This is a genomic window from Streptomyces sp. NPDC048521 (genome assembly GCF_043199855.1).
Taxonomy (GTDB): Bacteria; Actinomycetota; Actinomycetes; order Streptomycetales; family Streptomycetaceae; genus Streptomyces.
Genome location: NZ_JBICWR010000002.1, coordinates 680,707 through 727,961, shown reverse-complemented (window position 1 = coordinate 727,961; position 47,255 = coordinate 680,707). Strand labels below are relative to the sequence as shown.

Here is a 47,255-nt window from a genome sequence, read left to right as displayed (position 1 = left end):
GGGTCCGGACGCGGCGCTGACGGGTGTGGTGCCGGTGTGTGTCACAGGCTCGGAGGTGCTGGCGGTGGCCGGTGCTCGTCGGGGTCGTGGTGAGGTGGCGGTGGTGTTCGCCGCGCTGGCGGCGCTGCACACCCACGGCGTGAGCGTGGACTGGCATCCGGCCTACGCCGGTCTGGTCGACGCGGACCGGCCGGTGCCCGTGGAGCTGCCGACGTATCCCTTCGAGCACCAGCGCTACTGGGCCGACGGCACGGGCGCCACCGCCTCCGTCACCTCGGCCGGGCTGGAGACCGTCGAGCACGCCGTGCTGTCGGCGGCCGTCGACCTCGCGGACGAGGACGGCCTGGTACTGACCGGCCGCCTCGCCCTCCGCGAGCAGGACTGGCTGGCCGATCACACGATCGTCGGCGCGGTCGTCGTACCCGGCACGGCCTTCGTGGAGCTGGCCGTCCGGGCCGCCGACCGGGTGGGCTGCGACGAGGTCGAGGAACTGGTCCTCGGATCCCCGCTGGTGATGTCGGACCAGGACACCGTCGACCTGCAGATCGTGCTCGGACGGCCCGACGGTTCCGGCCGGCGCACCATCGCCGTCCACAGCCGCCCGGGCGGCACGGAGGGCCGCACCGCGCCGTGGACCCGGCACGCCACCGGTGTCCTCGCGCCCGGTGCCACGGCGCCCGGACCCGACGACCTGACGGCCTGGCCGCCGCCCGCACCCGAACTGCCCGTCGCCGACGCCTACCAGCGGCTGGCCGCGCACGGTCTCGGTTACGGACCGGCGCTGCGCGGCATGACCCGCGCCTGGGGCAGCGGGGACGACCTGTGGGCGGAGGTGGAACTGCCGGCCGGCACCACGGCCGCCGGATACGGCGTGCACCCGGCGTTGTTGGACGCGGCGCTCCACCCCTTCGCGCTGCTCGCGGTCGAGGGTGCCGGAGCGGACACCGCCCCGGTCCGGGTGCCCTTCTCCTGGAGCGGCGTCCGGCTGCACGCGTCCGGCGCGACCGCGCTGCGGGTGCACCTCGCACGCCGCGGCGAGGACGTGGTGGCCCTCGAGGTGGCCGACGCGGCGGGCTCGCCGGTCGTGTCGGTGGCCTCCCTTGTGTTCCGGGCCATCGCGCCGGAACAGCTGAGCGCCGCCGGCGCCCAGCGGCACGACGCGCTGTTCACCACCGCCTGGAGCCCCGTACCGGCCGGCCCGGCCGGCGATCCGCACGTGGCGCTCCTCGGCCCGGACGACCTGGGCCTGACGGGCGTGGAGCGCCATCCGACGCCCGCGGCGCTGGCCGAGGCGGTCGCGGCCGGAGCCCGGCTGCCCGACGTCGTCCTGACGGCCGTCGGCCGCACGGCGGACGGGCACGCGGCTGCGGACGGCACCGCGCTCGCCGCCGAACCGGCCCGGAAGGACATACCCGACGCCGTCCACGACACCGTCTCGCAGGTGCTGGCGCTGCTCCAGGAATGGGTGGCCGACGAGCGGCTGGCCGGCTGCCGGCTGGCCCTGGTGACGCGGGGAGCGGTCGCCCCCGAGGCCGGGCACGGCCCGGACGATCTGGTCGCCGCTCCGGTGTGGGGCCTGGTCCGCGCGGCACAGGCCGAGCACCCGGGCCGCTTCCTGCTGCTGGACCTGGACGACGATCCCGCCTCGGTGCGCGCCGCGCTGACCGCGCTCGCCGCCGACGAGACCCAACTGGCCGTACGGGAAGGCAGGTTGTTGGCGCCGCGGCTGGTCCGGGCGCAGCTCGGCGGCCGGCTCGTGCCGCCGGTGGACGCACCGGCCTGGCGACTGGACGCCGTACCCAGAGGATCGCTGGCCAACCTCGCGCTGGTGCCTGCCCCGGTCCCGGCCGGGCCGCCCGGCGCCGGGCGGGTACGGGTCGCGGTCCGGGCGGCGACACTGGACAACCAGGACGTGCTGGCGGCCCTCGGCATGCTGCCCGGAGAGGTGCCGCTGGGCGCGGAGGGTGCCGGAACCGTGACCGAGGTCGGCCCGGGCGTCACCGGACTCGCCCCCGGCGACCGGGTGTTCGGCCTGTTCCCCGGCGCCGTCGCCTCCCTCGCGGAGACCGACCACCGGCTGCTCGCGCCGATACCCGCCGCATGGTCGTACGCGCAGGCCGCCACCCTGCCGCTGTCCTGCCTCGCCGCCCACCGGGCCCTGCGCGCGCTCGCCGCCGACCGGCCGGGACGCACACTGCTGGTGCGCTCGGCGGACAGCGGGGCGGGCCCCGCGGTGGTGCGACTGGCCCGGCACCACGGCTGGCAGGTCCAGACGGTGGCCGCGGACTCCCCGCAGGCCCCCGACGGCCCGTTCGACGCGGTCCTCGACGCCGCCGAACTCCTGCCGTGGCCGGACCGGAACACCCTCGAGGAGGCCGTGGAGGCGTTCGCCGAACTGGCGCCGCTGTGGGCGGAGGGCGTGCTCGCCCCGCTGCCGGCGGCGGTGCGCGAGGTGGCCGGCGTCCGCGAGTCACTGAGCCTGCTCAACGAGACCGGACAGGCCCAGAAGGTCGTCCTCACCGTTCCGGCCGCACCCCGGCCGGACGGCACCGTGCTGATCACCGGTGGCACCGGCGGACTCGGCGCCCTGCTCGCCCGGCATCTGGTCGCGGAGCGCGGCGTGCGGCATCTGCTGCTGACGAGTCGGCGTGGTGCGCAGGCTCCGGGTGCGCAGGAGCTGGCCGCTGAGTTGCGGGGGTTGGGGGCGGAGGTGACGGTCGCCGCCTGTGACGTGGCGGACCGGGCGGCGCTGGCTGCTCTGCTGGAGACGGTTCCCGAGGGGCGTCCGCTGACCGCCGTCGTCCACGCAGCCGGCGTCCTCGACGACGGAACGCTGGAGACGCTGACCCCGCAACGCTGCGCCGCCGTACTGGCCCCCAAGGCCGACGCCGCCTGGCACCTGGCCGAGCTGACCCGCGGCCTCGACCTGGCCTCCTTCACGCTGTTCTCCTCACTCGCCGGCGTCCTCGGCAACGCGGGCCAGGGCAACTACGCGGCAGCCAACGCCTTCCTCGACGCCCTCGCCGCCCACCGCCGCGCCGAGGGACTCCCCGCGACCTCCCTCGCCTGGGGTCCCTGGGCCACCGACGGGATGGCCGGCGACCTCGCCACGGCCGACCTCGGGCGGCTGGCCCGGCTCGGCGCCGCAGCGCTGACGACCGACGAGGGCCTCACCCTGTTCGACGCGGCGGCCGACCTGCCCGGAGCGCTCGTGGCGGCCCGTCTGACGCCGCCCCGGCACCCCGACGGCGAGGTGCCGCCTGTGCTGCGCGGCCTGTTCCCGCGCCCGGCCCGCCGGACCGCCCAAGCGGCAGCCGCACCCCGCTCCGCGCTCGCCGACCGGCTGGCCCGACTGCCGGAGGCAGCCCGGGCGCAGGCCCTGACCGACCTGGTCCGCGAACATGTCGCGGACGTCCTCGGACATTCCGGACCCGCCACCGTCGACCCGGCACGGCCCTTCAAGGAGTCCGGCTTCGACTCGCTCACCGCCGTCGAGCTGCGCAACCGACTCGACGCGGCGACCGGGCTGAGGTTGCCGGCCACCCTGGTCTTCGACCACCCCACCCCGGAGGCCGTCGCCGCCCTGCTGCTCGAACGGGTCGCGCCCTCCGCACCGCGGCCCGCCCTCCCCGACGCCGGCGGCACGGCGACCCCGGACGACGAGGACGCCATCGCCATCATCGCCATGAGCTGCCGCTACCCCGGTGGGGCGAACGACCCCGAGACGCTGTGGCGGCTGGTCGCCGACGGCCGGGACGCGACCTCCGCCTTCCCCACCGACCGCGGCTGGCGCGTCGAGGACCTGTACGACGCGGACCCGGACGTGCTGGGCACCGCCTACACCCGGCGCGGCGGCTTCGTCGACCACGCCGACGCCTTCGACGCCCAGTTCTTCGGCATCTCGCCCCGCGAGGCGCTGGCCATGGACCCGCAGCAGCGGCTGCTGCTGGAAACCGCGTGGGAGGCCTTCGAACGGGCCGGCATCGACCCCGCCGCGGTGCGGGGCAGCGACACCGGCGTGATCCTCGGCGTCGTACCGGCCGAGTACGTCACCCGCCCGCCCGGCACCCCGCACGACCTGGAGGGCTACCTGCTGACCGGCAACACCACCAGTGTCGCCGCCGGACGAGTGGCCTACACCTTCGGCCTGCAGGGCCCCACCTTCACCGTCGACACCGCGTGCTCCTCGTCCCTCGTTGCGATCCACCTGGCCGCCCGCGCCCTGCGCAACGGTGAGTGCTCACTGGCACTCACCGGAGGCGCCACGGTCATCGCCAGCCCGACGGTGTACGTCGAGTTCAGCCGCCAGCGCGCCCTCTCGCCCGACGGCCGCTGCCGGGCGTTCGCGGCGGGCGCGGACGGCACGGGCTTCGCCGAGGGCGCCGGGATGCTGCTGCTGGAGCGGCTGTCGGACGCGCGGCGCAACGGGCACAAGGTGCTGGCCGTGATCCGGGGCAGTGCGGTCAATCAGGACGGCGCGTCGAACGGTCTGACCGCACCGAACGGTCCGGCCCAGCAGCGGGTGATCCGGCAGGCGCTGGCCGACGCGGGTCTGTCGGCGGCGGACGTGGACGTGGTGGAGGCGCACGGTACGGGCACGACGCTGGGCGATCCGATCGAGGCGGAGGCGCTGATCGCGACCTACGGCGCGGAGCGTTCGGCGGAGCGGCCGTTGTGGCTGGGTTCGCTGAAGTCGAACATCGGGCACACCCAGGCGGCTGCGGGTGTCGGCGGTGTGATCAAGATGGTGGAGGCCATCCGTCATGCCGAGCTGCCGCGCACCCTGCACGTGGACGAGCCGTCCCCGCACGTGGACTGGTCGGCGGGCACGGTCCGGCTGCTGACCGAACCCCAGCAGTGGAAGCACGACGGCCCCCGCCGGGCCGGGGTCTCCTCCTTCGGAGTCAGCGGCACCAACGCCCACGTGATCCTCGAACAGGCCCCGGACGCCGAACGGCCCGCTCCCGCACCGCGGATGCCGCAGGGCACGCTGCTGCCCTGGGTGCTCTCCGCCCGGAGCGCCGACGCCCTGCGGGAACAGGCCCGGCGACTGCTGGACCGGCTCGCCGCGGACCCGGACGCCGAGCCGGCCGCCCTCGCGGCGGCCCTCGTCACCACCCGGGCCGAGTTCGAACACCGGGCCGTGATCGTCGGCTCCGACCGGGCCGAACTGATCCAGGGACTGACCGCGCTCGCCGACGACGTCCCCGCCCCCCACCTCGTCTCCGGCCTCGCGGAGAGCCGGATCGACCCGGTGTTCGTCTTTCCGGGGCAGGGGTCGCAGTGGGTGGGGATGGGCCGGGAGTTGCTGGCGAGTGAGCCGGTGTTCGCGGAGCGTCTTGCCGCGTGTGCGGCGGCGTTGGAGCCGTTCACGGGGTGGTCGGTGGTGGATGCGCTGCGCGGGGGTGCGGGTGCGCCGTCGTTGGAGCGTGTCGATGTGGTGCAGCCGGTGCTGTTCGCGGTGATGGTGTCGTTGGCCGCGGTGTGGCAGGGGTTCGGTGTGCGTCCGGCGGCTGTGGTGGGGCATTCGCAGGGGGAGATCGCGGCCGCGTGTGTGGCGGGTGCGTTGAGCCTGGAGGACGCGGCGCGGGTCGTGGCGCTGCGTTCCAGGGCGATCAGGGCACTGGCCGGACAGGGCGGCATGCTCTCCGTCGCGACCTCCGCCGAACAGGCCGCCGCCCTCATCGCCGACCGGCCCGGACGGCTCGCGCTCGCCGCCGTCAACGGCCCCACCGCCGTCGTCGTCTCCGGCGACGGCGAGGCCCTCGACGACCTGGCCGACCACTTGACGCGCGAGGGAGTGCGCACCCGCCGGATCCCCGTCGACTACGCCTCGCACTCGGCCCACGTCGAGGCCATCGAGGAGGAGCTGAGCACCCTGCTGGCCGGACTCGACCCCCGGCCCGCCGAGGCCGCGTTCTGGTCGACGACGACAGCCGGACAGCTCGCCGACACCACGGTCCTGGACGGCGCGTACTGGTACCGCAACCTGCGCCGGACGGTGCGCTTCCACGAAGTCGTCGCGGCGCTGGCCGAGCAGGGCCACCGGCTGTTCGTGGAGAGCAGCCCCCACCCCGTCCTCGCGGCGGCCGTCCAGGAGACGCTGGACACCGTCGCACCCGGCGTCGCCGGGGCGCTCGGCACGCTGCGGCGCGACGACGGTGGCCGCCGCCGGCTGCTGCTGTCACTGGCCGAGGCGTACGTCCAGGGTGCCCCGGTGTCCTGGCGCGGGCTGCTCGCCGGTACCCCCGCCGACCCGGCCGCGCTGCCGACCTATCCCTTCCAGCGGGAGCGGTACTGGCTCGACCCGGCCGGCCGGCCGCGCACCGCCTCCGGGACGGGCCCGGCGGGCCACGGGCATCCGCTGCTCGACACCGCCGTCGTCCTGGCGGGCGACGCGGGCGTCCTGCTCACCGGGACGCTCTCGCTCGACGCCCACCCGTGGCCGGCCGACCACGCCGTGGACGGAGTGGTCCTGCTGCCCGGCACCGCTTTCCTCGAACTCGCCCTGCACGCCGGCCGGCAGACCGACTGCGCCGAGGTGGAGGACCTCACCCTCGAGGCTCCGCTGGCCCTGCCCGCGACCGGGGACACCCGGCTGCAGGTGCTGGTGGGCCCGGCCGACGCCGAGGGCCGCCGCCCGGTCACCGTGCACTCCCGCCCGGCGACCGACGGAACCGGACAGGAGGCGGACTGGACCCGGCATGCCTCCGGCACCGTACGGCCCACGACGGCGCCCGCCCCGTCGGCGGCACCGGCCGGAGTCCCCTGGCCGCCCACGGGCGCGGAGCCGGTCGACGTCGACGCCTTCTACCCGCTGCTCGCCGAGCGCGGCTACGGCTACGGCCCGGGCTTCCAGGGTCTGCGCGCCGCCTGGCGACGGGACGGACAGCTGTTCGCCGAGGTGCGGCTGCCCGGGGGCGACGGTTTCACCCTGCATCCCGCGCTGCTCGACGCGGCCCTGCACGTGCTGGCCCTCGAAGCGGCCACCGAACCCGCCGACGGCGGGATCCGCCTGCCCTTCGCCTGGAGCGGGGTCAGGCTGCACGCGACCGGAGCCACGGCCCTGCGCGTCGCCGTGACCCCGGCCGGCCGGGACACCGTGTCGCTGGCGCTGAGCACACCGGACGGCACCCCGCTCGCCACCGTGGACGAACTCACGGTCCGCCCGATCAGCGCCCGGCAGCTGGCCGCCCTGCGCACCGCCGGTCACCTGCCCCTGCACCACGTGGAATGGGCCGAACTGCCGCCCGCCCCGGCCTCGCCCGAGCCCTCCTGCGTGCTGCTGCACGCCGTGGAGGAGACGCGCACTCCCACCGGGAACCCGGCCGTGGACCCGGAACTGCTGGCCCTCGCCGCCCTGGCCGAGGCCGAGCGGGTGCCCGACCTCGTGCTGGTGCGGTCCGCGGCCGCCCCGGACGACGGCAGCCCCGAGGCGGTCCGGGGCGCGCTCCACCGCGTACTGGAACTGGTCCAGACCTGGCTGGAGGACGAGCGCTTCGAGGGCTCCCGGCTGGTCGTGTGCACCCGGAACGCGGTCGGCGCCGATCCGGGGACCCGGCTCACCGGCCTCGCGGACGCGGCCGTATGGGGACTCGTCCGCGCCGCACAGTCCGAACACCCCGGCCGCCTGGCCCTCCTCGACCTGGACGAGGACGCCGACCGGCCGGCGCCGCCGCACCCGGTGCTGTCCCGGCTCGCCGCCGGCGAACCGCAACTGGCCCTGCACGACGGCCGCGTCCTCGCCCCCCGGCTCACCCTCGCCGGACCCGCGCCGAGCGGCACCGGTCCGGCGGAGCACGGCGATCAGCCCGGCGCCGTCGCGCCGGGCGGCATCGACCCGGCGGGCACGGTCCTGATCACCGGCGGCACCGGCACCCTCGGTGCCCTGGTCGCCCGGCACCTGGTCGCCGCACACGGCGTACGGCACCTGCTGCTCACCAGCCGGCGGGGCGAGGACGCCCCCGGAGCCGCCGAACTCGTCGCCGAACTCGCGGAGTCGGGCGCCGAGGTGACCGTCGCCGCCTGTGACGTGGGCGACCGGACGGCGCTGGCGGACCTGCTCGCGGGCCTCTCCACCGAGCACCCGCTGACCGCCGTCGTGCACACCGCGGGCGTCCTCGACGACGGCGTCGTCGGCTCGCTCACCCCGAGCCGGCTCGACACCGTGCTGCGGGCCAAGGCCGACGCGGCGTGGCACCTGCACGAGCTGACCCGGGACCTGGACCTGAGCGCGTTCGTGCTGTTCTCGTCCGTCGCCGGCACCCTGGGCAGCCCCGGCCAGGCCAACTACGCCGCCGCCAACGCCTACCTGGACGCCCTCGCCCGGCACCGCCGGGCCACGGACCGGCCGGCCCTGTCGCTGGCCTGGGGGCTGTGGGCCGAGTCCAGCGGCATGACCGGCCACCTCGACGGCGCTCACCTCGAACGGCTACGGCGCGGCGGCGTCGTACCGCTCACCGGCGACGACGGGCGCGCCCTGTTCGACGCCGGGCTGCGCTCCGGACGTGCCGCGCTGGTTCCCGTCCGGCTGGACACCGCCGCGCTGCGGCAGGCGGCGGCCCAGGGCACCCTGCCCACCCTGCTGCGGGACCTGGTCCCCGCCGCCGCCCGCGAGACCGCGAGCCCCGAGACGGAGGTCCCGGCCGTCGACCGGATCCTCGCCCTTGCGCCCGAGCAGCGCGAGGAGGCCCTCCTGGACCTGGTCCGGGCCACCGTGGCCGCGGTCCTCGGCCACGCCTCACCGGAGTCGGTGGATCCGCTCCAGGCGTTCAAGGAGCTCGGATTCGACTCGCTCACCGCCGTCCAGCTGCGCAACCGCCTGAGCGCCTCGACCGGGCTGCGGCTGCCGGCGACCCTCGTCTTCGACCACCCCACGCCCGCGGCACTCGCCGCCCACCTGGGCACCGAACTGCTGCCGCCCGTCACCGCCCCGGCGGACCACCTGCTGGCCCGGCTGAGCGAACTGGAGGACGCGCTGCCCGACGAGGCGGCGGACGAGGAGACCAGGCACCTGGTCACCACCCGGCTGGAGGCCGTTCTCGCCCGCTGGCGCCGGCCCGCGGGCACCGAGCCGGCCGAGCGGCTCCAGGAGGCGTCGGCCGACGAGATCTTCGCCTTCATCGACAACGAACTCGGCCGACGCACCACCTGAGCGCCCACGGCACCGCTGCGGCCGCCTCCCGACGAGGCTGAGAAGAGGCTGAACGTACATGACAAACGAAGAGAAGCTCGTCGACTACCTCAAGTGGGTCACGGCCGATCTCCAGCGGACCCGCGAACGCCTCCAGGAGGTGGAGGCCGAACGGCTGGAGCCGATCGCCGTCGTCGGCATGGCGTGCCGTTTCCCCGGCGACGTCCGCGCCCCGGAGGACCTGTGGGACCTGGTGGCCGCCGGCACCGACGCCATCGGCGACCTGCCCACCGACCGGGACTGGGACCCGGACCTGTACCACCCGGACCCCGAGCGGCCCGGCCGCGTCACCACCCGGCAGGGCGGTTTCCTCCACGACGCGGCCGACTTCGACGCCGAGTTCTTCGGCATGAGCCCGCGCGAGGCGCTCGCCGTCGACCCGCAGCAGCGGCTGCTCCTGGAGACCTCCTGGGAGGCGGTGGAACGCGCGGGCATCGTCCCCGGCACCCTCCGTGGCGAGCGCGTCGGGGTGTACGTCGGCGCGATGTACGGCGACTACGGCTCCCGGCTGCGCCAGGTACCGAGCGACCTGGAGGGCTTCATCGGCAGCGGCAGCGCGGGCAGCGTGGCCTCGGGCCGGATCGCCTACACCCTCGGGCTCGAGGGTCCGGCGGTGACGGTGGACACGGCCTGCTCCTCGTCCCTCGTGGCCATCCACCTGGCCGCCCAGGCGCTGCGGCGCGGTGAGTGCACCCTCGCCCTGTCCGGCGGGGTGACGGTGATGGCCACCCCCGGCGTCTTCGTGGAGTTCAGCCGCCAGCGCGGACTGGCCCCCGACGGCCGCTGCCGGGCGTTCGCGGCGGGCGCGGACGGCACGGGCTTCGCCGAGGGCGCCGGGATGCTGCTGCTGGAGCGGCTGTCGGACGCGCGGCGCAACGGGCACAAGGTGCTGGCCGTGATCCGGGGCAGTGCGGTCAATCAGGACGGCGCGTCGAACGGGTTGACGGCGCCGAACGGTCCGGCCCAGCAGCGGGTGATCCGGCAGGCCCTGGCCGACGCGGGTCTGTCGGCAGCGGACGTGGACGTGGTGGAGGCGCACGGCACCGGTACGACGCTGGGTGATCCGATCGAGGCGGAGGCGCTGATCGCCACGTACGGCCGGGAGCGTTCTGCGGAGCGGCCGTTGTGGCTGGGGTCGCTGAAGTCGAACATCGGGCACACCCAGGCGGCTGCGGGTGTCGGCGGTGTGATCAAGATGGTGGAGGCCGTCCGGCGCGGTGAGCTGCCGCGCACCCTGCACGTGGACGAGCCGTCCCCGCACGTGGACTGGTCGGCGGGCACGGTCCGGCTGCTGACCGAGCACCGGCCGTGGCAGGGCGACGGCCCCCGCCGGGCGGGGGTGTCCTCCTTCGGCATCAGCGGCACCAACGCCCATCTGATCCTGGAGCAGGCCCCCGAGGAGGACCCGCCCCCGGCGGTGCACACGCCGGCCCCGCTGCTGCTGTCGGCGCGGTCGCCGGAGGCGCTGCGGGAACAGGCGGACCGGCTGCACCGGCACCTGACGGCGCGGCCCGGCACCGGGCTGGGCGACGTGGCGTACACGCTGGCCACCGCGCGTACGGCGTTCCCGCACCGGGCCGCCGTCCTGGGAGCCGACCGCGACGAACTGCTCGCCGGGCTCCAAGCCCTGGCCGAGGGCCGACAGACCCCGGGCGCGCTGCGGGGGAGGGCCGTCACCAGGAGCCGTACGGCGTTCCTCTTCACCGGTCAGGGCGCCCAACGGGTCGGCATGGGACGCGAGCTGTACCGGTCCTTCCCGGTGTTCGCCGCCGCCCTGGACGAGTTGTGCGGGCATCTGGACCCGCTGCTGGGACGGCCCCTGCGGGACGTGATGTTCGACGGTCCGGCCGAGACACTGGACCGCACGGCCTTCACCCAGCCCGCGCTGTTCGCGTACGAGGTGGCGCTGTTCCGGCTCGTCGAGTCCTACGGTGTGCGTCCGGACGTGCTCATCGGGCATTCGGTGGGGGAGCTGGCGGCGGCCCACGTCGCCGGCGTGCTGTCGGCGGGCGACGCGTGCGCCCTCGTGGCGGCGCGCGGGCAGCTGATGGAGGCCGCCACCTCGGGCGGAGCCATGGTCGCGGTACGGGCCGCCCCCGAGGAGGTCGCCGCCTCGCTGCCGGAGGGCGATCCGGTGGCGATCGCCGCGGTGAACTCCCCGCGTTCCACGGTCGTCTCCGGGGACGCCGAGGCCGTGGCCGCGACCGCCGCGCACTGGCGGGAACGCGGAGCCAAGGTGCGCTCGCTGCAGGTCAGCCACGCCTTCCACTCCGCGCACATGGACCCGGCCCTCGACAAGTTCCGCACCGTGGCCGCCACCGTCGAGTTCCGGCCGCCCGCCCTGCCGGTCCTGTCCAACCTGACCGGTCAGGAGGCCACCGCCGAGCAGCTGACGTCCCCGGACTACTGGACCCGGCACATCCGCGAGACCGTCCGCTTCGCCGACTGCGTCAGCGTCGCCGAGGCCCGCGGAGTGACGGCCTTCCTGGAGATCGGGCCCGACGCGGTGCTCGCCCCGCTGGCCGCCGAGTCCCTGTCGGCCGAGGCGCTCACCGCGCCCGCCGTGCAACGCGACCGCTCCGAGACGCGGAGCCTGCTCGCGGCCGTGTGCCGGCTCCAGCTGCACGGGGTCGCGGTGGACCGGTCCGCGCTCGTGCCGCCGGCCGGCACGATCGAGCTGCCGACGTATGCCTTCCAAAGGCGCCGGTACTGGCTGCGGGACACGGCCGGGGAGCCGGGCGAGCGGCTCGACGACTGGTTCTGGACGGCCGTGGCGGACGGCGACAGCCGGGCGCTCATCGACACCCTGGGCCTCACGCCCGATCAGGTGGCCGCCGCACAAGGACTGCTGACCGCCGCGCGGCAGTGGCGGGAGGAACGGCTGAGGGCGACCGCCGTAGCCGATGACTCACCGCTGACCGCAGAGGCCCGGGCGGCTGTCGCCGACGGTCTGCCGCCGGGCCCCGAGGCACTGGCCGAACAACTCGCCGGGCACGACCGGGCCGGTCGGGAGCGGCTGCTGCTGACCATGGTCCGCACCATGGCGGCCGACGTACTCGCGCTGCCCGGCCCGGACGACCTCGACCCGGAGGTCGACTTCCTCGACGTCGGATTCTCCTCGCTCACCGCGGTGGAGCTGCGCAACCGCCTGTGCGCCGTGACCGGGCTGCCGCTGCCGCCCAGCGTCATCTACGACCTGCCCACCCCGCGCGCTGTGGCGGTCTATCTGGACGAGGAACTGGGCGAGCGGGAAGCGAAGGGCGTACCGAGCCTGGAGGTGACGGCGTGAACGACACCGTGGTGATCGCCGGTGGCGGACCCGCCGGCCTGATGCTGGCCTGTGAACTGGGGCTCGCCGGGGTGCCCGCCGTGGTCCTGGAGGAGCGGCCGGCACGGGAGCGGTCGTCCGGCGGCATGCTGCTGCACGCCCGCTCGGTCGACGCGCTGCGCAGGCGCGGCCTCGCGGACCGCTTCCGGGACGCCGGCACGCCCGTGTGGCCGCGCACCCACTTCGCCTTCCTCTGGCTCGACCTGTCCGAACTCGGTGAGACCGACTACGACCTGATCGTCCCCCAGTGGCGTACCGAGGAACTGCTGGAGCAGCGCGCCGTGGAGCTGGGTGCGCGCGTCCTGCTCGGCCACCGGCTGACCGGGCTGCGCCAGGACGAGGACGGGGTCGAGGTCCGGGTCGGCTCCGCCGCGGGCGAACAGGTGCTGCGCTGCGCCTACCTGGTGGGATGCGACGGCCCGCACAGCACCGTGGCGACACTGGGCGGCTTCGGCTTCCAGGTGCTGGCACCGTCGTACTACGGAGTGATCGCCGACGTGGCGGTGCCCGGCGACGCCCAGGAGCACTTCCGGGCCGGCGTCCATCCGGAGGGCCAGTTCGGCGTGCTGCCCATGAACCCGCGCGACCCGTCCGAAGTGCGGCTGATGACCGTCGAGTTCGACCGCGAGCCGCCGGCCGCCGACGTTCCGGTGACCGCCGGGGAGATGCGCGCCGCGATCCGCCGGATCACCGGTGCCGACGCCGAGTTCGCCGAACCGCGCTGGATGACGCGGTACGGCAGCCCCACGCGGCTGGCCACCTCCTACCGAGAGGGACGGCTGCTGCTCGCCGGCGACGCCGCCCACCCGCACCCGCCGTCCTCCGGCAACGGTCTGAACACGGCTCTGCACGACAGTCTGAACCTGGGGTGGAAGCTCGCGGCGACGGTCCGCGGCTCGGCGCCGCCCGGCCTGCTCGACACGTACCACGCCGAGCGGCACCCCGTCGGCCGTCGCGCCTGCATGCGCGCGCTCGCCCAGGTGCCGCTCCAGCACCCGCCGGAGCGGGCGGAGCCGCTGCGCGAGCTGTTCGCCGAGCTGATCGAGTACCCGGAGGTCAACCGGCACCTGGTGCAGGCCGTCACCCGGGTCCGCTACCCCATCGCCTACCCCGGCCTTCCCGCCAAGGAGCACCCGTTGCTCGGGGACACCCTGCCCGACGCGACCCTGCGCACGGCGGACGGTGAGGTGGAGGCGGCGGGGCTGCTGGCCGACGGGCGAGGGCTGCTGCTGTCCCTCGGCGCCGGACAGGCGCCCGACCTCACCGGCTGGTCGGACCGCGTCAACGTGGTCCGCGCGGCCGAGGCCGGGACCCTGGACGCCCGGTGGCTGCTGGTCCGGCCGGACGGCCACGTCGCCTGGGTCGACACCGGCGAGGCCGACCGGGACGGCCTGCTGGCCGCGGTCACGACGTGGTTCGGGCCGGCCCGCCCGGCGGGCTGACCGCGCGGCGTGGGCCGGACCGTGCCTGGTCCAGGCGCGCTCGGCCGGCGCGCAGGACTCGACCGGGTCCCTGGCCGAAAGGGGACCCGGCCGAAGGGCCGGGGCCGTCGGCGCGCCCGGCCGCCTCCGTGGGCGTCGCCACTTAGTCCTGCCTTAAGGACCTCATTAGATGCCCCCTCCATCCTGGCTGAAGATGCACCGTGTGCGGCCGGGTGCCGTCCACGGCTCGGACGTCGGAGGGAGTTGGCGGATGAACCAGACGGCGGCGCAACATCAGGGGTGCCCTGTGGGACCGGGCGCCATGGAGGAGCGGATCCGGAGGTGGAGCACCTACCAGCCGTGGCTCCAGGCGGACCCGGTCGGCGCGTGGCACGAGATCCGGGAGCACGGACCGGTGCTGCGCTCCGAGGAGTTCGGCGGTTACTGGATCCTCACCCGGTACGCCGACATCGAGTGGGCGGCCCGCAATCCGGACCTGTTCTCCAGCGCCGACATCGGTATACCCAACCGCCAGATATACAAGGACAAACTCATCCCCATCCAGCTGGACGGGGAGGACCACCGCAAGTGGCGCCAGGCACTTTCCGCGTTGTTCAACCCCGCCGTGGTCAACCACATCACCCCGCAGATCCGCGAGGCGGCCGTGGACGCCATCGAGCCCATAGCCGCCCGCGGTTCCTGCGAGTTCGTCGAGGACTTCGCGGTCCGGCTGCCCGCCGAGACCTTTCTGATCAACTTCGGTATCGACCGCTCCCATCTGCCCGAACTCCTCGACCACAAGAACTGGCTGCGCCGTGAGGGCCTGCCCAACGCCCGGAACGACGAGGAACTGCACGCGGCCGGACGGCCGTTGTGGGAGTTCTTCAGCGCCGCCGTCGATGAGCGCCGGGCCGCGGGCACCGAGGGCCGGCGCGATGTCATCAGCTCGCTGCTGCGCGCCGAGCACGAGGGCCGGCCGCTCACCCAGGACGAGATCGTCAACATCATCCTGATGACCATGTTCGCCAGCCTGGACACCTCCAACTCGCTGCTCAGCATGGTCTTCCGGCACCTCGCCGAGCACCCGGAGGCCCAGCGCACCGTCGTCGAGCAACCGCACCGCATCCCGGCCATGGCCGAGGAACTGATCCGCCACGAGGCGATGGTGTCCACCGCGCGCGTGGTCACCCGGGACGTCGAACTGCACGACGTCAAGCTCCGCGAGGGCGACCGGGTGATGATGTCCTGGGGCATGGCGGGCCTCGACCCCGACGTCTTCGAGCGCGCGGACGAGGTCGACTTCGACCGGGAGTCGGTGCGCCACCTCGCCTTCGGTATCGGCCCGCACCGCTGCCTCGGCATGCACCTGGCCCGCCGGATCATCAAGGTCGCGCTGGAGGAGTGGCACGCCAGGATCCCGGAGTACCACCTCACCCCCGGCACCGAGCCGGTCTCCCGCTACTCGCCGATCCGCGGTCTGGACCGGCTGGAGCTGACGGTGGGGGTGGCCCGATGAGTGAACGGATCGGTATCCGGGTCGACTCCGACGTCTGTCAGGGATACGCCCTGTGCCATGCCATGGCACCCGAGGTCTACGAGATCGACGAGGACACGGGTTTCAACGGCATGGGGGAGTTCGAGGTGTCCGAGCGCCTGCGCGGTCCGGCCGCGCGCGGTGCGGCGGCCTGCCCCGAACGCGCCATCCGACTGCTGCTCGAGGAGGTGGAGCGATGACCGACTCCTCGCTTCGGTCCAGGGGCGCCGGCGCGGACACCGCCGCGACGCCGGTGCGGTACCCCGGCGTCACCCTCGCCGTGATCATCAGCTGCCAGTTGATGATCGTCGTCGCGACGACGGTGGTGAACATCGCCCTGCCCGGCATCCGGGAGAGCCTCGGCTTCTCCCCGACCGACCTGTCCTGGGTCGTCAACGCCTACATGCTGACCTTCGGCGGCCTGCTGCTGCTCGGCGGCCGGTGCGGTGACCTGCTCGGCCGTCGAGCGGTCTTCCTGACCGGCATCGCGATCTTCACCGCCTGCTCACTGCTGGCCGCGCTCGCGCCGACCGCGCCGGTGCTGCTGGCGGCCCTGGTGGGCCAGGGCCTCGGTGCCGCGCTCGCCGAGCCGACCTCGCTGGCGATGCTGGCCACCACGTTCGCCGAGGGCCCCCAGCGCAACCGCGCGCTCGGCGCCTTCTCCACCGTGGCCGGCGCGGGCACCGCCGTCGGGATGATCCTGGGCGGCCTGCTCTCCCTCGCCTCCTGGCGCTGGACCCTCTTCCTCAACGTGCCGATCGGTGTCGCCGTGCTGCTGGTCACCCCTCGCTTCGTCGCGGAGACCGAGCGCCGGCCCGGCCGGTTCGACCTGGCGGGCGCGCTGACGTCGACGGCCGGCATGGCGGCGCTGGTGAACACCTTCATCCAGGCGCAGAGCCACGGCTGGACCGACGAGGCCACGCTGCTGTCCGGCGCGGCGGCCGTACTGCTGCTGGTGATCTTCATGGCGGTCGAGGTCCGGGCCGAGCAACCGGTGGTGCCGCTGCGCCTGCTGGCCCGGCGCGAGCGGGCGGCGGCGTACCTGGACACCCTGCTGGTCGGCGCCACCGTCTCCGGACTGTTCTTCTTCCTCACGCAGTTCCTGCAGACGGTGCTGGGCTACAGCGGACTGCGGGCCGGCTTCGGTTTCCTGCCCCTGGCCGTGCTGATGGTGGTCTCCGCGGTCGCCGCACCGCGCCTGCTGGCCCGGCTGGGTGCCCGGCCGCTGCTGGTCGTCGGCGCGGCCGTGCTCGGCGCCGGGACGTTCTGGTTCTCCCGCATCACCGAGTCGACCGGCTACGCGAGCGGGCTGGCCGTGCCGCTGGTGCTGGTCGGTCTCGGGCTCGGGCTGACCGTCATGCCGCTCAACTCCATCATCCTGAGCGGGGTCACCCGCGGGGAGGCCGGCGCCGCCTCCGGGCTCCAGCAGGCGATGCTGCGGGTGGGCGCCTCGCTGGGCCTTGCGGTACTCGTCACGGCCGGCGGAAGCTCCGGCGCCCACCGGGCACCGGCGCCCGGCTCGGGTCACGCCGGGCTCGTCCACAGCATTGAGACGGGATTCACGGTCGCCACAGGTTTCGTTCTCTGCGCACTGGTTCTCGGGCTGGTCGCATTTCGGAACGGATCGGCCCGCCCGGCTCGAAACGGAAAGTGAACGCTCGTTCAAGAATCGAATTCGACTGTTACGGCAGAGTGCGCAAGTGCTAACTTGCCGCTGCAGCGCGCGTGATAACGGGGGAATTCACCAGGGTCGGAGTTTCGTTCCCGCAATACTGGAATTCATCATTCCGCATGTCCCTTGCGGGCGAAGTGACGGTAAAGAATTCCCCAAATTCATCTCTAGAATTCGGAATGGAATGATGACTGCGAACGGGTGGAACGTTCTGAGCGGTGACGGGAAGACCGCTCCAGCGCTGGCCTCCGACTTCCCGGCGACCGGCCGCACCGTCGCCGGATTCGGTGACCTGGTGCGCGGGCTGGGGGACGCCGCGCCCGCCCTGTGGGAGACCGCCCCGCCCCGGCCCGGCCAGGAAGCCGGAATGACCGGGGAGGACTATCTGCGGCACTGGCAGGCGGGCGCCGCGTCCGCCGGACCGGTCCGCGCGGTGCTCGGCTTCTGCGTGGGCAGCGTGTTCGCCGCCGGCCTGGCCGCCGAGATCGGCCGCCTGCAGGGCGAGGCACCGCGACTCGTCCTGTTCGACCCCGAACGTCCCGACGTCGACCTGCTGCACCGCCACTACCACGAACTCATCGGCGGCCTGGCCCCGATGCTGTCCCCCGACGAGATCGACGAGGCACGCCGAGCCGGCCAGGAGACCCGGCGGGCGCACACGGCCATGCGCCCGCTGGCCGAGGACCTGTGCGAGCTGTTCCGCAAGTACGGCGAGCCCGCCTTCCGGCGCACCGGCCTGGACGCGGAGCGCGGCGCCGAAGTGGTCGCCACGTTCGCCTCCTTCCTCGGCTACCTCGTCGCCGCCTCCGACCTCGACCCCCGCCCGGCCTGGGCGGACGCGGTCGCCATCAGCTCCGCCACGCCACACAGCGGTCTCAACCCCCTGCCGCCGCAGGAGCGTTCGACCCTGGTGGCCCGCGAAATCGCCTTCGACCTCCCCCACACGGAGCTGCTCCGCGACACCGGTGTCGCGCGAACGGTCTCCCAGCTTCTCGCGTGACGGCGTTCGCGAAGGAAGGAAAAGCAATGCAAGCGTTGGGATCCGGGGCATCCACCGAGGTCCGCGACCTGGCCAGATCCGAGGTCGCCGGACGCAAGGAGGAAGCGCTCTGGCTGTTGGAGAGACTGGCCCCGCGCAGCGCGGCCAACAACCTGTCCGTCGCCTTCCGGGTGGACGGCAGGCTCCAGGAGTTCCCGTTGCAGGAGGCCCTCACCCTCCTGCTGCGCAGACACGAGGCACTGCGCACCGTCTACCGGGCCGCCGGGGCCCACCTCACCCGATCCGTCCTCGACCCGGCGGACGTGCGCCTCGTCCCGAGCGTGCTCACCACCCGCCCGGAGAATCTCGACGCCGATCTGACGGCCTTCGTCGCCGAGCGCTTCCCGCTCGACGGCAGCCTGCTGCTGCGCGCCGCCGTCTTACGCGGCGCCGACGGCGACGTGTTCTGCCTGGCCGTGCACCACCTGGTGTTCGACACCCTGTCGGGCGTGCCCTTCCTGGCCGAACTGGCCGAGGCCTACGGCGCGCTGCTGGGTTCGGGCGTGCCACCGGCCGCCCTGCTGGAGCCGGTGCCCGCCCTCGTCGAGCCCGAGCCCACCGAGGAGAGCCTGGAGTTCTGGCGGGGGCAGCTCGCCGACTACGACCTCGGCGCCCTCGACCTGTGGTGCGGGGTGCCCGACGTCGCCGAACCGACGCTGGTCGGGGACCGGGTGCTGCACGACCTCTCCGAATCGGCCAGAGCGGCTGTGAAGCGACTCCAGCGGGAGGTCCGGGCGCCCGAGACGGTCGTCCTGCTCGCCGCCTACCAACTGCTGCTGGCCGCACACGGCGCGGGACCCGACCTGGCGGTCGGTTCGCCCGTGGACGTACGCCCGCGCGAGGCGGCGGACGCCATCGGCTACCACGTGAACGTGCTGCCCCTGCGCGCCCGCGTGACGCCCGAACAGAGCGTCCGCAGCTTCGTACGCGCCACCCGCGAAGTCTTCTTCGAGGCCCTGGCGCACGCCGACGTCCCGGTCGACCATCTGACCCCGCTGGTACCGCGTGGCGGCTCCAGCTGGCGGAACATGCTGTTCCGGCACCTGTTCAACTACGTGCCCGGCAGCGTCCTGCCCCGGTTCGCCATCGGCGGACTGACGGCCGAACCACTGGTGGTGGAGAACGGCTACAGCAAGTTCGACCTGGAGTTCTTCGTGGTCTCCGCACCGGACCGGCTGCGTGTCCGGGCGGTCTACTGCACCGAACTGCTGACCCGCCAGGACGTCGAACTGCTCCTTCAGCGGTACGAGGCGCTGCTGGTCCAGCTCGCCGAGGACGTCGAGCGACCGGTCGGCGCGCTGCGGGTGTGGAGCGAGCAGGACCGCACGGTGATCGCGAGCGCCAACCGGACCCAGGCGGAGGTGGGTTCGGAATCGGTCCTCACGGCGTTCACGACAGGTCTGCTCGCTCACCCGGACGCCCCGGCGGTGCACACGACGGACGGCACCACCAGTTACCGGCAGCTGTGGCACGCGGCCGTCGCGGTGCGGGAGCGGCTGACCGAGGCCGGTGCAGGCACCGGCGACGTGGTCGCCGTCGCCGCCCAGCGCGGTCCCGAACTGGCCGCGGCCGTCCTCGGAAGCTGGCTGGCGGGCGCCGCCTACCTGCCGCTCGACCCCGAGCACCCCGAGCAGCGGATCGCCTACCAGCTCGCCGACTCCGGCGCCCGTGCCGTCGTCGCCGGGCCGGGCGTCCGCCTGCCCGGCGCTAGCGACCGTACGGTGCTGACCCTGGCGCCGGCCGGTGACGCCCCGGCCCGGCCGCTGCCCGCCGCACCCGTGACGGCCGACCCGGCCGCTCCGGCGTACCTGATCTACACCTCGGGCTCGACCGGCCGACCCAAGGGCACCGTCGTCGGCCACCGGGCACTGGCCAACCTCGTCGCACACTTCGGTACCGAGGTGGAGGCCGGCCCTGGCACCACCGCGGTGTGGCTGACCACCTTCTCCTTCGACATCTCCGGACTGGAGCTGTACGTCCCGCTCGCGCACGGCGGCAGCGTCGTGGCCGCCCCGGACGAGGCCCGCACCGACGGCGGCGTCCTGCGCGCGCTGATCGAGCGGCACGACGCGGACGTCGTCCAGGCCACCCCCACCACCTGGCGGTTGGTGCTCGACGAGGCCGGCTCCGCGCTGCGCGGCCGGCGCGTCCTGTGCGGCGGTGAGGCGGCGCCCCAGCCGCTGGTGGAGCAGCTGCTGGCCACCGGCTGCACCCTGCACCACGTCTACGGCCCCACCGAGACGACCATCTGGTCCACCTCGGCGATCCTGAGACCCGGCGATCCCGAGCCGGCCGGGATCGGCCGGCCCATCGCCAACACCCGGGTCATGGTGCTCGCCCCGGACGGCACCGAACTGCCGATCGGAGTGCGCGGGGAGCTGTGCATCGGCGGTGACGGCGTCGCCCTCGGCTACCACGGGCGACCCGAGCTGACCGCCGAACGGTTCGTGGACGACCCCGAGCGGGGCCGCTACTACCGGACCGGAGACCTCGCCCGCTGGCGGGCCGACGGCACCCTCGAACTGCTGGGCCGTGCCGACCGCCAGATCAAGCTGCGCGGCAACCGGATCGAACCGGGCGAGATCGAGGCCGTGCTCCTCGCCCACCCGTCCGTGCGGGGCGCGGCCGTGGCGCTGGTCGGCGATCCCGACACCGACGCGGCCCTGACCGCCTTCGTCGAACCGGCGGGCGCCGACCGCACCGGTGGGACGGAGGACCTGGTGGAACGGCTCTGGGAACACGCCCGGACCGAACTGCCGCGCGCCCTGGTACCGCAGGACTTCCTCGTCCTGGACACCCTGCCCACCACCCTCAACGACAAGGTGGACTATCCGGCGCTTCTCGAACTGGCCCGCCTGCGCCGGGCCGAGGCCGCGCCCCAGGGCCCGGCGCGGGAAACCGGGGACACGCTGGTCGGGAACCTGGTCGGCCTGTGGCAGCGCGTGCTGAACCGCCAGGACATCACCGCGGACACCAACTTCTTCTCCCACGGAGGCCATTCACTGCTCGGAGCACTGCTGGTGCAGGAGGCGGAGGCGCTCGTCGGCGTGCGGGTGGCGCTGTCCGAACTGTTCGAGCATCCGACACCGAGACGGCTCGCCGGGCATCTGCGCGCGGCCGGTGGGGACCAGATCGAGACAAGGCGGGAGAGCGAATGAGGTACCAGGTGCTGGGGCCGCTCCAGGTCATCGACCACGGCGTCGTCCGCCAGATCAGTGCGCCCAAGATGGAGAACGTGCTCGCGACCTTGCTGGCGCGGGGCAACCAGGTCGTCTCGGTGCCGCAGCTCACGCTGGAGATCTGGGGAGAGAACCCGCCCCGGCGGGCCACCTCGGCGATCCACGTCTACATATCCCAGCTGCGCAAGCTGCTGTCCGGAGCCGACCAGGGCGAGTCCCCGCGCCCGGCCGGCCCGATCATCACCTCGACGTCCGGGTACCTGCTCCAGGTGAAGCCGGACGACCTGGACTGCTGGGTCTTCCAGCGACTGGTGCAGCGCGGGCGGGCCGAACTCGGCGCCCGCCGCTACACGGCGGCCAGCGCGACCCTGGCCGGCGCGCTGGATCTGTGGCGCGGTCCGGCGTTCGGCCAGCTCGGCAACGGGCCGATCGTCACCGGGTTCACCGACTGGCTGGAAGAGCTGCGTCTGGAGTGCGTGGAGCGGCAGATCGAGGCCGAACTGGCCCTCGGTCACCACCGTGAGCTGGTGGGCCGGCTGTACCGGCTGATCTCGGAGCACCCGCTGCACGAGGTCTTCTACGCCCAGCTGATGCGGGCGCTGTTCGCCTCCGACCGGCGGGCCGACGCCCTCGCCGTGTACGCGCACGCCGCGGACGTGCTGCGCAGCGAACTGGGCCTGGAGCCCGGTCTGCGACTGCGCGAGCTGCAACGGGTCGTGCTGATCGCGGACGGCCGCGAGCGCGTGGCGCTGGCACCGGCGGTCTGACGGAACAGGGAAGCCGGCCCCGTGGCGAGCGCTCGCCACGGGGCCGACTGCTGTCAGGTCACGCATCCCCGGCCCGTGGGCTCAGCCCGCGGACCCGGCCTGCTGCGGCTTGGCCGGTGCGGGCGCCGGGGCCGCCTGTGCCTGCTTGCTCTTGTCCTTCAGGAACAGGGCCACCACGAAGGCGACGACGAAGAACGGCAGGGCCCAGCGGAACATGCTCTGCGTGCCGCCGGCCACGGCGTCCACGTACGCCGCGCGGGCCGACTGGGAGAGCGACTCGATCGCGCCCGAACCCGCGCGCCCACCGTTGTCGTGCACGGCCTGCAGCTCGGCGGCGGAGAGCTTGGAGTCGAGGGAGTCGGTGAGCCGGCTGGTGAAGACGGTCGCGAAGAGCGCCGTACCGAACGAGCCGCCGACGGAGCGGAAGAACGTCAGCGTGCCGCTGGCCACGCCCATGTCCTTCAGCTCGACGCTGTTCTGGGTGATCACCATGACGTTCTGGAACAGCAGGCCCAGACCGATACCGAAGATCACCATGTAGAGCGAGGAGACGACACGGGAGGTGTCCACGTCGAGCATGGACAGCAGGAACGAGCCGACGCTCAGGAACGCCCCGCCGGCCAGCAGGATCAACCGGTGGCGGCTGGACTCGCTCATCAGCCGGCCGCTGTACATCGAGGCGACCAGCATGCCGCCGAGCACGGGGAGCAGCAGCAGGCCGCTGCTGGTGGCGGACAGGTGCTGGACGCTCTGCTGGTAGACCGGCAGGTAGGTGATGGTGCCGTAGAGGGCGATGCCGACGAGGAAGCCGAGCACCAGGCTGCCGACGAAGTTGCGGGAGCGGAACAGGTGCGGCGGCAGGATCGGCTGGGCGGCCCGGCGCTCGACCAGCACGGTGCCGATGACGGCGACCACCGCGAGGGCGATCAGGCCGAGGATGGTGGGCGAACCCCAGGCGTACTCGTTGCCGCCCCAGGTGGTGAAGAGCACCACGGCCGTGCTGGCGACGCTGAGCAGGACGGCACCGAGGTAGTCGATGCGGCCGGTGCCCCGGTTGTGCGGCAGGTTGAGCCGGGCCGCCACGTACCAGACGGCGACGGCGGCGATCGGCACGTTGAGGTAGAACGCCCAGCGCCAGGAGGCGTGGTCGGTGAGCGCGCCACCGAGCAGCGGGCCGCCGACGGTGGCGACCGCGCTGAGGGCGGCGATGTAGCTCTGGTACTTGCCGCGCTCCTTGGGGGCGACCATGACGCCGATCACGGCCATGACGCCGACCATCAGACCACCGGCGCCGATGCCCTGCAGGGCGCGGAAGGCGATCAGCGTGGCCATGGACTGGGCGACACCGCAGAGCACGGAACCGATCGTGAAGATCGCGATCGAGGCGAGCAGCAGCTGCTTGCGGCTGAAGAAGTCGCTCATCCGGCCCCAGAGCGGAGTGGAGACCGTGGACGTCAGGATGTAGGCGGTGATGACCCAGGAGAGGCGGTTGAATCCGCCGAGGTCACTGGCGATGGTCGGCAGTGCGGTGGTGACGATCATCGCGTCGAGCATGGAGAGCAGGAGCGCGAGCATCAGCCCGGGCAGCACACTGCGGATGCCGGCGTTGGGGCTTGGCGCCGCTGAAGAGGACACGGTGGGGACTCCCCGGATTGGAAGGAACGGGAGGAACCAGTCGGGCTAACCGGGCCCATGGACCCGGTTACGGACGATACGGGGCCGCCGCCCCGGTTGTCAACGAAGTGCGGCCACATGCGGGGCCGCCGCCCCGGTTGTCGCGGAAGTGCGGTTACAATCGGAGGCCTCCGCCCGCCCTGAGGCGTTCTGGCGGGGCTTGTGACGATGGGGAGGCACCATGGCAGTCGGCAAGTCGACAGGACTCGACTCCGCCATTCCCTACGCGCCGCCGCCCCCGCGACCGCTGCGCGCCGACGCCCGCCGCAACCGCGACCAGATCCTCGCCGCCGCGCTGGAGACCTTCGCGGTCGAGGGGCACGCGGTCTCGCTGGACGAGATCGCGCGTCGCGCCGGCGTCGGGGCGGGCACCGTGCACCGGCACTTCCCCACCAAGGAAGCGCTGTTCGAAGCCGTGATCATCACCCGGATCCAGCGGCTGACCCAGAAGGCCCGCGAACTGACCGGCCCGGCGGACCCCGTCGAGGCGCTGTTCGGCTTCCTCTTCGACGTCCTGGAGGAAGGCCGCGCCAAGAAGGACCTGGTGGACGCGCTGATCGGGGCCGGGGTCGACGTGGGCGAGGTGACGGGCCCGGCCGCCCTCGGTCTGAACGAGGCCCTGGGAGTGCTGCTGACCCGCGCTCAGGAGGCGGGGGTACGCGAGGACGTGGCCGTCGCCGATCTGATGGCCGTCATGGCGAGCACCCTGATCGCGGCGCAGCGCACCGGTGACCCGCAGCTGCCGCGCCGCATGCTCGCGGTCTACTGCGACGGCCTGCGCGGCGGGGGCGGCACGGCGACCGAGGACTGAACGAACCGGGCCGGTGGCGGCCCGGAACGGGGGGAGTGACGTGCGGAGCCGGGCAGAGACGTGCGGATCAGGGGGGCGGTGTGCGCAGGAACGCGCGGTGCGGCGGACCGGGCCGGCGGCGCCCTCCGGCGGCGGGCGGCGCGAACCGCCCGCCCGGCCGCCCGAGTTCGCGGTGGACGTGACATGACGGGCGAGCGCGTCACCCGGGCCGGCTCAGAGATGCTCGCGCAGCGCCGCCCGGATCCCGGCGACGACGACGTCCCGCTGCTCCTCGAGGTAGAAGTGACCACCCGGCAGCACCCGCAGGTCGAACCCGCCGCTGGTGTGCCCCTCCCAGGCGCGGGCGTCCGCCACCGAGACCCGGGGGTCGGCGTCCCCGATCAGTACGGTCACCGGGCAGGCGACCGAAGCCCCCGGCTCACACCGATAGGACTCGATCGCCCGGTAGTCGCTGCGGATCGTCGGCAGGACCAGTGCCCGCACCTCGGGATCGGCGAGCAGCGCGGGATCCGTACCGCTGAGCGCCTGCAACTCGGCCACCAGCCCGTCGTCGTCCTTGCGGTGCACGAACTCCGGACGGAAGACGCTCGGCGCCCGCCGGCCCGAGGCGAAGAGGCGCAGCACCCGTGGACCCGGGCCCCTTTCGAGCCGGCGGGCCGTCTCGAAGGCGACCGCCGCACCCATGCTGTGGCCGAAAAACGCCAGTCGCTCATCCGGACGGCGCACCCTGAGCACCTCGGCCGCCCGGTCCGCAAGCGTGGCGATCCGGTCCAGGCAGGGCTCTCCCCGCCGGTCCTGCCGCCCCGGATACTGCACCGCCAGCACCTCGATCTCCGGCCTCAGGAGTTTGGCGTACGGGAAGTAGAAGCTGGCCGAACCCCCGGCGTGCGGGAAGCATACGAGGCGCAATCCGTCGACCACGGGTCCCTTTTCCATGGCCGCGTCGAAGGTGCGTATCCAGGCGTCGTAGTCCAGCGCTGCAGAAGTCATCGGATGCTCCCTATGGGCCGCGAAAACTTGGCAGTTGCAGGCTAGCGCGAACCGGGCCTATTTTGCTGGCGAATTACTGCAAACACCTGAACTCGCGGGGTAGTCTCCGCGGGGAGTTTCTCATTGCCGAGGGAAGTTGAATACCCATGTCCGAGGGATCAATCCCGATTCAGAGTTTCGGCGCCAATGAGTGGGTCGTCGACGAACTCCGTCAGCGGTACCACGAAGACCCCGACTCGGTGGACGTGTCCTGGCGGGAATTCTTCGCTTCGGAAAGCGCGGACACCGGAAAACCGGCCGCCGCCCCCGCCGGAAGGCTGATCCCCGCCCCGTCCCCCGCCCCCGCATCCACCCCCGCACCTGCCCCCGCGCCCGCACCCGTCCCCGCCGCGCCGCCGCAGCCGGCCCCCGCCGCGGACGCCTCGCTGGACATTCCCACGGCGACATCGGTACGTGCCGTTCCGGCCAAACTCCTGATCGACAACCGGATCGTCATCAACAACCATCTCAAGCGGGCCGGCGGCGGCAAGGTGTCCGTCACGCACCTCGTCGGCTACGCGCTGGTGCGAGCGGCCAAGGCCCACCCGGGCATGAACCACGGCTACACGGTGCACGACGGCAAGCCCGCCGTGGTCAAGCCCGAACACCTCGACCTCGGCCTGGCCGTCGACGTGGTGGACCCGAACGGCGAGCACCGCATGGACGTCGTGGTCATCGAGCAGGCCGAGACGATGGACTTCGCGACGTTCTGGCAGGCGTGCGAGACCGCCGTGGCCCGGGCCCGGGCGGACGAGCCGGCCCCGCAGGGCCGCACCGGGGCCACGCTGTCGCTCGCCGACCTCGGCGCCGTCGGCACGGTCCACGCGGTGCCGCGCCTGCCGCGCGCCCAGGGCACGATCGTGACCGTCGGAGCCATGGAGTACCCGGCGGAGTTCCACGGCACGAGCCAGGACACCCTGAACAGGCTCGGCATCTCGAAGACCATGACCCTGACGTCGACCTACGACCACCGGGTGATCCAGGGCGCCGCCTCCGGCGAGTTCCTGCGTACCGTCCACCACCTGCTGCTGGGCGCGGACGACTTCTACGACGAGGTGTTCAGGTCTCTGCGCATCCCCTACGAGCCCGTGCGCTGGGTCGCCGACGTGACCGACGCGCACGACGACGTCGCCAAGGCCGCCCGTGTCTTCGAGCTGATCCACTCCTACCGGGTCCGCGGTCATGTCATGGCCGACACCGACCCGCTGGAGTACCGCCAGCGCAAGCACCCCGACCTGGACATCGTCGAGCACGGCCTCACCCTGTGGGACCTGGAGCGCGAGTTCGCGGTCGGCGGCTTCGCCGGCAAGTCGATGATGAAGTTGCGCGACATCCTCGGCGTGCTCCGTGACTCGTACTGCCGCACGACCGGCATCGAGTTCATGCACATCCAGGACCCCAAGCAGCGCAAGTGGATCCAGGACCGGGTGGAACGCCCGCACTCCAAGCCGGAGCGCGAGGAGCAGCTGCGCATCCTGCGCCGGCTGAACGCGGCGGAGGCCTTCGAGACCTTCCTGCAGACCAAGTACGTCGGCCAGCGCAGGTTCTCCCTCGAAGGAGGAGAGTCGCTGGTTCCCCTGCTGGACGCGGTGATCGACTCGGCGGCCGAGTCCCGTCTGGACGAGGTCGTCATCGGCATGGCCCACCGCGGCCGCCTGAACGTGCTGGCGAACATCGTCGGCAAGTCGTACGCGCAGATCTTCCGCGAGTTCGAGGGCAACCTCGACCCGAAGTCGATGCACGGCTCCGGTGACGTGAAGTACCACCTGGGCGCCGAGGGCACCTTCACCGGCCTGGACGGCGAGGAGATCAAGGTCTCGCTGGTCGCGAACCCCTCGCACCTGGAGGCGGTGGACCCGGTCCTGGAGGGTGTCGCCCGCGCCAAGCAGGACATCATCAACAAGGGTGGTACGGACTTCACGGTCCTGCCGGTGGCGATCCACGGCGACGCGGCCTTCGCGGGCCAGGGCGTGGTGGCCGAGACCCTGAACATGTCGCAGCTGCGCGGTTACCGCACCGGCGGCACGGTCCACATCGTCATCAACAACCAGGTCGGTTTCACCGCGGCCCCCGAGTCCTCGCGCTCCTCCATGTACGCCACCGACGTGGCCCGCATGATCGAGGCGCCGATCTTCCACGTGAACGGCGACGACCCCGAGGCCGTCGTCCGCGTCGCGCGGCTGGCCTTCGAGTTCCGCCAGGCGTTCCACAAGGACGTGGTGATCGACCTCATCTGCTACCGCCGCCGCGGTCACAACGAGACCGACAACCCGGCCTTCACCCAGCCGCTGATGTACGACCTGATCGACAAGAAGCGCTCGGTGCGCAAGCTGTACACCGAGTCCCTGATCGGTCGCGGCGACATCACCCTGGAAGAGGCCGAGCAGGCCCTCCAGGACTACCAGGGCCGGCTGGAGGAGGTCTTCGTCGAGGTCCGCGATGCGGCCCCTGTCGCCCCGGCCGCCCCGGAACCGCGGCCCGACGTCACGGTTGCGGTCCGGACGGCCATCTCCACCGAGGCGGTCAAGCGCATCGCCCGGTCGCAGATCGACCTGCCGGACCGGCTGACGGTCCACCCGCGTCTGCAGCCGCAGCTGCGGCGCCGTGCGGCGATGGTCGAGGACGGCACGATCGACTGGGGCATGGGCGAGACCCTCGCCATCGGCTCCCTGCTGCTGGAGGGCACGCCGGTCCGGCTGGCGGGCCAGGACTCCCAGCGCGGCACCTTCGGCCAGCGCCACGCGGTGCTGATCGACCGGGAGACCGGCGAGGAGTACACCCCGCTGCAGTACCTCTCCGAGGACCAGGCCCGCCTGAACGTCTACAACTCCCTGCTGTCCGAGTACGCGGCGATGGGCTTCGAGTACGGCTACTCGCTCGCCCGCCCCGACGCGCTCGTGATGTGGGAGGCCCAGTTCGGCGACTTCGCCGACGGTGCTCAGACGGTCGTGGACGAGTTCATCTCCTCGGCCGAGCAGAAGTGGGGCCAGACCTCCGGCGTCACCCTGCTGCTGCCGCACGGCTACGAGGGCCAGGGCCCGGACCACTCCTCCGCGCGTCCCGAGCGGTTCCTGCAGCTGTGCGCCCAGAACAACATGACGGTCGCCATGCCCACCCTGCCGTCGAACTACTTCCACCTGCTGCGGTGGCAGGTGCACAACCCGCACCACAAGCCGCTGGTCGTCTTCACCCCGAAGTCGATGCTGCGCCTGAAGGCCGCGGCCTCCAAGGCGGAGGAGTTCACGAGCGGGCGGTTCCGCCCGGTCATCGGCGACGGCTCGGCCGACCCGGCCGCGGTCCGCAAGGTCGTCTTCTGCGCCGGCAAGGTCTACTACGACCTGGAGGCCGAGCGGATCAAGCGCGGTGCCACGGACACGGCGATCATCCGCATCGAGCGGCTGTACCCGCTGCCGGGTGCCGAGCTGCAGGCGGAGGTCGACAAGTACCCGAACGCCGAGAAGTACCTGTGGGCGCAGGAGGAGCCGGCGAACCAGGGTGCCTGGCCGTTCATCGCGCTCAACCTGATCGACCACCTGGACCTGGCGGTCGGCGCGGACATCCCCGCCGGCGAGCGGCTGCGGCGCATCTCCCGCCCGCACTCCTCGTCCCCGGCGGTCGGCTCGGCCAAGCGCCACCAGGCCGAGCAGGAACAGCTGGTGCGTGAGGTGTTCGAGGCGTAAGGCCACCGTGACCCGGTGACGGGCCCGGTTCCGGAAATCTCCCGGAACCGGGCCCGTCCGACGCGGCACCGATGCCGGACCCGGTCCTGTGACAGCTCCGCCCGCGCCCGGCCCGCGCGGCCCGGGAGCCCGCCTCGGGGTACCGCCGGCCTCCTGCCGCGCCGAGGGTCGGGCGAGCCGTTCGTCGCCGGAGCGGTGGGCGGATGCGATGGTGGGTAGTGGGCAGGCGGTGGAGAGGGCGGCGGCCGGGACGGAGGATCCGCGATGGACTGGCGCACGTTCGCCGAGCAGATGGCGACCCTGGCGCGCGACCTGCTGGCGCAGGACACGGTGACCACCACCCTGGAACGGATCACCGCCTCCGCCACCCGGCTGGTCCCCGGCTGTGACGCGGCCGGCATCCTCATCCTGCACGGCAAGGGGGTGCAGACCCTCGCCCCGACCGACCAGCTCGTGATCGACAGCGACCAGCTGCAGGAGCGCCTGCGGGAAGGCCCCTGCTTCGACGCGGCCCGCCGCCAGAACGAGGAGCGGGTGTTCCGGATCTGGGACTTCCGTGACGACCAGCCGCGCTGGCCCGCCTATGTCCCGCAGGCCCGCGAGCTCGGCATCGGCAGCATGATGGGCTTCCTGCTCTTCACCGAGGGGGAGGACCTCGGCGCCCTCGACCTGTACTCCCGCAGCCCGCGCGCGTTCACCGAGGCCGGCGAGACGGCCGGCTGGCTGCTCGCCTCGCACGCCGCGGTCGCCTTCTCCAGTGCCCGTACGCACGCCCAGCTGGAGCAGGCCGTCTCCACCCGGCACGTCATCGGCGAGGCCATGGGCATCCTCATGGGCAGCCATCACCTCACCGAGGAGCAGGCCTTCGACGTGCTGCGCCGCTACTCCCAGGACCACAACGTCAAACTCCGGGAGGTGGCCCGCCGGATCTGCGAACGCGGCGGGCTCGACTGACGTTCAGGCGCCGGCCCGGGGAGCCGTAGGCCCCTCGAACGCGGCCAGGATGCGCTCCGCCGCCAGCGTCGCGGTCAACCGGCCCTCCCTGACCTGCCGTTCGAGGTCCGGTGCGGCCTCGCGCACCGCCGGGTCCGTGTGCAGCCGGCCGAGCAGTTCGTCGCGGACCATCGCCCAGGTCCAGCCGACCTGCTGGTCCCGCCGCTTGGCGGCGAGCCGCCCGGTGGAGTCGAGCAGCGTGCGGTGCTGCTCCAGCCGCTCCCACACCGTGTCCAGGCCGGTCGACTCCCGGGCGCTGCAGTGCAGCACCGGGGGAGTCCAGAAGGCGTCCTTGCCGTGCATCAGGCGCAGCGCCCCCGCCAACTCCCGTGCGGCGGCGCGTGCGTCGCGCTCGTGCGGGCCGTCCGCCTTGTTGACGGCGATCACGTCGGCCAGCTCCAGGACGCCCTTCTTGATGCCCTGCAACTGGTCGCCGGTGCGGGCCAGGGTGAGCAGCAGGAAGGAGTCGACCATGTCGGCGACCGCGGTCTCCGACTGGCCGACGCCGACGGTCTCCACGAGGATCACGTCGTAGCCCGCCGCCTCCATGACCACCATCGACTCCCGGGTGGCCTTGGCGACCCCGCCCAGCGTGCCCGCGCTGGGAGAGGGCCGGACGAAGGCGTTCGGGTCCACGGCGAGGCGTTCCATCCGGGTCTTGTCGCCCAGGATCGAACCGCCGGTACGGGTCGAGGACGGATCCACGGCGAGGACCGCCACCCGGTGGCCCAGCGAGGTCAGCAGCGTGCCGAACGCGTCGATGAACGTCGACTTGCCGACGCCCGGCACCCCGCTCACACCGATCCGCCGCGCCCGGCCGCTGTGCGGGAGGAGCTGTGTCAGCAACTCCTGTGCCAGCGCCCGATGGTGCGGACGGGTGGACTCGACGAGCGTGATGGCGCGGGCCACCAGGGCCCGCCTGCCGTCGAGCACACCCTTCACATAGGTGTCGAGATCGATCGCTGCCATCGGCCGCTACAGGTCGTGGCCGAGGTCGGCCGACAGCCGCTTCACCAGGTCGTACGCCGCGTCCGGGATCACCGTCCCGGGCGGGAAGACGGCCGTGGCACCCATCTCCAGCAGGGTCGGCACGTCCTGCGGCGGGATCACCCCGCCCACCACGATCATGATGTCCTCGCGGCCCTCCTCGGCGAGCTTCTCGCGCAGCGCCGGGACGAGCGTGAGGTGACCGGCGGCCAGCGAGGACACGCCGACCACGTGCACGTCCGCCTCGACCGCCTGCCGGGCGACCTCCTCCGGAGTCTGGAACAGCGGGCCGACGTCGACGTCGAAGCCGAGGTCGGCGAAGGCGGTCGCGATCACCTTCTGGCCGCGGTCGTGGCCGTCCTGGCCCATCTTGGCGACCAGGATCCGGGGCCGCCGGCCCTCGGCCTCCTCGAAGGCGTCCACCAGGGCGCGGGTGCGGTCCACGGACGGGGACTGGCCTGCTTCGTTGCGGTACACGCCGGAGATCGTACGGATCTGGCTCGCGTGCCGCCCGTACACCTTCTCCAGGGCGTCGGAGATCTCACCGACGGTCGCCTTGGCGCGGGCCGCGTGCACGGCCAGCTCCAGCAGGTTGCCGTCGCCGTCGGCGGCCCTGGTCAGCGCGTCCAGCGCGTCCCGGCACGCGACCTCGTCCCGCTCGGCCCGCAGCCGCCGCAGTTTCTCGATCTGCTGGGCGCGCACGGAGGAGTTGTCGACCTTGAGGACCTCGATCTGCTCGTCGCTGTCCACCCGGTACTTGTTCACGCCGATCACCGGCTGCCGCCCGGAGTCGATGCGGGCCTGCGTGCGGGCCGCCGCCTCCTCCACGCGCAGCTTGGGGATGCCGGCGTCGATGGCCTGCGCCATGCCGCCCGCCTGCTCGACCTCCTGGATGTGCGCCCAGGCCTTGCGGGCGAGGTCGTACGTCAGCCGCTCCACGTAGGCGCTGCCGCCCCACGGGTCGATGACCCGGGTGGTGCCCGACTCCTGCTGGATGAGCAGCTGGGTGTTGCGGGCGATACGCGCGGAGAAGTCCGTCGGCAGGGCGAGTGCCTCGTCGAGGGCGTTGGTGTGCAGCGACTGGGTGTGGCCCTGGGTCGCCGCCATCGCCTCGACGCAGGTGCGGGTGACGTTGTTGAAGACGTCCTGCGCGGTCAGCGACCAGCCCGAGGTCTGCGAATGGGTGCGCAGCGACAGCGACTTGCTGTTCTTCGGCTCGAACTGGGAGACCAGCTTGGCCCACAGCAGCCGGGCCGCGCGCAGCTTCGCGATCTCCATGAAGAAGTTCATGCCGATCGCCCAGAAGAAGGAGAGCCGGGGCGCGAACGCGTCCACGTCCAGGCCCGCCTCCCGGCCCGCGCGGATGTACTCCACACCGTCGGCGAGGGTGTACGCCAGCTCCAGGTCGGCCGTCGCACCGGCCTCCTGGATGTGGTAACCGGAGATGGAGATGGAGTTGTAGCGGGGCATCCGCTGCGAGGTGTAAGCGAAGATGTCGGAGATGATCCGCATCGACGGCTTCGGCGGATAGATGTAGGTGTTGCGGACCATGAACTCCTTGAGGATGTCGTTCTGGATGGTCCCGGCCAGCTTCTCGGGCGGTACGCCCTGTTCCTCCGCCGCCACGATGTACAGCGCCAGCACCGGCAGCACGGCGCCGTTCATCGTCATCGACACGGTCATCTTGTCCAGCGGGATGCCGTCGAAAAGCTGCCGCATGTCGAGAATCGAGTCGATGGCCACGCCCGCCATGCCGACGTCACCCGTCACCCGCGGGTGGTCGCTGTCGTACCCCCGGTGCGTGGGCAGGTCGAAGGCGACCGACAGGCCCTTCTGGCCCGCCGCCAGGTTGCGCCGGTAGAAGGCGTTGGACTCCTCGGCGGTGGAGAAGCCCGCGTACTGCCGGATCGTCCAGGGCTGGTTGACGTACATCGTCGGGTACGGGCCGCGCAGATACGGCGCGATGCCCGGGTAGGTGCCCAGGAAGTCCAGGCCCTCCAGGTCGCGGCCGGTGTACAGCGGCTTGACCCCGATGCCCTCCGGGGTCTCCCACAGCGGTTCCGCGCCCCCGGTCGCCCGCTTGACGGCCGTACGCCACTCCTCGGCACTGCCGTCGGCGACCGGGGTGCCCAGCTCGATGCCGGAGAAGTCGGGGATTCCCATCAGGACACTCCCATGCGGTCGAGGGTCGCGGACAGCACGGCCACGGCGTCGCAGCCCGCGAAGACGTACGAGTCGACGCCGGCGTACTCGGCCGGGCGGCCCGCGAGGAACACATGCCGGGCGCCGGCCGCGCGCAGCGACTCGGCGGCCTGTTCGGCCTGTTCGGCGTAGCGGGCGTCGCTGGAGCACAGCACGGCCTCGGTGGCGCCGCTGTCCTCGAAGCCGCCCTCGGTGACCGGCTCGATGCCGCCCGCCTGGAACAGGTTGGCCGCGAAGGTCGAGCGCGCGGTGTACTCGGCGGCCGAACCGAGCGTGGCGAGGTAGACGCGGGGCCGGGAGCCGGTTGCCGCCAGATGCGCGTCGGAGCGGGCCCGCAGCTCCTCGAACGCCTCGTCGCGGTGCACCCGGGGCAGACCGCCGGACGGCTGTTCGGGGGTGGGCTCGCGCTTCACCGGCTTCTCGGACAGCAGCGGGAACTCGCTGACCCCGGTGATGGGTTCACGCCGTTTGGCGAGCCGCTTGGACCGCTCCGCCCAGGTCGTCGCCAGGTCCGTGCGCAGCCGGCCGGAGCGCAGGACGGCCGCCTGGCCGCCGTCGCGCTCGATGGACCGGAAGAACTCCCAGCCGGCGTGGGCGAGTTCGTCGGTGAGCCGCTCGACGTACCAGGAGCCGCCCGCCGGGTCGATCACCCGGGCCAGGTGGGACTCCTCGATCAGGATCGTGGAGGTGTTGCGCGCGATACGGCGGGCGAACCCGTCCGGCAGGCCCAGCGCGTGGTCGAACGGCAGCACGGTGACGGCGTCGGCGCCACCGACCCCGGCCGCCAGCGTGGCGACCGTCGTGCGGAGCATGTTCACCCACGGGTCACGGCGGGTCATCATCACCGGCGACGTCACCACGTGCTGCACCTGCGCGCCCGCGCCCGGTGCCCCGCACACCTCGGCGACCCGCGCCCACAGCCGGCGCGCGGCCCGCAGCTTGGCGATGGTCAGGAACTGGTCGGCGGTGGCCGCGTAGCGGAACTCCAGCTGTCCGGCGGCCTGTTCGACGGAGAGCCCCGCCGCGGTCAGCTCCCGCAGATAGGCCACCCCGGTGGCCAGGGAGGCGCCCAGTTCCTGCGCGGCCGAGCCGCCCGCCTCGTGGTACGGCAGCGCGTCCACGGTCAGGGCGCGCACACCCGGGTACGTCTCGGCGCAGCGCGCGGCCAGCGCGGCGAAGGGCGCGAAGTCCAGGGCGGTGCCGGTCCGGGCCTCGTACCGCAGCGGGTCGGCACCCAGATTGCCGCGCGCGGCCTCCGGGTCGACGCCCCTCTCCTCGTACAGCCCGAGCAGCGCCTCGGCGGCGGCCTCGGTCTCCCCGCGCCCGTCCAGCACCACCGGCGCCAGGTCGAGGTAGACGCCGTCCAGGGCCCGGCCCAGCTCGCGGACCGGGATACCGCCCTTGCCCAGCACCAGCCACAGCGAGGTGACGCCGTTCTCCAGGTCGGACAGCACGGCGTTCGCCGTACCGTCGACGAGCGTCGTGTGCCGCTGCCGTACGTCCCAGCCGCCCGCGATGTTGCCCTCCGGGCGGCTGCCCCGTACGAACGGGGCGAAGCCCGGCAGGCCGGGGTCGGGCGCGTCGTCGCGCGCGGTGTACAGGGGGCGGGTGCGCAGCCCGTCCTCCAGCGTCGTGGACAGAGCGTCCTCAACTGCCGCGCCCGAGACTTCCTTGCCCGACTTGCGCAGCACACCCTCGACCAGGCGTTGCCACTGCTCGTGTGTCGCGTCAGGGAACTCGGCGGCCAGTGAGAGCCCGTCGTCAGGCAGGACCGTCATGGCTCGGATGCTAGGGCAGTGCCCTCGAGCGCGTGCAGAGCGCGGGCTGTGAGCTTTCTCCTGTTGCCCTTGTGAGCTGCGCCTCTCCCGTCCCTGGCGGCGCGTCCGGGGAGGTCAGCGCGGCTCTTCGCCCAGGGCCGGTACGAGCGCCCGCACGGCCGCGCGCTGCTCGGCGCCCATGGAGTCGGCGAGGGCCTGCCGGACGGTCCCGGCGAGCAGGGCGGAGGTCTCCCGCAGCCGCTCGCGCGCCGTGCCGGTGAGGGCGACCCGCACGCCCCGCTTGTCCCCGCACACGGACCTGCGGGTGACCAGGCCGGCCCGCTGGAGGCAGGCGATCTGGTAGGTGAGCCGTGTCTTGGGGCGGCCGAGGAGGTCGGCGACCTGGGTCATGCGCAGCCCGGCGTCCGGCTGTTCGGCCAGCAGGCACAGGATCAGGAACTCGTCGTGGGAGACGTCGAGGCACTCCTTCACGACCGACCTCAAGCGTTGCTCGACCGTTCCTGTGGCGGCCAGCAATAGCATCCAGGCGCGCAGCTCGTCCGGCAGGAGTCCGGCGTCCGCGGCGGGACATTCCGGCAGGTCGGCGGGGCGCGGGTCGGAGGCGGACATGGTGGGAGTCTAACCCGTTGTCCAATTTTGGATGTATGGGCTTGTTCGTCACCGGCGCAGCCGCTAGCGTTTGCGATCATCCAAATTTGGACCACTGATTCAGGAGTACGACGATGACCGTCGCCGTGGAAACAGGTCTCTGGCAGCTCGACCCGGCCGCGTCCACCGTGCAGCTGCGGAACAAGACGTTCTGGGGCCTGTCCACCGTGAAGGGCACCTTCACAGCTGTCCGCGGCGAGGGCGAGGTGAAGCCCGACGGCTCGGCCACCGGCACCCTGACCCTGGACGCGGCCTCCCTGGACACCAAGAACGCCAAGCGCGACACCCACCTGCGCTCGGCCGACTTCTTCGACGCCGACAACCACCCGGAGATCACCTTCGCGGTCACCGGCGCCGACCGCCTCGACGGTGACGCCGTCCGCGTCGCCGGCCGGCTGACGGTGCGCGGTGTCACCAAACCCCTCTCCTTCACCGGTCGCCTGGTCGAGGTGGGCGTCGACGCGCTCGTCCTGGAGGCGGAGTTCGTTGTGGACCGCACGCAGTTCGGCATCGCCTGGAACCAGCTGGGCATGGTCGCCAAGTCGGCCACGGTGACGACCAGGCTGCGGTTCACACGCGCGACCGCCTGAGGCCGGCCCCGGCGCACGTCCCGCGTCGCGAGCGTCCGCGGGGCCGCCGTGAGGCACGCAGCCGCGCGCGGGCGCTTGTCTCGGCGGGCGGCGTGAACCGGCCGGAGAGGCGTCCGCGGTTCCACGGCCGCCGTCTCGCGGGATCGACCGCACCGGCTCACGCCCTGGTCCGTCGTCGGCCCGCGTGCGAGGTGAGCGGAGAGCCCCCTGTCCGCCGCCCGCGGCCCCGGCGAGGCGAGCGGCCGCGCCGAGCCCCGCCGCACCCGGTACGAGAACGGTAAAAAGCGGGCGTACACGCACATCTTCCCCAGTGCCCGCCGAGTTCCGAACCGGCGGTTCGGTCGCTGACCGTGTCGTTGTTGGGCCGAACGGGTGACTTGGCGTAAGAATTGGCCGGTGCAGGCAATCAGTGCGAGTCAGGTCGGGGGGAGCCGGTGAGCCGTTACGACGTCACCGATGAGCAGTGGGAAGGGCTCGCCCAGGTCGTGCCGCTGCGAGGCCGGGACGCCTGGCCGTCCGCGGTGGACCACCGCTCGCTGCCCGATGCCGAGACCGAGACCCGGCGCCGGTTCGTGGTCCTGCGCGTCAACGTCTTCGCGGACGCCCGGGAAGTCGCCGAGACACTGATGGCCGGGGTGCCGGTGCTGCTCGATCTGTCCAGCGCGGAGGGCGATGTCGCCAAGCGCGTCCTCGACTTCAGCACGGGTGTCGTCTTCGGCCTGGGCAGCGGAATGCACCGCGTCGACCGCAACGTGTTCCTCCTCACCCCGCCCGGCACGGAGGTCAGCGGACTGATGGAAGGGGCGGGGCTCTCGGGAGGCTGAGAGTCGCGGTGCCGGTGCCCTTCACGACGGCGTTCTTCATACCGGCGTCCTCCCGGCCCGTCCCCCGATCGTAGGAAGGATCGGAGGCGGAACGGTTCGCCGCCGCCGCGGAGCCCTACGGTCCGCCTATGGCCGTGCCTTACGTGTCCGCCGGGCAGCCGGCGGCCGACGCGTCCCCGGAGACCGTCCCCGCGCAGTCCCGCGCAAGCTCCGACATGCGCGCCCGGGTCACCGAGTTGCGGCTGTCGGCCTTCGCCGGGCACCGGCGGGCCGGATTCCCGCTCGGGTCCGTGACCTTGTTCGCGGGCCCCAGCGGCGCGGGCAAGACGACGGCGCTCGCGGCGTTCGAGGCGCTCGCACGGCTCGGTGGCGGCGCCCCCCTCGGGGAGGCGTTCCCGGACCCGGTCGCCTGCGTGCCGGCGCGGGCCCGCCCGGACGCCGAGGGACGGCGGGGCTTCCGGATCGGGTGTACGGCCGACGGCGCCGAGGGCCCGGTCCGGCTCGACGTCGCCGTACAGGCCGAGCCGGTCCTGCGGATCGTGGGCGAGCGGCTGACCGCGGGCGGGGTCGTCCTGCTGGAGACCGCCCTGCGCGACCCGGGGCGCCGTACCGTGCAGGCCGCCTGGCACACCGCGGGCTCCGCCCCGGTGACCCGCGCCCCGCTCCCCGACGACCGCCTGGGAACCGCCCTGCTGCCGCTGCGCGTGGCCGGCAAGACGGACGGGCAGCGTCATGTGCTGGCCGCGGCCGAGCAGATGGTCGTCGCCCTGCGCTCCGTCTTCCCCTGCGACCCCTGTCCGGACCGCATGCGCACCCCTGTCCCCACGGGCTCCGGCCGGCTGCTGACGGGCTGCGACAACCTCGCCGACGTCCTGTGGCGCACCCGCGCGGAGTGCGCCCGTCGGCACGGCCGGCTGGTCGAGGCGCTGCGCGCGGGCTGCGCCGGCCCGGTGACCGACCTGATCGCCGAGCCGCTGTCCGACGGCACGGTACGGGCGCTGCTCGACCGCGGCGACGGCCGGCGCACGGAACTCGCCCGGCTCGGCGACGGCGAACTGCGCTACCTGGCGCTGACCCTCGTCCTGCTGACCGGACCCGGCGTCCTCGACGTGGACGCCCCGGGCGAGGTGCCCGACGCCCTGCGCAGTCTCACCGTCCTCGCCGACGGCTTCGACCGCGCCCTCGACCCCGCCCAGCGCCGGGAACTGCTCGCGACGGCGGCCCGCATGGGAGAGCGCGGGCACATCCGCTGCGTGGCCGCGGTGAGCGACGCCTCGTGGGCCGTGGGAGCCGAGGGCATCACGGTGGTACACCTGGAGACGTGACCGAACCTCTCGACCTGGCCCGACTCCAGCGCAGACTGGCCGAGTTCGCGGCCGCGCGGAACTGGCAGCCGTACCACACCCCCAAGAACCTCGTCGCCGCCCTCTCGGTGGAGGCCTCCGAACTGGTCGAGATCTTCCAGTGGCTGACGCCGGAGGAGTCCGAGCGGGTGATGGACGAGCCCGAGCGCGCGCACCGGGTCACGGACGAGGTCGCCGACGTGCTCGCGTATCTCCTGCAGTTCTGCGAGGTCCTGGGGATCGACCCGCTGGCCGCCCTGGCCGCCAAGATCGACCGCAACGAACACCGCTTCCCGCTGCCGGGAGCGCAGGACGACACCTGACGGTCTCGTCCGGCCCGCGTCCCCAACGGGCGGACCCACGAACTCCGTTATCACTCTCCGCAGTCAAATCACCGGGCGAATCCGAATTGTTGTCCACAGATTTCCCCTACCTCTGGCTTTTCGCCCCATGGACACTCACTCTGGGTAGTGGACACGGGAGTTCACACAGACGTGCGGAGAGCACGCGGACGGACGGGGGCAGCCCATGGACGCGATACGGATCATCCTCACCAGCAGGCGCGCCCTGGCCGGCGGTGCCGACGCGGTCGAGATGCTGGCGGAGGTATGGCAGGCGCAGGCCCTGGCCCAGGCGATCGGCAGCCGCCTCGCGGTCTCGGGGCCGCCCGAGCTGCGCGGCGAGGCGCTGGGGCTGACGGAGCTGGCGGGCCGGGGCTGCGGGGTCCTGGACCCTCCCGAACTCGACCCGGGAGACCTGCGCGCGGCCCAGCTCACCGAGCTGGACGACGCACGCGAGACCCTGCTCTGCCTCGGCGGCCTGCTCGGCGAGGTCGGCATCGCCCTGGTCGGCATGGCCAGCGCCGCGGCCGACGAGACGACGTACTGGCAGTGCATGGAGGCCATCGACGCGGCCGACGAGTCCCGCGACCGCGTCCTGGAGATGCTGCGCAAGCTGGCGGCACGGGAGGCGGTGGTACCGGAGAACGGCAACGAGAGCAGTCCCTCCGGTGCCCTGTGAGGAGGACACCGGGACGACGGCCGGCCCTCGGCCCAGATCGGCTTCCTCGACGGCGCCCTGACCGGCCTGCAGATCCGCCGGCGCCCACAGATCCACGTCCAGCGCGGCCATCAGCTCTTCCATCTGCTCCAGCAAGCCCCTCGGCCGACCGGCCACACCACCCTGCTGACCGGCGGAGACTCTTCGGACCGTCCGGCGCGGGTGCCGGACGGTCCGGCTCGGGCGGCCCGACGATCATCACCGGGGCCGGTCACTCGCCCCACCGCGGCCCCGGCCCGCCGAGGACGATTTTCACCCGACCGTGGACGGCCGTGCCGGGAGGTACCGGCGAGGTCGACGGGACGCCCGGCGTGCAGGATAGGTGTATGGACCTTCGAATCTTCACCGAGCCCCAGCAGGGGGCCACCTACGACACCTTGCTCACCGTGGCGAAGGCCACCGAGGACCTGGGCTTCGACGCCTTTTTCCGTTCCGACCACTATCTCCGCATGGGCAGCGTGGACGGGCTGCCGGGCCCGACGGACGCCTGGATCACCCTGGCCGGCCTCGCCCGTGAGACCAAGCGCATCCGCCTCGGCACGCTGATGACGGCCGGCACCTTCCGGCTGCCCGGCGTGCTCGCCATCCAGGTCGCCCAGGTCGACCAGATGTCCGGGGGCCGGGTGGAGCTGGGCCTCGGCGCGGGCTGGTTCGAGGAGGAGCACAAGGCCTACGGCATCCCGTTCCCGAAGGAGAAGTTCGCGCGGCTCGAGGAGCAACTCGCGATCGTCACCGGGCTGTGGGCGACCGAGGTCGGCAAGACCTTCGACTTCCACGGCACGTTCTACGACCTCACCGAATCGCCCGCGCTGCCCAAGCCCGCCCAGACGAAGGTCCCGGTCCTCATCGGCGGCCACGGCGCCACCCGTACCCCGCGGCTCGCCGCCCGGTACGCGGACGAGTTCAACATCCCGTTCGCCTCGGTCGAGGACAGCGAGCGGCAGTTCGGCCGGGTACGCGCCGCCGCGGAGGAGGCCGGCCGCGGCGCGGACGACCTGACGTACTCCAACGCGCTCGTGGTCTGCGTCGGAAAGGACGACCAGGAGGTCGCCCGGCGCGCCGCCGCCATCGGCCGTGAGGTGGCGGAACTGAAGGCGAACGGCCTGGCCGGTTCCCCGGCCGAGGTCGTCGACAAGATCGGCCGGTACGCCGAGATCGGCTCCCGGCGCATCTACCTCCAGATCCTGGACCTCGACGACCTGGACCACCTGGAGCTGATCTCCGCCCAGGTCCAGTCGCAGCTGTCGTAGGACGGCCGGGTCGCCCGGCCCCCGCGGACACGGCCCGGGTGAGGCCGCTCCCCGCCCGGCCCGCCGGACGGGGAACGGCGTACGGGGGCGGAGCGGCCGGAGCGGCCGGAGCGCACCCGGACGAGTCGGCGAGCCGCGAAGGGGCGAGGCCGATCCGCGGGGGTCGTCAGAGGTCGCGGACGGTGAGACGTTCGCCGTCCGGGGATCGGACGAGGACGTTCCAGGCGGTGCCGTCGCCGTCGTCGCCGTCCCACCCCTCGGCGAACGCTGCGGCCAGGCGTTCCGCGTCCGCGCTCCGCTCGGCGGTGTCGACGTCGGCCGTCAGCTCGATGTCGTAGTCACCGCCGACGAGGTGGACCAGGACGACCCGGCTCAGCGTGGCGGCGGATCCCTCCTGGCCGTTCTTCGCGGCCCAGGCCCGGAAGCGCCCCAGCAGACCCGGGTCGGATTCGCGCCGGGTCAGCGCGTGGCCGGGCGGGCGCCGGTGCGGCCGCTCCCCGCCGACGCCGTGCCGGCAGCCCAGCACCCAGGCACCGCGGTCCCGGTCCACCACCTCCCGCGGCCGGGCCGTGAGGGACCGGCGCACACAGCCGCCCCAGACCACCTCGCGCACCGCCGTGCCCTTGCCGCCTTCGGCGTAGAGCCGTCTGCCGGTCTGCCAGCCGGCGTCGTAGGCCGCGATGTGGGCCGGTGCGGCCGGGGGCGACGCGGACGGCGGCCGTCGCGCGCCGGTGTCGCAGGACACCGCGAGCAGTGCCAGGGCGGCCAGCGCCCACGCGGGTCCGGGTCCGCCGGTCCGGTCGGTCGAGCGCACCAAGTGATACCCCCTCGAGGTCCTCGGCCGGTTCCGGCCCGTCCTCCCGGTCAGAGGGTTCGCACGCCGCCCGGGTTGCCTGCGCGCCCCCACGGGCCCCCGCCGTCCTGCCCACGTGTGATGAAGTGACCGCCATGGGTTTCGGCATCCACCTCTACAAGTTCCGCCACGGAGACATCGTCCCGGTGGATGTTTCGACGGTCCGCGAGGTGCTGGAACCGTACGCCCCTTACGACGTGCCCGTGGGTGAGCCGGTCGCCTGGGTACGGACGGCGGACGGCAGCGAGGCCGACGTGTGCCTCGACCACGGGGTGTCCTTCGACCGGCCGGGCCGCGGGGTGCTGGACCTCGTCGCCGAGGTGGCCCGCCGTACCGGTGCCGCCGTCCTGCTGCTCGGTGACCCGGCGACGGCGATCGTGATGAGCGCGGAGGACCGGGGGCATCTGCCGGAGGACCTGCGCGAGGGCGCGGTCGTCGTCCCGCCCGCCGCCCTGACCGGCAACGCGATCGAACAGGTCGTCAGACCGCGGCCGGAGCCCAGACCCAGACCCATGCTGCCGCCGTTCCCCTACCATCCCGACCCGGTGGCCACCGGGTCGGTTGTCGCCGCCGACGAGACATGCGTGTGCTGCGGCCACGACCAGGGCTGGATCCACACCGGACCGGTCTACGGCGAGGACGTGCCCGACGGCCGGGTGTGCCCGTACTGCATCGCGTTCGGCACCGCCGCCCAGCGGTACGGCGCGTTCTTCAACGACGTCGAGGCGCGTGGGATGCCGGACGAGGCGGCCCGGCGGATCCGTGAGCGCACCCCCGGCTTCGCCACCTGGCAGGACTGGGGCTGGCCCGCGCACTGCGGCGACGGCGGGGTGTTCCTCGGCGCGGTCGGCGCGAAGGAACTGCGGCCCTACCCGGACGCGCTCGACCACCTGCGCGGACTGTGCGCCGAGTGGGGCTGGGGGCCCGCGTGGACCGAGGACTTCGTCGCCGCGCTCGACAAGGAGGGCGGGCCGACGGCCTACCTCTTCCGCTGCCGCGCCTGTGGCATCCACTTCACGCAGGCGGACTTCGCCTGACGGGTGGTGCCGGGGGGAGTCGGTGATCCCCCCGGCCCCTCGCGGCCATGGTGGAGATCACCGGGAGGCGGATCACGTGGGCGGCGTGACCGGCCCGTGAACACCATGTGCCGGAACTGTGGGCTCCATCACAGCGCACTTGATCCCGGCCTGGTCGGATGACCGCGTGCGCAAAGTGCTCCCTCTCGCCGCCACCGGCCTGCTGGCCCTGTCGGCCTGCCAGTTCGCCGGCCATGACGACCCCGCGGCCGAGGCCCACCGCCTCAACACCATGCAGTCGCTCCCGCTGCACGCCTACATACCGGATCCGTCGTCGGAGGGGGGCAGGTCCATCGGCAAGGCGCAGTGGATCCTCGCGAAGCAGTGCATGGTCCGGCTCGGCTTCGGCGGCTTCGCGACGCTCAACACCAGGACCGTCGAGTCGACGTACCCGGTCCGGCAGGGCACCCTCGCGGGCCGTGGCACGACCGGCGACGACAGCCCCTACGGGATCGACGATCCCGACCGGGCGGCCGAGCACGGCTACCACAACCGCGATCAGGAGGAGTCCGCCCAGCCCCAGGAGTGGCCCGCCGACCAGTACGTCGCCCTCACCGGCACGTTCGGCTCCGGCGACAGCCACTTCGCCCATGGCAACCCCATCCCCGAGGGCGGCTGCCTGGGACAGGCGACACGGAAGATCTACGGCCCCGCGCCCAAGGCGACGAAGGTCAACGGCGTGCGGCTCACCGGTTATTACTCGCTGGCCCTCGAGCTGTGGTACGAGTCCCACAAGGCGGCGCGGAAGGACCCGGGCTGGAAGAAGGCCGACCGCGCGTGGTCGGACTGCATGAAGGAGAAGGGCTTCCGCTACCCCGACCCGGACGAGGCATCCCTCGACACCGCCTGGTACCGGACCGAGGGGCCGTCGGCCAAGGAGAAGAAGACAGCGGCTGCGGACGCCCGGTGCAAGCTCGACACCGACTACATCGACACCGTGCACGCCATCGAGGCCGACGCTCAGAAGACGGTCATCAGCAAGCGCAAGAAGGCACTGGACGACCTGCGCGCAGCGGACGAGCGGGCCGTCCGGAGCGCCCGGACCATCATCGGCGAGCAGTCTTGAGCAGGGCGGTGCGCACCGGGAGCGCCGCGGTGACCGCCGCCACGGCGGCGGCCCTCGTCCTCGCCGGGTGCGGCTCGCAGGCCGGCGCCCGCAGCGACGGAACCGGCCCCTGGGCGGTCACCGCCGACCCGTTGTGCCCCTCCGGCATGCCCCGGTACGGCGCCGCCCCGACCGACACCCCGTCACCCGCGAGCAGCGCCCCGCCGCCCTCCGGGACCCCGCTCCCGCTGCCCACCGGCACCCAGGCGGCCCAGGGCGGTGTGCGGATCACCGGTCTGTCCGGCTGGACGTCCGACCGCGGCCAGGACTGCCCGTCCGCCCGGTCCGCCGCCACCTTCACCGTCACCAACCACGCCAGGACGGCGATGACCTACACGGTCACCCTCGGCTTCCTGGCGGCGACCCGAGGCGCCGTCGACACCGTGGCCACGACCGTTGCCGCGGTCCCGCCGGGACGGACGGTGAAGAGCACCGCCGTCCTCGGGGAGCTGCCCGAGCACGCACCGGCCGTGACCGGTGTGTCGATCCTGAAGGTGCGCAGTGCCCCCGTCGACGAGGCCCCCTCGGCGGGCGGCCCCTGCCCGGCCTCCGGGGTGCGCCTGTACGCCGACCAGGGCGACGCCGCCATGGGACTGCGCGCGGTGAGCCTGCACCTGGAGAACTGCGGCACGCGCCCGTACAGCCTGAACGGCCGTCCCGCGCTCCAGATCCTGGACGCCGACCACACGGCCGTCACCGGTGTGCGCCTCGTGCACGGCGAGGAGATCGCCACCGGCACCGGCGCCGACGGCACCCCCCGGCCCCTCACCCTCGCCCCCGGCGAGCGCGCCTACGCCGTGCTCACCTGGCGCAACACCACTGAGGCCGGCGACGGTTCGCGCCCCGTCGACGCCCCCTACGTGCGCGTGCGGGCGAAGCCGGGCGCCCGCCCGGTGATCGTGACACCGGAGCTGGACCTCGGCACGACGGGCAGACTCGGCGTCGGCCCGTGGAAGAAGGACGACACCGGCCGTTAGCGGAACCGGCGGGCGGCACTGCTCGAAAACCAGTGGTCACCGGGCCTGGAGCCCGGGAGACTCGGACACGTGTTCCTGACGATCTCCACGAGCGGCGACGCCGCCCACCCGGCCACCGACCTCGGATACCTGCTGCACAAGCACCCCGACAAGGCGCAGCAGTTCTCCACGTCCTACGGCACCGCCCACGTGTTCTACCCCGAGGCGGACGACCGGCGCTGCACGGCGGCGCTGTTGCTGGAGATCGACACGGTGGCGCTGGTACGGCGCGGCAAGGGCAAGGGACGCGGCGGCGCGCCCGACGCGGCGCTCGCGCAGTACGTCAACGACCGCCCCTACGCCGCCTCCTCACTGCTCGCGGTCGCGCTGAGCGGCGTGTTCTCCAGCGCCCTGCGCGGGGTGTGCAACGCCCGCCCGGAGCGGGCCGCCGCACCGCTGCCGCTGCGCGTCGAGGTGCCCGCGCTCCCCGCCCGCGGCGGGCCTGACCTGGTACGACGGCTCTTCGCACCGCTCGGCTGGGCGGTGACCGCCGAACCCGTCGCGCTGGACGCCCGGTTCCCGCAGTGGGGCGACTCGCGGTACGTCCGCCTCGTGCTGGAGTCGGAACGGCTGACCCTCGCCGCAGCGCTGCGCCACCTGTACGTCCTGCTGCCCGTCCTCGACGACGCCAAGCACTACTGGGTCTCCTCCGACGAGGTCGACAAGCTGCTGCGGGCCGGCGAGGGCTGGCTGCCCGGACACCCCGAGCAGAAGCTGATCACCAGCCGCTATCTCTCCCGCCGCTGGTCGCTGACCCGGCAGGCGAGGGAGCGGCTGGAACTGGTGCGGCTGGCCGAGGCCGACGACAGCGAGGTCGAGGAGATCGACAACGCGGTCGAGGCGGAGACGGAGGCGGACGAGAAGCCGACGCCGCTCGCCGTGCAGCGCCGGGAGGCCATCGTCGCCGCCCTGCGCGCGTCCGGTGCCGCGCGGGTGCTCGACCTGGGCTGCGGACAGGGCCAGTTGGTGCAGGAACTGCTCAAGGACGTGCGGTTCACCGAGATCGTCGGCGTCGACGTGTCCGTGCGCGCCCTCACCATCGCCGCACGTCGGCTGAAGCTGGACCGCATGGCGGAGCGGCAGGCGGCCCGGGTCGAGCTCTTCCAGGGCTCCCTCGCCTACACCGACAACCGGCTCAAGGGCTACGACGCCGCCGTGCTCAGCGAGGTGATCGAACACCTCGACCTGCCCCGGCTGCCAGCCCTGGAGTACGCCGTGTTCGGGCACGCGCGCCCCCGCACGGTCCTCGTGACCACCCCGAACGTCGAGTACAACGTCCGCTGGGAGACGCTCCCCGCCGGACACGTCCGGCACGGCGACCACCGCTTCGAGTGGACCCGCGAGGAGTTCCGCACCTGGGCGGCGGCCGTCGCCGAACGACACGGATACGACGTGGAGTTCACGGCTGTCGGACCGGACGACCCGGAGGTCGGGCCGCCCACCCAGATGGCCACGTTCGTCCTGCGGACAGCCACGACGAAGCCCGGACACGCCGACATGACCGAGAAGGAGGCGAAGGCCGCATGACCGAGACCCGCACGGGACGGGCCCTGCCCGTCACCGACCTCTCCCTGGTCGTCCTCGTCGGCGCCTCCGGGTCCGGCAAGTCGACCTTCGCCCGCAAGCACTTCAAGCCCACCGAGGTCATCTCCTCCGACTTCTGCCGCGGTCTGGTCTCCGACGACGAGAACGACCAGAGCGCGACGGGCGACGCCTTCGACGTCCTGCACCACATCGCCGGCAAGCGGCTCGCCGCCGGCCGCCGGACCGTCGTCGACGCCACCAGCGTGCAGCAGGACAGCCGGCGGCAGCTGATCGAGCTGGCGAAGAAGTACGACGTGCTGCCCATCGCCATCGTGCTGGACATGCCGGAAGAGGTGTGCGCGGAGCGCAACGCGGCCCGCACCGACCGTGCCGAGATGCCCCGCCGGGTCATCCAGCGGCACATCCGCGAACTGCGCCGGTCGCTGCGGCACCTGGAGCGCGAGGGCTTCCGCAAGGTGCACGTCCTGCGCGGGGTGGAGGAGGCCGAGACGGCCACCGTCGTCACCGAGAAGCGCTTCAACGACCTGACCCACCTCACCGGCCCCTTCGACATCATCGGCGACATCCACGGCTGCTCGTCCGAACTCGAGGCCCTGCTCGCCAAGCTGGGGTACACCGACGGGGAGCACCCCGAGGGCCGTACCGCCGTGTTCGTCGGC

At 73.0% G+C, this 47,255-nt stretch carries 29 protein-coding genes and 1 pseudogene (1 of these 30 running past the window's edge); 23 read left to right on the top strand and 7 right to left on the bottom strand.

What is annotated here, in order from left to right; translation table 11 throughout:
* Nucleotides 1–64 precede the first annotated feature (64 nt).
* The 9 genes and pseudogenes from ACGFRF_RS07560 (at nucleotide 65) to ACGFRF_RS07520 (ending at nucleotide 22,133) form a co-directional block, all read left to right on the top strand.
* Nucleotides 65–9,154 carry an SDR family NAD(P)-dependent oxidoreductase gene (locus tag ACGFRF_RS07560; RefSeq protein WP_393737662.1) on the top strand — a complete coding sequence of 3,030 codons (9,090 nt, stop codon included), beginning with the start codon at nucleotides 65–67 and terminating at the stop codon, nucleotides 9,152–9,154.
* Between the two features lie 97 nt (nucleotides 9,155–9,251).
* A pseudogene (locus ACGFRF_RS07555) lies at nucleotides 9,252–12,482 on the top strand (type I polyketide synthase); the annotation flags it as partial.
* Nucleotides 12,479–13,963, top strand: coding sequence for an FAD-dependent monooxygenase (locus tag ACGFRF_RS07550; protein WP_393737661.1), 1,485 nt, complete (start codon nucleotides 12,479–12,481; stop codon nucleotides 13,961–13,963). The pseudogene ACGFRF_RS07555 and the gene ACGFRF_RS07550, both read left to right, overlap by 4 nt.
* A 301-nt stretch (nucleotides 13,964–14,264) precedes the next feature.
* A complete protein-coding gene (locus ACGFRF_RS07545) occupies nucleotides 14,265–15,458 on the top strand; it encodes a cytochrome P450 (RefSeq protein WP_393737660.1) in 1,194 nt (397 codons plus the stop codon).
* Nucleotides 15,455–15,676 carry a ferredoxin gene (locus ACGFRF_RS07540; protein ID WP_393737659.1) on the top strand — a complete coding sequence of 74 codons (222 nt, stop codon included), beginning with the start codon at nucleotides 15,455–15,457 and terminating at the stop codon, nucleotides 15,674–15,676. Before ACGFRF_RS07545 ends, ACGFRF_RS07540 begins: the two co-directional genes overlap by 4 nt.
* Nucleotides 15,673–17,130 carry an MFS transporter gene (locus ACGFRF_RS07535; protein WP_393737658.1) on the top strand — a complete coding sequence of 486 codons (1,458 nt, stop codon included), beginning with the start codon at nucleotides 15,673–15,675 and terminating at the stop codon, nucleotides 17,128–17,130. The genes ACGFRF_RS07540 and ACGFRF_RS07535 overlap by 4 nt, the downstream gene beginning before the upstream one ends.
* Before the next feature lie 205 nt (nucleotides 17,131–17,335).
* Complete coding sequence (locus tag ACGFRF_RS07530; RefSeq protein ID WP_393737657.1) at nucleotides 17,336–18,148, top strand: hypothetical protein; 813 nt, start codon at nucleotides 17,336–17,338, stop codon at nucleotides 18,146–18,148.
* Between the two features lie 26 nt (nucleotides 18,149–18,174).
* Nucleotides 18,175–21,345: an amino acid adenylation domain-containing protein gene (locus ACGFRF_RS07525; RefSeq protein ID WP_393737656.1), complete on the top strand. Its 3,171-nt coding sequence runs from the start codon at nucleotides 18,175–18,177 to the stop codon at nucleotides 21,343–21,345.
* Nucleotides 21,342–22,133 (top strand): BTAD domain-containing putative transcriptional regulator, encoded by a 792-nt coding sequence (locus tag ACGFRF_RS07520; protein WP_393737655.1) that lies wholly within the window; start codon nucleotides 21,342–21,344, stop codon nucleotides 22,131–22,133. The genes ACGFRF_RS07525 and ACGFRF_RS07520 overlap by 4 nt, the downstream gene beginning before the upstream one ends.
* 81 nt (nucleotides 22,134–22,214) lie before the next feature.
* On the opposite strand, the gene ACGFRF_RS07515 is transcribed toward ACGFRF_RS07520, so the two are convergent.
* Nucleotides 22,215–23,768 (bottom strand): MDR family MFS transporter, encoded by a 1,554-nt coding sequence (locus ACGFRF_RS07515; protein WP_393737654.1) that lies wholly within the window; start codon nucleotides 23,766–23,768, stop codon nucleotides 22,215–22,217.
* 220 nt (nucleotides 23,769–23,988) lie between these two features.
* Here ACGFRF_RS07515 and ACGFRF_RS07510 point away from each other — a divergent pair, with 220 nt between their 5' ends.
* Entirely contained in the window at nucleotides 23,989–24,618 is a 630-nt protein-coding gene (locus ACGFRF_RS07510; RefSeq protein ID WP_393737653.1) for a TetR/AcrR family transcriptional regulator, read from the top strand.
* A gap of 213 nt (nucleotides 24,619–24,831) precedes the next feature.
* Here the strand turns inward: ACGFRF_RS07510 and ACGFRF_RS07505 are convergent, their stop codons facing one another.
* Nucleotides 24,832–25,608, bottom strand: coding sequence for a thioesterase II family protein (locus ACGFRF_RS07505; RefSeq protein ID WP_393737652.1), 777 nt, complete (start codon nucleotides 25,606–25,608; stop codon nucleotides 24,832–24,834).
* Nucleotides 25,609–25,754: 146 nt separating this feature from the next.
* Here ACGFRF_RS07505 and ACGFRF_RS07500 point away from each other — a divergent pair, with 146 nt between their 5' ends.
* Both ACGFRF_RS07500 and ACGFRF_RS07495 read left to right on the top strand, forming a co-directional pair.
* The gene (locus tag ACGFRF_RS07500) at nucleotides 25,755–29,327 is read left to right on the top strand and encodes a multifunctional oxoglutarate decarboxylase/oxoglutarate dehydrogenase thiamine pyrophosphate-binding subunit/dihydrolipoyllysine-residue succinyltransferase subunit (RefSeq protein WP_393737651.1); all 3,573 of its coding nucleotides are present in this window, start codon (nucleotides 25,755–25,757) and stop codon (nucleotides 29,325–29,327) included.
* Nucleotides 29,328–29,591: 264 nt separating this feature from the next.
* Entirely contained in the window at nucleotides 29,592–30,281 is a 690-nt protein-coding gene (locus ACGFRF_RS07495) for a GAF and ANTAR domain-containing protein (RefSeq protein ID WP_393737650.1), read from the top strand.
* 3 nt (nucleotides 30,282–30,284) lie between these two features.
* Here ACGFRF_RS07495 and meaB read toward each other — a convergent pair whose 3' ends face one another.
* From meaB to ACGFRF_RS07475, 4 genes are all read right to left on the bottom strand, one after another.
* Nucleotides 30,285–31,289: a methylmalonyl Co-A mutase-associated GTPase MeaB gene (gene meaB / locus ACGFRF_RS07490; RefSeq protein WP_393737649.1), complete on the bottom strand. Its 1,005-nt coding sequence runs from the start codon at nucleotides 31,287–31,289 to the stop codon at nucleotides 30,285–30,287.
* A 6-nt stretch (nucleotides 31,290–31,295) separates the two neighbouring features.
* A complete protein-coding gene (gene scpA / locus ACGFRF_RS07485; protein ID WP_393737648.1) occupies nucleotides 31,296–33,470 on the bottom strand; it encodes a methylmalonyl-CoA mutase in 2,175 nt (724 codons plus the stop codon).
* Nucleotides 33,470–35,287 carry a methylmalonyl-CoA mutase family protein gene (locus tag ACGFRF_RS07480; RefSeq protein ID WP_393737647.1) on the bottom strand — a complete coding sequence of 606 codons (1,818 nt, stop codon included), beginning with the start codon at nucleotides 35,285–35,287 and terminating at the stop codon, nucleotides 33,470–33,472. The genes scpA and ACGFRF_RS07480 overlap by 1 nt, the downstream gene beginning before the upstream one ends.
* A gap of 114 nt (nucleotides 35,288–35,401) precedes the next feature.
* On the bottom strand, nucleotides 35,402–35,896 hold the full coding sequence (locus ACGFRF_RS07475) for a MarR family winged helix-turn-helix transcriptional regulator (protein WP_393737646.1): 495 nt from the start codon (nucleotides 35,894–35,896) through the stop codon (nucleotides 35,402–35,404).
* Between the two features lie 113 nt (nucleotides 35,897–36,009).
* Here ACGFRF_RS07475 and ACGFRF_RS07470 point away from each other — a divergent pair, with 113 nt between their 5' ends.
* From ACGFRF_RS07470 to ACGFRF_RS07445, 6 genes are all read left to right on the top strand, one after another.
* Nucleotides 36,010–36,525: a YceI family protein gene (locus ACGFRF_RS07470; RefSeq protein ID WP_393737645.1), complete on the top strand. Its 516-nt coding sequence runs from the start codon at nucleotides 36,010–36,012 to the stop codon at nucleotides 36,523–36,525.
* A 434-nt stretch (nucleotides 36,526–36,959) separates the two neighbouring features.
* Complete coding sequence (locus ACGFRF_RS07465; protein ID WP_393737644.1) at nucleotides 36,960–37,349, top strand: cell division protein SepF; 390 nt, start codon at nucleotides 36,960–36,962, stop codon at nucleotides 37,347–37,349.
* Nucleotides 37,350–37,477: 128 nt separating this feature from the next.
* Nucleotides 37,478–38,674 (top strand): AAA family ATPase, encoded by a 1,197-nt coding sequence (locus ACGFRF_RS07460; RefSeq protein ID WP_393737643.1) that lies wholly within the window; start codon nucleotides 37,478–37,480, stop codon nucleotides 38,672–38,674.
* Entirely contained in the window at nucleotides 38,671–39,015 is a 345-nt protein-coding gene (locus ACGFRF_RS07455; RefSeq protein WP_393737642.1) for a nucleotide pyrophosphohydrolase, read from the top strand. Before ACGFRF_RS07460 ends, ACGFRF_RS07455 begins: the two co-directional genes overlap by 4 nt.
* Nucleotides 39,016–39,220: 205 nt before the next feature.
* A complete protein-coding gene (locus tag ACGFRF_RS07450) occupies nucleotides 39,221–39,712 on the top strand; it encodes a DUF6099 family protein (protein ID WP_393737641.1) in 492 nt (163 codons plus the stop codon).
* Nucleotides 39,713–40,077: 365 nt separating this feature from the next.
* Entirely contained in the window at nucleotides 40,078–41,001 is a 924-nt protein-coding gene (locus tag ACGFRF_RS07445; RefSeq protein WP_393737640.1) for an LLM class F420-dependent oxidoreductase, read from the top strand.
* A 166-nt stretch (nucleotides 41,002–41,167) separates the two neighbouring features.
* Here ACGFRF_RS07445 and ACGFRF_RS07440 read toward each other — a convergent pair whose 3' ends face one another.
* A complete protein-coding gene (locus ACGFRF_RS07440; protein WP_393737692.1) occupies nucleotides 41,168–41,815 on the bottom strand; it encodes a hypothetical protein in 648 nt (215 codons plus the stop codon).
* Between the two features lie 134 nt (nucleotides 41,816–41,949).
* Between ACGFRF_RS07440 and ACGFRF_RS07435 the strand changes: the two genes are divergently transcribed.
* The 5 genes from ACGFRF_RS07435 to ACGFRF_RS07415 all read left to right on the top strand — a co-directional run.
* A complete protein-coding gene (locus tag ACGFRF_RS07435; protein ID WP_393737639.1) occupies nucleotides 41,950–42,891 on the top strand; it encodes a CbrC family protein in 942 nt (313 codons plus the stop codon).
* A 166-nt stretch (nucleotides 42,892–43,057) separates the two neighbouring features.
* Nucleotides 43,058–43,996, top strand: coding sequence for a hypothetical protein (locus ACGFRF_RS07430; RefSeq protein WP_393737638.1), 939 nt, complete (start codon nucleotides 43,058–43,060; stop codon nucleotides 43,994–43,996).
* A gap of 29 nt (nucleotides 43,997–44,025) precedes the next feature.
* The gene (locus tag ACGFRF_RS07425) at nucleotides 44,026–45,012 is read left to right on the top strand and encodes a DUF4232 domain-containing protein (protein ID WP_393737637.1); all 987 of its coding nucleotides are present in this window, start codon (nucleotides 44,026–44,028) and stop codon (nucleotides 45,010–45,012) included.
* 69 nt (nucleotides 45,013–45,081) lie between these two features.
* Complete coding sequence (locus ACGFRF_RS07420) at nucleotides 45,082–46,578, top strand: 3' terminal RNA ribose 2'-O-methyltransferase Hen1 (protein WP_393737636.1); 1,497 nt, start codon at nucleotides 45,082–45,084, stop codon at nucleotides 46,576–46,578.
* Nucleotides 46,575–47,255, top strand: the 5' portion of a protein-coding gene (locus ACGFRF_RS07415; protein ID WP_393737635.1) for a polynucleotide kinase-phosphatase. Its footprint extends 1,860 nt past the window's final position; the window shows 681 of its 2,541 coding nt (coding positions 1–681); the start codon lies at nucleotides 46,575–46,577; its stop codon lies beyond the right edge, outside the window. Before ACGFRF_RS07420 ends, ACGFRF_RS07415 begins: the two co-directional genes overlap by 4 nt.

Bases quoted from the DNA above. Each gene is read 5' to 3' on its own strand.
- ACGFRF_RS07545 (WP_393737660.1), top strand. From the start codon at position 14,265: ATGGAGGAGCGGATCCGGAGGTGGAGCACCTACCAGCCGTGGCTCCAG.
- ACGFRF_RS07540 (WP_393737659.1), top strand. From the start codon at position 15,455: ATGAGTGAACGGATCGGTATCCGGGTCGACTCCGACGTCTGTCAGGGA.
- ACGFRF_RS07535 (WP_393737658.1), top strand. From the start codon at position 15,673: ATGACCGACTCCTCGCTTCGGTCCAGGGGCGCCGGCGCGGACACCGCC.
- ACGFRF_RS07530 (WP_393737657.1), top strand. From the start codon at position 17,336: ATGACTGCGAACGGGTGGAACGTTCTGAGCGGTGACGGGAAGACCGCT.
- ACGFRF_RS07525 (WP_393737656.1), top strand. From the start codon at position 18,175: ATGCAAGCGTTGGGATCCGGGGCATCCACCGAGGTCCGCGACCTGGCC.
- ACGFRF_RS07520 (WP_393737655.1), top strand. From the start codon at position 21,342: ATGAGGTACCAGGTGCTGGGGCCGCTCCAGGTCATCGACCACGGCGTC.
- ACGFRF_RS07510 (WP_393737653.1), top strand. From the start codon at position 23,989: ATGGCAGTCGGCAAGTCGACAGGACTCGACTCCGCCATTCCCTACGCG.
- ACGFRF_RS07505 (WP_393737652.1), bottom strand. From the start codon at position 25,608: ATGACTTCTGCAGCGCTGGACTACGACGCCTGGATACGCACCTTCGAC.
- ACGFRF_RS07500 (WP_393737651.1), top strand. From the start codon at position 25,755: ATGTCCGAGGGATCAATCCCGATTCAGAGTTTCGGCGCCAATGAGTGG.
- ACGFRF_RS07495 (WP_393737650.1), top strand. From the start codon at position 29,592: ATGGACTGGCGCACGTTCGCCGAGCAGATGGCGACCCTGGCGCGCGAC.
- meaB (WP_393737649.1), bottom strand. From the start codon at position 31,289: ATGGCAGCGATCGATCTCGACACCTATGTGAAGGGTGTGCTCGACGGC.
- scpA (WP_393737648.1), bottom strand. From the start codon at position 33,470: ATGGGAATCCCCGACTTCTCCGGCATCGAGCTGGGCACCCCGGTCGCC.
- ACGFRF_RS07480 (WP_393737647.1), bottom strand. From the start codon at position 35,287: ATGACGGTCCTGCCTGACGACGGGCTCTCACTGGCCGCCGAGTTCCCT.
- ACGFRF_RS07475 (WP_393737646.1), bottom strand. From the start codon at position 35,896: ATGTCCGCCTCCGACCCGCGCCCCGCCGACCTGCCGGAATGTCCCGCC.
- ACGFRF_RS07470 (WP_393737645.1), top strand. From the start codon at position 36,010: ATGACCGTCGCCGTGGAAACAGGTCTCTGGCAGCTCGACCCGGCCGCG.
- ACGFRF_RS07460 (WP_393737643.1), top strand. From the start codon at position 37,478: ATGGCCGTGCCTTACGTGTCCGCCGGGCAGCCGGCGGCCGACGCGTCC.
- ACGFRF_RS07450 (WP_393737641.1), top strand. From the start codon at position 39,221: ATGGACGCGATACGGATCATCCTCACCAGCAGGCGCGCCCTGGCCGGC.
- ACGFRF_RS07445 (WP_393737640.1), top strand. From the start codon at position 40,078: ATGGACCTTCGAATCTTCACCGAGCCCCAGCAGGGGGCCACCTACGAC.
- ACGFRF_RS07435 (WP_393737639.1), top strand. From the start codon at position 41,950: ATGGGTTTCGGCATCCACCTCTACAAGTTCCGCCACGGAGACATCGTC.